Origin of the sequence: Belliella filtrata (assembly GCF_022549775.1) — a bacterium.
In the GTDB taxonomy this organism is placed as follows: Bacteria; Bacteroidota; Bacteroidia; order Cytophagales; family Cyclobacteriaceae; genus Belliella; species Belliella filtrata.
Genome location: NZ_JAKZGP010000008.1, coordinates 57672 through 108557 on the forward strand (window position 1 = coordinate 57672; position 50886 = coordinate 108557).

Annotated in this window: 43 protein-coding genes (1 of these 43 cut by a window edge); 33 read left to right on the top strand and 10 right to left on the bottom strand. The window is 38.0% G+C overall.

What is annotated here, in order from left to right; translation table 11 throughout:
* The 5 genes from trhO to MM239_RS05205 all read left to right on the top strand — a co-directional run.
* Positions 1-172: the final stretch of an oxygen-dependent tRNA uridine(34) hydroxylase TrhO gene (gene trhO / locus MM239_RS05185; RefSeq protein WP_241347140.1), read on the top strand. 797 nt of this gene lie to the left of the window's left edge; 172 of the gene's 969 nt are visible here — the last part of the coding sequence; its start codon lies beyond the left edge, outside the window; it ends in the stop codon at positions 170-172.
* 7 nt (positions 173-179) lie between these two features.
* Complete coding sequence (locus MM239_RS05190; RefSeq protein ID WP_241347141.1) at positions 180-1049, top strand: nucleoside phosphorylase; 870 nt, start codon at positions 180-182, stop codon at positions 1047-1049.
* A gap of 356 nt (positions 1050-1405) precedes the next feature.
* Positions 1406-3838, top strand: coding sequence for a TonB-dependent receptor domain-containing protein (locus tag MM239_RS05195; protein WP_241347142.1), 2433 nt, complete (start codon positions 1406-1408; stop codon positions 3836-3838).
* Positions 3839-3891: 53 nt separating this feature from the next.
* Positions 3892-4371: a ribonuclease HI gene (gene rnhA / locus MM239_RS05200; RefSeq protein ID WP_241347143.1), complete on the top strand. Its 480-nt coding sequence runs from the start codon at positions 3892-3894 to the stop codon at positions 4369-4371.
* Between the two features lie 3 nt (positions 4372-4374).
* Positions 4375-5088, top strand: coding sequence for a tRNA1(Val) (adenine(37)-N6)-methyltransferase (locus tag MM239_RS05205; protein ID WP_241347144.1), 714 nt, complete (start codon positions 4375-4377; stop codon positions 5086-5088).
* Here the strand turns inward: MM239_RS05205 and MM239_RS05210 are convergent.
* Positions 5074-6411, bottom strand: a complete 1338-nt coding sequence (locus tag MM239_RS05210; protein ID WP_241347145.1) for a saccharopine dehydrogenase family protein — start codon at positions 6409-6411, stop codon at positions 5074-5076. The genes MM239_RS05205 and MM239_RS05210 overlap by 15 nt on opposite strands.
* Positions 6412-6548: 137 nt before the next feature.
* Between MM239_RS05210 and MM239_RS05215 the strand changes: the two genes are divergently transcribed.
* Positions 6549-7031: a cytidine deaminase gene (locus tag MM239_RS05215; protein ID WP_241347146.1), complete on the top strand. Its 483-nt coding sequence runs from the start codon at positions 6549-6551 to the stop codon at positions 7029-7031.
* A 204-nt stretch (positions 7032-7235) separates the two neighbouring features.
* A complete protein-coding gene (locus MM239_RS05220) occupies positions 7236-7673 on the top strand; it encodes a UPF0158 family protein (RefSeq protein WP_241347147.1) in 438 nt (145 codons plus the stop codon).
* Positions 7674-7797: 124 nt separating this feature from the next.
* Here MM239_RS05220 and lipA read toward each other — a convergent pair whose 3' ends face one another.
* Positions 7798-8676: a lipoyl synthase gene (gene lipA, locus MM239_RS05225; RefSeq protein WP_241347148.1), complete on the bottom strand. Its 879-nt coding sequence runs from the start codon at positions 8674-8676 to the stop codon at positions 7798-7800.
* 70 nt (positions 8677-8746) lie between these two features.
* Positions 8747-9478 carry a hypothetical protein gene (locus tag MM239_RS05230; RefSeq protein ID WP_241347149.1) on the bottom strand — a complete coding sequence of 244 codons (732 nt, stop codon included), beginning with the start codon at positions 9476-9478 and terminating at the stop codon, positions 8747-8749.
* 67 nt (positions 9479-9545) lie between these two features.
* On the opposite strand from MM239_RS05230, the gene MM239_RS05235 reads away from it, so the two are divergent.
* The 5 genes from MM239_RS05235 (at position 9546) to sdaAA (ending at position 14008) form a co-directional block, all read left to right on the top strand.
* Positions 9546-9950 (top strand): OsmC family protein, encoded by a 405-nt coding sequence (locus MM239_RS05235; protein ID WP_241347150.1) that lies wholly within the window; start codon positions 9546-9548, stop codon positions 9948-9950.
* A gap of 85 nt (positions 9951-10035) precedes the next feature.
* On the top strand, positions 10036-10584 hold the full coding sequence (locus MM239_RS05240) for an RNA polymerase sigma factor (RefSeq protein WP_241347151.1): 549 nt from the start codon (positions 10036-10038) through the stop codon (positions 10582-10584).
* Positions 10565-11995 carry an outer membrane beta-barrel protein gene (locus MM239_RS05245; protein ID WP_241347152.1) on the top strand — a complete coding sequence of 477 codons (1431 nt, stop codon included), beginning with the start codon at positions 10565-10567 and terminating at the stop codon, positions 11993-11995. The genes MM239_RS05240 and MM239_RS05245 overlap by 20 nt, the downstream gene beginning before the upstream one ends.
* An 8-nt stretch (positions 11996-12003) precedes the next feature.
* Complete coding sequence (locus MM239_RS05250) at positions 12004-12954, top strand: FKBP-type peptidyl-prolyl cis-trans isomerase (protein ID WP_241347153.1); 951 nt, start codon at positions 12004-12006, stop codon at positions 12952-12954.
* Positions 12955-13099: 145 nt separating this feature from the next.
* The gene (sdaAA, locus tag MM239_RS05255) at positions 13100-14008 is read left to right on the top strand and encodes an L-serine ammonia-lyase, iron-sulfur-dependent, subunit alpha (RefSeq protein WP_241347154.1); all 909 of its coding nucleotides are present in this window, start codon (positions 13100-13102) and stop codon (positions 14006-14008) included.
* Here sdaAA and MM239_RS05260 read toward each other — a convergent pair.
* The 4 genes from MM239_RS05260 to MM239_RS05275 form a co-directional block, all read right to left on the bottom strand.
* The gene (locus MM239_RS05260; protein ID WP_241347155.1) at positions 13997-14455 is read right to left on the bottom strand and encodes a hypothetical protein; all 459 of its coding nucleotides are present in this window, start codon (positions 14453-14455) and stop codon (positions 13997-13999) included. The genes sdaAA and MM239_RS05260 overlap by 12 nt on opposite strands.
* Complete coding sequence (locus MM239_RS05265) at positions 14452-15372, bottom strand: calcium/sodium antiporter (RefSeq protein WP_241347156.1); 921 nt, start codon at positions 15370-15372, stop codon at positions 14452-14454. Before MM239_RS05265 ends, MM239_RS05260 begins: the two co-directional genes overlap by 4 nt.
* Positions 15373-15375: 3 nt before the next feature.
* Complete coding sequence (gene upp / locus MM239_RS05270) at positions 15376-16026, bottom strand: uracil phosphoribosyltransferase (RefSeq protein WP_241347157.1); 651 nt, start codon at positions 16024-16026, stop codon at positions 15376-15378.
* A 67-nt stretch (positions 16027-16093) separates the two neighbouring features.
* Entirely contained in the window at positions 16094-17371 is a 1278-nt protein-coding gene (locus MM239_RS05275) for an OmpA family protein (RefSeq protein WP_241347158.1), read from the bottom strand.
* A 167-nt stretch (positions 17372-17538) separates the two neighbouring features.
* On the opposite strand from MM239_RS05275, the gene MM239_RS05280 reads away from it, so the two are divergent.
* The 9 genes from MM239_RS05280 (at position 17539) to MM239_RS05320 (ending at position 25967) form a co-directional block, all read left to right on the top strand.
* On the top strand, positions 17539-18447 hold the full coding sequence (locus MM239_RS05280) for an aminopeptidase (RefSeq protein WP_241347159.1): 909 nt from the start codon (positions 17539-17541) through the stop codon (positions 18445-18447).
* A gap of 90 nt (positions 18448-18537) precedes the next feature.
* Complete coding sequence (gene hpt / locus MM239_RS05285; RefSeq protein ID WP_241347160.1) at positions 18538-19065, top strand: hypoxanthine phosphoribosyltransferase; 528 nt, start codon at positions 18538-18540, stop codon at positions 19063-19065.
* Positions 19066-19227: 162 nt separating this feature from the next.
* Entirely contained in the window at positions 19228-19800 is a 573-nt protein-coding gene (locus MM239_RS05290; protein WP_241347161.1) for an adenylate kinase, read from the top strand.
* A gap of 120 nt (positions 19801-19920) precedes the next feature.
* A complete protein-coding gene (obgE, locus tag MM239_RS05295) occupies positions 19921-20913 on the top strand; it encodes a GTPase ObgE (protein WP_241347162.1) in 993 nt (330 codons plus the stop codon).
* 106 nt (positions 20914-21019) lie between these two features.
* Complete coding sequence (locus tag MM239_RS05300; RefSeq protein WP_241347163.1) at positions 21020-21571, top strand: nucleotide exchange factor GrpE; 552 nt, start codon at positions 21020-21022, stop codon at positions 21569-21571.
* A 5-nt stretch (positions 21572-21576) separates the two neighbouring features.
* A complete protein-coding gene (dnaJ, locus tag MM239_RS05305; protein ID WP_241347164.1) occupies positions 21577-22686 on the top strand; it encodes a molecular chaperone DnaJ in 1110 nt (369 codons plus the stop codon).
* A gap of 219 nt (positions 22687-22905) precedes the next feature.
* Positions 22906-23736, top strand: a complete 831-nt coding sequence (locus MM239_RS05310; protein WP_241347165.1) for a hypothetical protein — start codon at positions 22906-22908, stop codon at positions 23734-23736.
* A 31-nt stretch (positions 23737-23767) separates the two neighbouring features.
* Positions 23768-24667 carry an ABC transporter ATP-binding protein gene (locus MM239_RS05315; RefSeq protein WP_241347166.1) on the top strand — a complete coding sequence of 300 codons (900 nt, stop codon included), beginning with the start codon at positions 23768-23770 and terminating at the stop codon, positions 24665-24667.
* Entirely contained in the window at positions 24660-25967 is a 1308-nt protein-coding gene (locus MM239_RS05320) for an ABC transporter permease (RefSeq protein ID WP_241347167.1), read from the top strand. The genes MM239_RS05315 and MM239_RS05320 overlap by 8 nt, the downstream gene beginning before the upstream one ends.
* An 87-nt stretch (positions 25968-26054) precedes the next feature.
* Here MM239_RS05320 and MM239_RS05325 read toward each other — a convergent pair whose 3' ends face one another.
* Positions 26055-26525, bottom strand: a complete 471-nt coding sequence (locus tag MM239_RS05325; RefSeq protein WP_241347168.1) for a Dps family protein — start codon at positions 26523-26525, stop codon at positions 26055-26057.
* A 147-nt stretch (positions 26526-26672) separates the two neighbouring features.
* Between MM239_RS05325 and MM239_RS05330 the strand changes: the two genes are divergently transcribed.
* Positions 26673-27905 carry a sensor histidine kinase gene (locus MM239_RS05330; protein ID WP_241347169.1) on the top strand — a complete coding sequence of 411 codons (1233 nt, stop codon included), beginning with the start codon at positions 26673-26675 and terminating at the stop codon, positions 27903-27905.
* 283 nt (positions 27906-28188) lie between these two features.
* Here the strand turns inward: MM239_RS05330 and MM239_RS05335 are convergent, their stop codons facing one another.
* Together MM239_RS05335 and MM239_RS05340 are read right to left on the bottom strand one after the other, a co-directional pair.
* Positions 28189-30831, bottom strand: a complete 2643-nt coding sequence (locus MM239_RS05335) for a DUF5686 and carboxypeptidase regulatory-like domain-containing protein (protein ID WP_241347170.1) — start codon at positions 30829-30831, stop codon at positions 28189-28191.
* 666 nt (positions 30832-31497) lie between these two features.
* The gene (locus MM239_RS05340; protein WP_241347171.1) at positions 31498-34434 is read right to left on the bottom strand and encodes a triple tyrosine motif-containing protein; all 2937 of its coding nucleotides are present in this window, start codon (positions 34432-34434) and stop codon (positions 31498-31500) included.
* A gap of 412 nt (positions 34435-34846) precedes the next feature.
* Between MM239_RS05340 and MM239_RS05345 the strand changes: the two genes are divergently transcribed.
* The 11 genes from MM239_RS05345 to MM239_RS05395 all read left to right on the top strand — a co-directional run bounded on the left by MM239_RS05345 (position 34847) and on the right by MM239_RS05395 (position 50698).
* Complete coding sequence (locus MM239_RS05345) at positions 34847-37816, top strand: SusC/RagA family TonB-linked outer membrane protein (protein WP_241347172.1); 2970 nt, start codon at positions 34847-34849, stop codon at positions 37814-37816.
* A 96-nt stretch (positions 37817-37912) separates the two neighbouring features.
* Complete coding sequence (locus MM239_RS05350) at positions 37913-39394, top strand: RagB/SusD family nutrient uptake outer membrane protein (RefSeq protein WP_241347173.1); 1482 nt, start codon at positions 37913-37915, stop codon at positions 39392-39394.
* Positions 39395-39408: 14 nt separating this feature from the next.
* Positions 39409-41172 (top strand): cadherin repeat domain-containing protein, encoded by a 1764-nt coding sequence (locus MM239_RS05355; RefSeq protein WP_241347174.1) that lies wholly within the window; start codon positions 39409-39411, stop codon positions 41170-41172.
* 148 nt (positions 41173-41320) lie between these two features.
* Positions 41321-42748: a glycoside hydrolase family 30 protein gene (locus tag MM239_RS05360; protein ID WP_241347175.1), complete on the top strand. Its 1428-nt coding sequence runs from the start codon at positions 41321-41323 to the stop codon at positions 42746-42748.
* A 13-nt stretch (positions 42749-42761) separates the two neighbouring features.
* Entirely contained in the window at positions 42762-44228 is a 1467-nt protein-coding gene (locus MM239_RS05365; RefSeq protein ID WP_241347176.1) for a glycoside hydrolase family 30 protein, read from the top strand.
* A 316-nt stretch (positions 44229-44544) separates the two neighbouring features.
* Positions 44545-44976: a hypothetical protein gene (locus MM239_RS05370; RefSeq protein WP_241347177.1), complete on the top strand. Its 432-nt coding sequence runs from the start codon at positions 44545-44547 to the stop codon at positions 44974-44976.
* A gap of 59 nt (positions 44977-45035) precedes the next feature.
* Entirely contained in the window at positions 45036-45245 is a 210-nt protein-coding gene (locus MM239_RS05375) for a hypothetical protein (protein ID WP_241347178.1), read from the top strand.
* Positions 45223-45465 carry a hypothetical protein gene (locus tag MM239_RS05380; RefSeq protein WP_241347179.1) on the top strand — a complete coding sequence of 81 codons (243 nt, stop codon included), beginning with the start codon at positions 45223-45225 and terminating at the stop codon, positions 45463-45465. Before MM239_RS05375 ends, MM239_RS05380 begins: the two co-directional genes overlap by 23 nt.
* Positions 45466-45467: 2 nt before the next feature.
* Positions 45468-45758 (top strand): helix-turn-helix transcriptional regulator, encoded by a 291-nt coding sequence (locus tag MM239_RS05385; RefSeq protein WP_241347180.1) that lies wholly within the window; start codon positions 45468-45470, stop codon positions 45756-45758.
* Between the two features lie 413 nt (positions 45759-46171).
* Positions 46172-49180, top strand: coding sequence for a SusC/RagA family TonB-linked outer membrane protein (locus MM239_RS05390; RefSeq protein ID WP_241347181.1), 3009 nt, complete (start codon positions 46172-46174; stop codon positions 49178-49180).
* 18 nt (positions 49181-49198) lie between these two features.
* A complete protein-coding gene (locus MM239_RS05395; protein ID WP_241347182.1) occupies positions 49199-50698 on the top strand; it encodes a RagB/SusD family nutrient uptake outer membrane protein in 1500 nt (499 codons plus the stop codon).
* Positions 50699-50886 lie beyond the last annotated feature (188 nt).

Here is a 50886-nt window from a genome sequence, read left to right on the forward strand (position 1 = left end):
AGCGATATGTGAAAATTGTGGATGGGAAATGGATGGTGCTTGCTCTACTTCATGTAAAGAGCACCCAGAGAAGCGACCTTATGATGGTACTGGTTACTATCAAAAGCAAAGTAATGGATACAATCCATATAAAGGGCTACAAAGAAAACCAAATAAGGAAAAAGTAAACTAATTAGTATATGGGAAATCGCATACCTGAATCTGAGTTGATTATCAATCCAGATGGCAGCATTTATCATTTAAACTTATTGCCTGAGCAATTGGCTTCGACAGTGATAGCTGTAGGTGACCCTGAGCGAGTGTCAAAGGTTTCCCAGTACTTTGATGAGGTTACCCACCAAGTCTCCAAAAGGGAATTTGTAACACATACAGGTTCATATAAGGGTATGCCTATTACCGCTATGAGCACAGGTATGGGTACTGATAACATCGAGATTTTCATGACAGAACTCGATGCCTTGGTGAATGTTGATCTTAAAACAAGGCTTCCCAAATCCAGTCACACAAGTTTAGAGATCATCAGAATAGGTACTTCTGGAAGTATGAGAGCTGATATTCCTGCGGGTTCTATGCTTGCCTCGGCTTACGCAGTAGGTTTGGATACACTGATGGCGTATTACAATGCTGATTACAGTGATTTAGAATTGGAAGTGTCTGAGTCGGTGAAGAATGTCTTAGGAGTTACTTTTGCGCCGTATTGCGTAGCTGGATCAAAGCGTTTACTTGATCTTTTGGGGGAGGGTTTGATCAAAGGTAATACAGCGACTTGTCCAGGTTTTTTTGGTCCTCAAGGAAGGGAGGTTCGGCTCAAACCTGCCATACCAGATATTATAGAAAGACTTGCCTCAATATCTGTCGCAGATTTCAAACTCACTAATTTTGAAATGGAGACAGCAGGATATTATGCAATGGGTAGACTTCTTGGCCACGAAATGTTAAGCCTAAATGCTATAGTTGCAAATAGGGTGACTCATGAGTTTGCAGATGATCCAAATGGGATTGTTGATGAATTGATAAAATCTACATTAGAAAAATTAGCGAATCGATGATTCGCTTTTTTTATGTTTAATTTTTCAAAGTACTGTTTTTGAACAAATTACTTTTCCATTCACATGAGTAGTATTCAGCACACATTAGCTAAAGACCTTTGGTGTAAGTCGGTAAAATGTAGGAACAATCCTTCACGCTAAGTGTTATTTCTAAGTGAGTTTTTGACTTATTTCATTTAAAAATTGAATAAATCTTCTAGGTATGGTATTTGTTTGATTATATGTAATCAAAATAAAATATCGAAATCAAAAAAATTATTGCTTTTACAGGTGGATTTTTAATAGATTTTATTGAAAATCAAGTTTAAAGTTCCAATAATCACGCTTTCTGAAAATAATATAAAAAATACTAAAAAATGACTCGTTTTATACAATTGCTTATTTTGTCAGCAACCTTCTTTTCATTTGTGACAGCCACAGCACAAGATTTCGAGGTAAAAGGTAAGGTGATTGAAGCAGAATCCTCTAATCCACTAGAGTTTGCAAACATTGCCTTGCTGAATCCTGGAGACTCGGCATTGGTTACAGGGGGTATGAGTGAGTTGGATGGGACTTTTTCCTTCCAAGCTGTATCTGGAGAATATATTTTGAGAGTAGGTTTTATAGGCTATGAGAGTAGATTCAGGAATATTACTTTAGGTGAGAAAGAAGTCTTGAATGTGGGCAATGTGAGGCTTAGAAAAGATGCTCAAAACTTGGATGAAGTAGTCGTAGAGGGAGTCACTTCTATGTTTGAGAGTGACATTGACAAGCGTAGATACAATGTAGAGAATAGTATCTTGGCAGAAGGCGCAATGGCTTCGGACCTTTTGAGCACCTTACCTTCTATACAAATGGATGATGAGGGGGGCATTTCTATGCGAGGTAGTGGTAATATCTTGATTTATATCAACGGTAGACCTTCTAACCTTTCTGGGGATGATGCGGAAAGTGTATTAGCGCAATTTCCTGCAAATAGTATAAAGTCTGTAGAGCTTATTACGAACCCTTCTTCTCGTTATGATGCCGCTGGAGTAGGAGGGATTATTAACATCATTTTGAAAAAAAATGAAAGGACTGGACTCAATGGACAAGTGAATGCGGGTATTGGAACCAGAGGTAAATACAATGCGGGGTTAAATATAAACTATGGGACAGAAAAAGCTAACTATTATGCTTCATACAACTGGCAAGATAACAGACGTTTCAGAGAAAGTGAATCCTTTCGTCAAAGTAACCTGTCCACTGCCTCTCCTATCCTTGATCAAGATGCTTATCAAGTCAATAGAGATATCAATCATCTCATCAGAGGTGGGGTAGATTGGAGTATTACTGAAAATAAACTCTTTGGAGTCTATGTTCAAGGAAGTTTTAGGGATAGGACAGGAGATGAACTTTTGAATCAAAGAAATTTAACTTTAGCCAGGGACCTTGATAGTTTGTTTGTACGAGATATTCGTGAGGAAAGGTCTAGTGAGAATTTTGAAGCTGGAATTACTTATTCCGTAGATATTGATACATTGGGGCAGAGGTTTTTTACCACCGCAACTTATTCAAGAGATGAAAGACTTCAAAATGATATATTTGATCAACTTTTCTTTAATGAATTCAATCAAGAAGTGCCTAGCAATAGAATCCTTCAGCTAAATGATAGGCCGCAAACAAGTGACCTTTATATGCTACAAATGGATTATGAAAAACCATTTGTCAATGGAGGAAAGCTAGAAGGTGGATTGAAGGGTACATTTAGAGAATGGAATAGGTCACAGTTTTTCTCTGAAGGAAATGAAGGGAATGGGTTTGAGCCTGAGTTGAACGATTTTTTCAGTGATTCATTCAATTTCAAGGAAGATGTATATGCCTCTTACTTGAGTTATAGAAACAAAATTGGTAAGATTGGTTACCAAGGTGGATTAAGAGCTGAATATACAGAGACGATTTCTAGACTTGCAAGTGCAGCTGATCCTTACATCAATAATTATTTTAATCTTTTCCCTAGTGCGTATTTAAGTTATGAATTGGGACAGGAGGAAGAGTTTACAGCCAATTTTAGTAGAAGGATAAATAGACCTGGAATGTGGTCATTAGCCCCGATTTTTGGAGTGAGTGATTTGTATAACTTGAGCATTGGTAACCCCGAGCTTCAGCCAGAATTCACAAACTCTTATGAACTTGGCTACATGAAAGGCTGGGAAAGATACCTTCTTAATGCCACTGTTTACCATAGATTCTCTACAGACATTCACACCAGAATCATCAGGCTAAATGAAGATAATGTGGCAATTCAGACAAGAGAAAATGCCAATAGTAGAGTCAATACAGGCTTGGAGCTTGTGAATCAGTTTCAATTGACCTCATGGTTTGACGCTACAGTATCTGGTAATTTCTTTTATTCGGAAATCAGAGGAGACAATATCGAGGCAGGGTTCAACAATTCCAATTATTCTTGGACAGTCAATACCTTATTCAACATGGTAATACCTAAAGTGGCTTCTGTCCAAATCCAAGGAGACTACAGAGGCCCTATCGTCCTTCCACAAGGTGAAATCGAGCCAATGTGGGGAGTGAACGTAGGTGTCAGAAGGGATTTACTCGACAAAAAAGCGACTATTAGCCTGAATGTTAGTGATATTTTCAATACGAGAATTTTTAGAATAAGTACAAATGATGAGCGATTTATTCAAGACAGATGGTTCAATCGAGAGACGAGAATAGGGACCTTATCATTTACCTACAGGTTCGGAGGGTTCAAAGATAAGTCGAGGGATCGTGAGAGAAGCAGAGATGATTTCGATGATGATGATTTTTAATTTCTTTTATAGAATAAGGCTTATTTCTTGAGATCTCTCCCTTTCTTTGTAATATGATTACGATATACACAGACGGAGCGGCCAAAGGTAACCCTGGTCCTGGTGGTTATGGGACAGTTTTATTGTATAAAGATTTGAAAAAAGAGCTCTCTGATGGCTATAGACTGACCACAAACAACAGGATGGAATTGCTTGCAGTGATTCGAGGGCTTGAAGCATTGAAGGTGGGAGGGATTCCAGTTACCATATATTCTGATAGCAAATATGTAGTAGATGCTGTAGAAAAGGGTTGGATTTGGTCTTGGCAAAAGAAGGGCTTCAAGGATAAGAAAAATGTAGACTTGTGGAAGCAGTATATTCCATTACATATGAAGTACAAGCCAAAGTTTGTCTGGGTCAAAGGACATGCGGGCAATCCGATGAATGAGCGATGTGATCAATTGGCTGTGGCAGCTTCGGAGCAAAGAAACCTGAAGATTGATCAAGCATACGAAAATGAAAAGAATAATAGCGCCGGGCTTTTTTTGAAATAAAGGATGAAAGAGTCAGGCTTTAGGTTCAAGCAGTTCGTCGTAATGCAAGATCAATGCGGTATGAAGATTAGTACTGATGCTGTTCTACTTGGAGCCATAGCAGGAAATGAAGCTCACAGGAAAGTCTTGGACATAGGCTCGGGTACTGGTGTGATTTCTCTTATGCTGGCACAAAGGTTGCCTCAAGTGTTGGTTGATGCTGTGGAAATTGATGAAAAAGCATATGGACAAGCTTTAGAGAACTTTCAAGAATCGCCCTTTTCAGAAAGAATGAAACTTCATCACGTAGCGATACAGGATTTTTGTGGTGAGAATGTCTCATCATACGATCTTATAGTCAGTAATCCACCTTACTATCCAGATCATCTAAAATCCTCGAATTATCAAAAAAATCAAGCCATGCATACGGACAGCTTATCGTTTGAGGATTTGGTGAGATCTGTAGATATGATGTTGCATGAAGATGGAGAGTTTTGGTTGATTTTACCACCCGCTCAGATGGATAAGTTTGTACAGCTAGCAATCGAAGATAGACTGTACCCACACCAGTGTATTCTAGTACGAGACAAAGCAGAGAAACCTGTAATAAGGCAGATTGTGAGCTTTTGTCGAAATAATCAACCCATAGATGAATCGCAGATCATCATCAAGAACTCATCTGATGAATATTCTACAAAATATAGCGAACTCTTAAAGGAGTTTTTAATCATTTTTTAAAGTGCTAGATTCAGTGAATTTTATGTTCTCTTTTTCAAGAAGATCAAGAATGGGTTCGTAAATCTCCGGAGTAATCGGAAGCTGTAATCCCTTTGCTTCAATTTTACCTTCTAAGAACAAATCAATAGCCATTGCAAGGGGTAGTCCCACAGTTTTGGCCATGGCAGTTTTGGTTTGGTTTTCACCTTTGCAGACCAAACTAGATATTACCGATTTGATTCCCTGGTTAGTCTTTATTTCAAAGAGGTGTTGCATCACTATCATGTCCTTGTCGCTCGCTTTAAGTTCCCATTTTTCCTCAAGAATTACTTGTAGTATAGCCGCTGGGCTTCCTTTTTTTTGTGGTAATTCTTCTTCTGAAAAAAGTCCCAGCCATTCGATTTTTTTGAGTATTTCATCATTCACCCAGGGTAATAATTCTACGAGTTTTATTTCCACATCATTTTCAGTGTGATATGGAAGAAAGGCATTGAGGAACATCCTCTTGCTATAATGATCGGGGAGGTTCATTTCAAAGCTATCATCTGTAATGCCTAATTGTACAAATACATCCCAACTCTGACAGAAACCAGCTCTTCGAAGTGTACCTCTTAGCATTGTAGGGACTTCTTTCAGTCCATAGATGCTTCTATAACTCAAGGAGTCACGATTTGGGTAACCTTCGAAGCTACCAACATTTTCGAAATGGATGTTTTCAATTCTTCGAAACAACATGTGATAGGGCACATATTTGTATTGACCATTTCTGATAAATCGTGAGACTCCCTGTCCTGCAAGCACTACATTGCGAGGATTCCAAGTGAATTTATATTTCCATGGATTATCTTCACTTTCTGGTGCCAATACGCCACCTGTATAAGATTTGAATGATAGGATTTCATTGCCATCATTGATTTCTTTATGGATGATTTTCATAGCTGACATGTGGTCAAGACCAGGGTCTAGCCCACATTCATTCAAAAAAAGTAAGTTTTTCTCTTTGATTTCATCTGCCATTTTTCTCAAATCAGCTGACTCATAAGAAGCTGTGAAAAAGTGTTTGCTGAATGAAAGACAGTCTTTTGCAATGATCGGGTGTAAGAATGCAGGTAGCATTGAGACAACAATGTCAGCTTTTTGGATGAGACTCCTTCTAGACTCGTTATTATCTAAGTCTATTTTCTTTACTAAGACACCTTGATCATCCTTATATTTCTGGTAGATATGTTCAATGTTTTGATCTGCAAGGATGATTTTTCTATTTTTCTCCATTGCAGTATTCGCTAAATACTCAATTAAAAAGGTTGATGATTTTCCAGTGCCAATGATCAAGATAGTGTGCATAGTTCAAAAGTTTAATAAAGTGATACCCTAAGTTGTGAAAAATGATCGATGGTTAAAAATGAAGTTTAAAAAATCAATAAAAATTAACAATTCATGCTTTTTTTTCGTTTATTCAATCCCTTTTTAAATGGAATGATATGAAGAAAAGAATTGAGATAAATGTTGCCTTGGAAGTTTTTGCAAAAGAAGAATGGTCAGAGATAGATGCTAGTCTTTTGGCAGAAGCCGAAAGGATCTTGGAAATAGCTCATGCACCCTATTCAAATTTTTTAGTAGGTGCAGCATTGTTGCTTGAAGATGGGCAGATTTTTTCTGCAAACAACCAGGAGAATGTTTCTTTTCCAGTTGGAGTATGTGCTGAAAGAGCTGTTCTCAGCTACGCAATGGGCAATAATCCGAATACGGCACCTGTCAAACTTGCTATTGTTGCCAAGCGTAGAGCGGGAATGGAATTGGCTACTGTGACACCTTGTGGGCTTTGCAGGCAGACAATCAATGAGTATGAATTTAAGTTTGGGAAGCCAATAGAAATCTTGATGTTGGGCCCTGGAGACGAAATGTATAGGGCATCTGGCATTGATCAATTATTACCTTTCAGGTTTAGTGATTTGAATAGTTGAAATTAATTTTGATTTAAACAGAACAAGTTCCAAACTGAGTAGTTTTAGAGAAAAGCGTATCTAGAACGCCTAGGTCAAATTTTTCAAGTTTGTAAAGTTTGATGAAATTGGTTGATTTAAAAAAATTTATGATTGTGATTGTGAAAAAGTTTGATTTTAAATATCAGTTACTTAATTTTCTCAAAATTTTATTGCCAACCTAAGATGTTAACCCTCACAGGAAAAGAAATTGAAAAGATTGCAGGTTTACTGCAAAAGGGCATGATTTGCTTTTATCAGCTAAATAACAAAAAAATTCATCATTTGCCCGATGATGAGGATTATTTCAACTATGATCTTACTCCTGAAGAGGAGGATATCCTAGATGAAATAGATGATGATCCAGACAATTTTGCAGAGTTCACTAAGCTAGAAGCTAATCAGGAGCATCAAGTTATGGAGCAATTTGCGGATAGGATAGTCAAAGAGAAAGGTTTTCAGGATGAATTATTCAATGCCTTGAGCAAGCCAAAAGCAGCGACAGGATTCAAGTTTCTCATAGAAGACTCAAAGTACAAAGAGAAATGGGCAGAGTATAAGCTGGAAAAATATAAGGATTGGGTTTTAGAACAGATTGATTCCTTTAACTATGCTGATGAATAGCATGCTGAAATTTTGGAAACACGAGTGGTATTATTAAAAAATGAACCCTGCATTTGGATGAATGCAGGGTTTTATATTTATAGGGTATTTCCTTGAAAAGGAAATAATTGAGTGCATATGATGATCAGACATTGACATGTCTCTCGGCATGATAGGAAGATCTTACCAAAGGACCTGACTCTACATACTTCAAGCCTCTTTTCAGTCCCTCTTCTCTATAAAGAGCAAAAGTATCAGGATGGATAAATTCAGCAACCTCAATATGCATTTTGGTAGGTTGAAGATACTGCCCAAGTGTCAGGATATCACATCCATGAGCTGCCAGATCATCCATGGCTTTGAATACTTCATCTTGTTTTTCACCCAAACCAAGCATAATACCTGTTTTTGTCCTCTTTCCAAACTCTTTTGTGAGCTTGATTTGCTCTAGAGATCTAACATATTTAGCTTGTGGCCTCACTCTTCTGTAAAGGCTTTCTACAGTTTCCATATTGTGAGAGACTACTTCTTGACCTCCTTCTATCATTCTGTACAAAGCATCCCAATTAGATTTTACGTCAGGAATCAGGGTTTCTATGGTAGTTTCTGGGGAGAGTTTTTTGGTTTCTACTACTGTTTGATACCAGATTTCAGCTCCTTTGTCTTTTAGCTCATCTCTATTTACCGATGTGATTACAGCGTGCTTTACACCCATGAGCTGTATGGCTTCAGCAACACGTCTAGGCTCATCTGTATCATACTCTGGTGGTCTTCCTGTGGCTACTGCACAGAAGGAACAAGATCGGGTACATACATTCCCTAGGATCATGAAAGTAGCAGTTCCTGCACCCCAACATTCACCCATGTTTGGACAATTACCACTTTCACAGATCGTATGAAGTTTATGTTGATCTACAAGTTTTCTGACTTTTGCATATTCTTTTCCTACAGGCAACTTTACCCTGAGCCAGTCTGGTTTTTTTCTTCTTGTCGCCTCTTCGGAAATTACAGGTAATTCGATCATCTCTTAGTCTTAATTAGATAGATAGCACAAAATTAAACTTTAATGCCATATAAACCCAATTGTGGATTTATTACTTCCTGAATCCATAGTATAAGGTGAAATAGGCTGATTGAAATATTTGCCTATTCTCAGTAGTTGGCATAAGTACTATTTCCTTGCTAAAACCCTCAATTTGATAACCTAGTTCCAATCCAACGGCACTAGATTTGAAAGTACCGAATTCAAAGAAGAGAGCAGCTTTTGCATTTCCTCCAAAAGCTACTTCTGAATTGCTGATTCCCTCAAAAATCCTACCTGGTCCCAAGACATTGAATCTACTTTGATGTACTTCTGGATCATATTGTTCTCTTACTGTTTCTACTCTACTCAATGCATACTCTATGTAATAAGGAGCTATAATCCCTATGGACGGACCCACAGCCGCCAAAGCCGAAATTTGTACACCTTGCTGCGGAGCCTTATTGAAAAATACAATTTCTCTTCCATAATATGGACGTATGCTGTAGAGATAGTTTGATTTTCCGAATATGAAAGAATTACCAAGCACAGTGTTGTACCTTACTTCCTTTGGGTTTTTTACATTTACTAAATCCAATCCAAAAAATTGAAATTTGTCTTCTTCGATTTTATATCCAGCCTTAATCGAAAAGCCTCCAATCAAACCTCCATTTGTATTCTTATTGATACCAAAAAACAGCTCGCGATCGTAATCGTAGTTTCCAGTGTCTTCCCTCTGGGCAAAAGTGACTATGCTAAGCATTGTCAAAAACCCTGATAATAAATATTTTGTCGCTTTTATCATAGTTAATCAGGAATATAACGCTAATTTTAGCCCTAAGTTACTAAACCGATTTTAAAAGTAAGTGTTTATGCCAACTATAAAAAGTTCATACCTCGGAAATCTACGAACAGAAATAGAGCATGTCCAATCTGGTACAAAAATCTTAAGTGATGCACCAGTTGATAACAATGGAAAGGGAGAAGCATTTTCTCCCACTGATCTAGTAGCTGCGGCTCTAGGGAGTTGTATGGTTACGATCATGGGAATTGTCGCAGAGCGAGATGGAGTTTCGTTAGTGGGGTTACATTGGGAGGTTACCAAAATAATGAATGCCAATCCAAGGAGAATTGCTGAAATCATAGTGAAGTTCAACTGGGGAAATCCAGTAGAAGATGCTAAGATGATTCAAAAGCTTAAAACCGCAGCCCTTACGTGTCCAGTGGCCTTAAGTCTTGATCCTTCAATTGTCCAAACAGTTGAGTTTGATTTTTGATTGTTAAATATTTTTTAGTCTCTTGTAGCATTTTCAGTAGAGCTTGCGTCTAGTATAATAGACAGCGTAAAAATAATCCGTTTCATTGGAACAACATCTTATTCAAAAAGCAAAAGAAGGTGATACAAAAGCCATAGAAATGCTTTACAAGCATTTCTATGGCTATGCTATGAGCATTGCTTTGAGATATTCCAATTCAAGAGATGAATCTTGCGAGATTGTGAATGATAGTTTTATGAAAATGTTTGACAAGATCAATCAATATCAAGAAAGCAATTCATTCAAAGGTTGGTTTAGGCGAATCATCGTCAATACTTCCATTGATTATTATAGAAAAACTGTGAAGCACTATGCTGCCATGGATATAGAAAAAGTAGAAATGGAAAGTTTAAATCCAGAGGTCATAGATCATTTGTCTAAAGAAGATATTTTAAAGCTTTTGCGAGAGCTTCCCGAAATGCTGAGGATCGTTTTCAATATGTATGAAATCGAAGGATATGCCCACAATGAAATCGGAGAAAAATTGGGCATTCCGGCAAGTACTTCGAGGACACATCTGGCTCGAGCGAAGCAATGCTTAAGAGATAAAATCAATGCTGTAAACCAAATTAATAATGAAGGAGCAGTTCGATAAAAAATTAGTTGATAAAATTAAAGACTCCTTTGAAAATCATCAGGAGAAATTTGACCCGCAAGAGTGGGACAAATTTTCGAATGCATATTTCGGAGGAGGTCAAAAGAAATCACCTATGATGTGGTGGCCATGGGTCTCTGGAATTGCTGCGGCTATTGTTTTAGGCTTTTTCTTATTTATCCAGCTTTCTGATCAAGAAATACAGGAAAATTCTTTCATGGCTATGGAAGAGTATCCTATTTCAAAACAGTCTGAAAATCATAGAGATTATCAGCTTCCTAAAGAAGAGCAGGTATTGGATCAAAGCAGGAAAGATGAGTTTAAAGAGGATAAAGGAATTGAAAACCTTTCTGAAGATAAGCTCAATCATGTAGGAAGTAAGCTAAGTCAAATAATAGGAAAGAAAGAAAACAGTAATTCCATTCCAGAAAGCATTCAAATGGACTCAAATACAGTGAGCAATACCAAAGTGAGTGAAGAAAGTTTTCGAAAGGATACCAGTATTGAAGAAGCTAAAATAGATTCTGGTGAGAAGCTAGTTGCAACTGTTTTGCCTAGCAAAGAAGATATCGTTGAAAAAGATACTTTTAGCACAAAGCAATCAGAGTTACTCAAGGATACATTTATTGCGAATATCGCTGAAGAGCAAAAAGAAGCACAGTCTTCAATCAATGCTTGGTTATCAGAAGGAGTAGATGAAAAGTTGCTTGCCAAAAGTGCTGATATTGAAAAAAACAACCCTATGAGACTTGGTGTAATGCTAGCACCTCAATCTATTTCAAATGCAAATCAAAGCTTGAACCTAGGGGCAGGAGTGCTTTCTGAATTTTCATTTTCGAAAAGGCTTAAAATCGATGTTGGCCTAGCTTATGCAAGGCAAAATATTTCCCCTGTAGTGAATGATAATGTTATCGCTGCGAGTGGATCGATGGCGCAGCATGCTGATAACAGTAGAATGTTGAGTTTTAGCAGTAATTTTGTCAATGCCTCATATGAATTGAGTTTTGGTCAGCTGGAGCTCCCTATTAATCTAAAATATAAAGTGTTAGAAAGTAATAATACTGGAATTTACTTGATTACTGGCGTTTCTAACATGGTATATTTGAACCAAAGAAATGTCGGGACATTTACTTCGGCTAATTTCATGACAGCAGGACTAATGGCAGACTCACAAGTAGTAGCACAAACCTTTGTAGAAACTACCACACCTTCGGATGTTGCATTAGAGTCTGAAAGCAACATTGGTCAAATGGTCAATTTCTCGCTTGGATATGAGTATAATTTAAAGAATGGTACTTTTATATCACTAGAACCGTTTTATAAGATGTCAGTGGGAGGTCAAACCTTCGTAAATCAACAGTTTGCCATAGGCGGATTGAACCTTAGAATGAATTTTCAATTTAAAAAATAATGTATAGTATGAAATTTAATCAATTGCCTGTATTGTTAATATTGACGGCGATGTTTGTAGCTTGTATACCAGACACAGAGTCTGATTATGAGAGGATAGTAGAGAGAGACAACAGGTTACTCCAAGACTATTTAGAGAGAAATGGGATAAATGCAATAGAGAGTCCACTTGGCTTTTATTATCAAAAAACACAATCAAGTGATACGGGTAATCAAATTGTCAACAATGATATAGTAGGGGTATATTATGAAATAAGAACTACTAATGGCCAGATGATAGAAACTTATATGGATGAATCGAAGTTACCAAGATTGTATAAGCATACAGATGGAGGATTGATCCCTAGAGTGATAAATTTTGCTTCGGGTATAGCCAAAGAGGGGGAAACTTTAAGACTTTTTTCACCTTCATACCTTGCGTATTCTGAATATAGCTTTGAGCAATTGATTTCAGAGGGAGCTAATTTGGCTATTACTGTCAAGTACGCACGGGTTTATTCTGAAAGTGCAGTTAAGACACTTGAAAGGCAAATCATCGAAGATTATATTGAGGATAATGGTATTGAGGGCTTTGAAATGCTTAGTAGTGGTATCTTCATCAAAGTGACGGGAGCTGGTGAAGGAGAGCTGGTGTCTAAAGCAAACGATAATGTAGTTTTTGACTTTGAATTAAAGCAATTAGGTGAGAGTACAGTTATATCCAAGTCAAATGAAAACTCACCTTTGACCACTAGAATTGGCGCCCAAGGGAATCTCAAATTTTTGGATGTTGCTTTAAGGGATGTCAAAGTAGGTCAGGAAGTTGAAGTATTTGTTCCTTCACATGAAGGCTTTGGAGGAAGTACACAGATTTTCCCATTTGCTATCAGAAGAGATTTGTTTTCGAGAAATGCCATTTCAATAGCTGCTAGACCTTTCGAACCTATACATTTCAAAGCTAAGATCAAAGAAATTAAATAGAACTGGCCTTTGGCAAGTTTTTGAGCTATAAAAGTCAGTTGGTGCAAATGCGCTGGCTGACTTTTGTATTTTTAGATATCAAGTGATTCAATTGTAATTGTGCTGTTCTTTAATCAACTTTGTTAAGTTATAAACCCAAGGAATTATGAGCTTTCTTTTTGATAGTTTTAGAGGATGGAAAAAGTATTGTGAAGATCACGAGCAAAGTCTTCATCAGTCAGTTATTGCGTATGAAGTTACCCAGAAGGGTAAAGAAGAAGCTGCAATATGGCGTGGCTTGCAGCAAGCGTATGATGTAATGAAAGATGCTGTATCCACTGGTTTGACCGAGGAGATGACTTCAAGGTCTGGTATGATTAATAATGGTGCAAAAAAAGTTTTCAAGCATCCTGTAGCTGTACTTTCTCCTGAATTTCAAAAATTGATTTCTAGGGCATTGGCTGCAAAAGAAGTGAACTCATGTATGGGTAGGGTAGTCGCTGCTCCCACAGCAGGGGCTTCAGGGATTTTACCAGGAACTTTATATACACTTCAGGAAATCCACGGATTAGAAGATCAGAATATTCTGGAGGGCTTACTTGTAGGGGCGGGCATCGCTTTGATCATAGAAGAGAAAGCCTCTTTAGCTGGGGCTGTTGGTGGATGTCAGGCAGAAACAGGCTCTGCAGCAGCTATGGCATCTGGTGCTATTGTTTATTGTTTAGGAGGTGATGTTGATCAAGTTTTCAATGCTGTAGCTATTACCATTCAGTGTATGCTTGGTTTGGTTTGTGATCCTGTTGCAGGGCTAGTTGAAGTGCCTTGCGTCGTTAGAAATGCGAGTGCAGCTGCCATAGCAAATAGCTCCGCTCAGATTGCCTTAGCCAATGTGAGTGCGGTGATACCTGTAGATGAATGCGTAGAAGCTATGGGGGAAATAGGTTCAAGTATGGAAAGTAAATACAAAGAAACTGCCATGGGCGGACTTGCCGCTACGCTTACAGGTCAAGAAATATCAAAAAAAGTACTAATCCAAGATATAGAGATTCTACCTGATGAGGATTTACCTGATTAAATCTCCTATGTATGGAATATTCAAGATCTGCTGAATAGAAGCTCCTAACAAGATAGCCCAAAACATTCCGCTCAAAAACATATATAAAAATACTTTCTTTTTTTCAACACGGAAAGCAATCATCACAATAGTCCCTCCAATTGGAGTAAGTAACATAGGAGTGATTGCGGCAATTCCAATAGGTCCAAATTTCTGCCAGACTTTCACTATTCTCCGAGAGTTTTTAGTGAATCGTTTCTTTTTTTTCTTTACGTTGAATGACCAGTTTTTTTTGATCCATTCTCCTAAATAGGTGAATAGAAATACAGTAGTCATAAGTCCAGCTACTGTGACTATTACGATTTCCCAAAGGCCATATCCCGCAGCTGTTCCAAGAATAGGGCCTGCGACAAACTTGAATAAACAAGTTAAGTATATGAAGAAAAACTTAATCAAATAGGTTGTCATAGAATAGTTATCATGTAAATCATGTAAGCTAAAAGAAGTATTCCCCCTTCTATCCTACTTACTTTTAATTTTGTTTTCAAAATAGGGAAAAGTAAAAGTGTCAAACCAATCATCCATAGATAATCTTGCTTTAAGAATACATCTGACACTGGTATGGGTTGTACGATAGCCGTAATACCGATGATGCCGAATACATTCATCATATTACTTCCAAGAATGTTTCCTATAGCAATATCTGTTTTTTTATTGATGGCAGCGATTACTGATGTAGTGAGTTCTGGTAAACTTGTTCCAATAGCGATTACAGTTACCCCTATCACGCGCTCACTGACACCGAAAACTCTAGAGATTTCTACAGCAGAGTCCACGAACATATCTGAACCAAAGTATAGACCAACTACACCTAGTACTAGAAGTCCAATGGACATAATACCATTCTTTGGTTTCTGATCAGTGATTTCCTCTATCTGGTCAACCCCTTTCAGTTTTTGATAGATATAAATATTGATTACCACCAAAAGGACTGTAAGAATGATGCCTTCGATTCTAGAAATCTCTAAGTTTAAAGAAATTAGATAAAACAATAAGGTTGCTATAAGAGCAAATAAATAGTCTAATTTTAAAACTGATTTTGGTAAGATGATTGGATACAGAATGGTACTGATCCCCAAAACCAAACTTATATTTGCGATGTTGGACCCAACTACATTTCCAATGGCTATGTCGCTAGTGCCTTTTATAGCTGCATTTATACTAACTAGTAGTTCTGGCGCAGATGTCCCAAAAGCCACTACAGTCAAACCGATTAGGCCAGGACTAAGTCCAAACTTTAGAGCCACAGAAGAGGCGCCATCTACTAAGAATTTCCCGCCTACGAGAAGGATAATCAATCCGGATACAAGAATTATGTATACCATAAATTAGATTTTAGGTCCAAAAGCCAAATCACCTGCATCTCCGAGCCCAGGAACGATATAAGATTTTTCATTCAACTTGCTGTCTAAAGCACATGTCCAAAGATTTAAATCTGTACCTAATTGCTCATTAATATACGCAACACCTTCTGGAGCGGCTATTACCGAGGCTACATGAATTTTTTCAGGCTTACCATTATTTAGCAATGATTTCACAGTTTTGACAAATGATTTCCCAGTGGCAAGCATAGGATCTATAATGATTACATGCTTACCTGAGATGTCTGGCGCTGCTTGATAAGAAAGCTCTATAGATATTTCTTGGTTATCATTTATCTCTTCCGTTCGAAAAGCACCAATAAACCCTGAGTCTGAATGATCAAAAATATTTAGAAATCCTTGATAAAATGGGTTAGCTGCTCTCAATACGCATATTAAAACAGGCTGAGATTTTACCATATTGATTCCTGTTGTTTCTAGAGGTGTCGTGATCTCTTTGGTCCCGAATTGGAGACTTTTTGATAGTTCATAGGCCAATATTTCTCCGAGTCTTTCCAAGTTCTTACGGAATCTTAGTCTGTCAGTTTGAATTTTTGTGTCTCGAATTTCTGCCAAATATGTGTTGGCAATTGAGTTTTGTTGATTGAGTATAAACATATTGTTAACGATAAGGCATAAAAAAACCCGACCATAAAGATCGGGTTTAAAATTGAATTTTTATATCTTATTTTACTTCGAAGCTTGTTCTTCTAGCTAACTGACGTGCATCAGCAGATTTTTTATCTACGCTAGTGTCTTCACCGTATCCTTTGTAAGAAATTCTAGAAGCATCGATACCAGCTGCAACAAGTTGATCGTAAACAGCTTTCGCTCTTCTTTCAGATAACTTCAAGTTGTAATCTTCTGGACCTAACTCATCAGCATAACCTTTAACTTCAAGGTTTACACTAGGGTTTTTCTTCAAGAAGTTAGCAACATAGCTTACAGATGAAGCAGAGTAACCAAGTGGCTTAGCGCTATCGAATGCAAAGTATACGTTAACGTAACCTTCGTTGATTGCTTTTTTGAAGTAATCTACTTCTTTAACTTCTTCAACTGGACATCCGTCGTTAGATGCTGGTCCTGGAGCGAATGGACATTTGTCCAAGTGATCAGGAATACCATCACCGTCAGAATCCAAAGTTCTACCATGTGAATCTACTCTAGCACCAGCTGGAGTGTTAGGCTCTTTGTCTAGGTAATCAGGAACACCGTCACCATCAGAGTCTTTCAACATGTCTTTGATTTCACCGATTTGGTTAGCCAATTCTTCTTTAGTAGCATACTTATCAGCTGCTACGTACCAGTCAGCGTGAGTAGATTTGCTACCTAAGTAAAAGCTAAGACCTAAAGTACCTGTCCACCACTGGGCAGAAGGACCATAGAATCCATTTACGGTTGGTGTGATGTCAGAAGCACCATCAAAAGCCGTAGTTTGTCTACCATTCATCAATCTAGTGATGTCAGCATTTAATGCTACTCTTTCAGACAATTTTACTTGAGCAGTGAAACCACCAATGAAGTTATAAACCATATCGTTTACTCCAGCATTTACATTTTCTTGTGGATTAACCGCACCTACACCAGCACCGAAGTGACCAAGTAGATTAAGTCTTCTTGTGAAAGATTCGAAGTTCATAATTCTTCCAAGATTTGCTACTCCTTGAAGATTTGCTCTCCAATAATTAGTAGAAAATGATGGGCTAGTAGAACTAGAAGCTTCATTGAAAGAACCGAAACCGAAATCAAGTTTCGTACCGAATTTCTCATTGAACATATATCTAACGCCTAGGTCAGCATGTCCAATGTTCAAAGTAGGAGAGTAGAAACCAGGTGTCAAAGGAGTCATGGCTTTATTGAAACCGCCGTTAACTTCGATTGACCACTTGTTGTAATCATCCTGTGCGTTTACACCTAGCGTAAGCGCACTTGCCATTAATGTAGATAGTAGTAATTTTTTCATGATAAAAAATTTTTTTCCAAAATTTTGAGTGTTTAATTGATTTGATTGCAAATTTATAAACTTTTACACAAATGTATATTTAATTTTTAATTCTTTATACATTATTTTAATTCTTTTGAATTTTTCGCCTTAAATTCGTTAACGTTTCTTCACAAATGATGCCAATTATGAAATTTCTCGAAGATTTGTTTACAATAAATAGCGTTTCTGGTGATGAATTAACTGTGTCCCAGTTTATACTTAACACCATCTTTCAACGGTGCAATCACTGGAAGGTTACGCCAAATGTGTTTTTTGGTGAAAATTTTCAAGATTGTATCCTTTTAAAGTTCGGTAAGCCTCGAACAGCAGTTTTTGCGCACATGGATACTATTGGGTTTATGACCAGGTATGACAATCAATTGATCACTGTTGGAGGTCCTGAATTAGTAGGAGGGACTTATTTAGTGGGTCAGGATAGTTTAGGGCCAATTAGGTGTAGGCTTATAGTTGATGAAGATATGATATGTCATGATTTTCCTAGAACAATTGATCGCGGGACATATTTGTCGTTTGAGCAAAATCTACGTATTGATGATGAGTTTATTCAAGGGGCTTACCTTGATAATAGGTTAGGTGTATATAATGCTTTGGAAATTTGTGAAGATCTAGAGGATGGTTGGATTGTGTTTACTACTTATGAGGAGCACGGTGGAGGCAGTATGCCTTTTCTTTTGGATTTTATTATGAATGAAAGTCCTGTTAATCAAGCTTTAGTCTCTGATATCACATGGGTTACAGATGGAGTGGTGCATGGAGGTGGAGTGGCTATTTCAATAAGGGATAAATTTATTCCAAGAAGAGCTTATATAAATAAGGTGTTGAGTTTAGCAAAGCAAAGTGGGATAGATTATCAACTTGAAGTTGAAGACGCTGGTGGAAGTGATGGAAGGGAAATACAGTTTTCAAGATATCCAATTGATTGGTGTTTTATAGGTGCTCCTGAAGACAATGTCCACTCTCCTAATGAAAAGGTGGCCTTATTTGACTTGGGGTGTATGGTGGCAATGTATCGATACTTGATGGCTCATCTATAATGTATTACTCATATTATGCGGACATTAGCACCATTTTTATTTATATTTGCAAGCCCTTCTTGTTGAGGGGCATTTTTATTTAATAAAAATATGATCAAAATTAAAGACAAAGAATTTGTTCCTTTTATCACTGAGGCTGAACTGGCAAGTAGAATTAGTGCATTAGGAAAACAAATTTCAGAGGAGTTCAAAGATGATCAGCCTATTTTAATAGGTGTATTGAATGGTGCATTTATGTTCCTTTCCGATTTGGCCAAAGTAATAGATATTCCCGTGGAAGTGTCTTTTGTGAAAATGTCTTCCTATGCAGGAACAAGCTCTACTGGACAAGTGAAAGAATTGATGGGTTTAGGGATAGATATAAAAGATAGAAAAGTAATTGTAGTAGAAGATATCATTGATACCGGTTTGAGCATGGCTCACTTGCTTGACTCATTGGAGGGATTGGAGCCAGCTCAAATTGCTGTGGTAACCTTGCTCTATAAGCCTGAGGCGCTGAAGCATGATGTAAAGATGGATTATGTAGGTTTTGAAATACCTAATAAGTTTGTGGTAGGGTACGGGTTAGATTATGATGGGATTGGAAGAAACTTGTCAGCTATATATCAATTGAAATAGAATAGTTGTGACATTATTACCAATCATCTGTTAGTTGGAATAAATGCATAAAATAAAGTAGTTATTTGAAAAGTAGAAATACTTGTAATAAAATCATCGCCTTATAGCCTAAGGAGATGGCAAACCATATTTAATAATAGAAATACCAAAAAAGGATTCGTTATGCTTAATATCGTGTTATTTGGCCCTCCGGGAGCTGGAAAGGGAACCCAAAGTGAGAAGCTAATTGAAAAATACAATTTGACACACCTTTCTACAGGTGATTTGTTCAGAAAGCACCTTGGAGAAGGTACATCACTTGGTAACCTGGCCAAGCAATATATGAATGAAGGCAAATTGGTTCCAGATGAGGTGGTGATCGGAATGGTTGAAGAGAAAATCAAGGACACCCAAGATAGTAAGGGCTTTATATTTGATGGATTCCCTAGAACTGTAGCTCAAGCTGAGGCTTTAGATAAAATGTTGAGCGTATTAGATATGGAGATATCTGGTATGATAGCCCTGGATGTACCAGAGGAAACACTCAAGGAAAGAATTCGTGAAAGAGGCAAAACTTCTGGTAGAGTAGATGATCAAGATGAAGTGAAAATAGCCACCAGGATCAAAGTGTATTTGGATGAAACTTTACCAGTAGCATCTTATTATGAAAATCAAGGTAAGTTAACAAAAATACACGGAGTAGGTACTATAGATGCAATTTTTGAAGATATTTCAAAAGTAGTAGACAAATACTGAAAAGGGCAAGATTGATACCCAAGTTAAGAAATCAATCTTGAGAGGAAAATTATTGCTACCTTTGTAGCTTATATAGGCTAGGCTTAGATGCTTAGCCTTTTTTATTAAAAAAATAATAAAGTGGCAGATTCTAATTTTATAGATTATGTGAAGTTTTGTTCCAGATCTGGAGCAGGAGGTTCTGGTTCGGTTCATTTTCGAAGAGAAAAACATGTGCCAAAAGGTGGTCCAGATGGTGGAGATGGTGGACGAGGAGGGCATATTATCCTAAGGGGAAACGCTCAACATTGGACATTGCTTCATTTGAAATATAAGAAGCATGTGATTGCTGATGCGGGAGGAAATGGAGAGGGAGGCAGGAGAAAAGGCAAAGATGGGGATGATATATTCTTGGATGTGCCATTGGGTACCGTAGCCAAGGATGCTGAGTCCATGGAGGTTAGATTTGAGATCACCGAAGATGGGCAGGAGGTTGTTTTGACCCGAGGTGGACGAGGTGGACTTGGTAATGATCATTTCAAAACTGCCACCAATCAAGCACCTCACTATGCTCAGCCAGGTGAAGAAGGGATAGATGAGTGGATAGTCTTAGAACTAAAGCTTCTGGCAGATGTAGGCTTAGTAGGGTTTCCAAATGCTGGGAAATCGACCTTGTTGGCAAGTATATCAGCTGCAAAACCTGAGATTGGAGATTATCCTTTTACTACTTTAGTACCAAATCTTGGTGTGATTCCTTATAGAGACGATAAGTCATTTGTCATGGCAGATATACCTGGGATCATAGAAGGGGCCGCAGAAGGGAGAGGTTTAGGTATCAGGTTCCTGAGACATATAGAAAGGAATTCCATATTACTCTTTATGATACCAGCTGATGCAGATAGTATACAGGAACAATACCAAATACTTTTGGGTGAGCTAGAAAAGTACAATCCAGAACTACTTGACAAAAAGAGACTTTTGGCAATTACCAAAGCAGATATGCTTGATGAACAACTAATGGAAGAGATGAAAGAGGATGTTCCAGTGGGGTTACCTTCAGTATTCATTTCGGCTGTCAGTCAATTCAATTTGGACAAGCTTAAAGATATGCTCTGGACGGCAATCAATGATTAATTTGTGCCAGATTGTCAGCTTTGAGCGTGTGGCAAGCAAATTGATTCTGAGTGCTTGCAAATGAATCTTTGTCATGGAATCATCAGAACAAAAATTTAATCAAAACATGAATAAGGAAAATATTGCTTCTGAAACAGAAGATATTAAAAATAGTGTAGAAGGAGAACAAGATGCTACTAATTCACAAGAGGTAGGTAGTGAGGTTTCTGAAGTTGAAAAGCTCTCTGCGGAAGTTCAGGAATTAAAAGATAAATATCTTCGACTGTATTCTGAATTTGAAAACTTCAGAAGAAGGACTGCAAAAGAGAAGCTTGATTTGATCAAGACTGCCTCAGAGGACATGATGTCCGCAATTATCCCAGTGGTAGATGATTTTGAGCGAGCTTTCAAAGCAAATGAATCAGAAGAAGATTCAAGTAAGGTTCGTGAGGGCAATCAGCTTGTGTTTAATAAGTTTCAGAAGGTACTTGAATCAAAGGGCTTGAAGCCAATGGAAGGTTTGATTGGGGAGCCATTTGACGCAGATAGGCAAGAAGCTATCACACAGATTCCAGCTCCCAATGAGGAGATGAAAGGCAAAGTAATAGATGTAGTTGAAAAGGGATACACACTTGGTGACAAAGTAGTAAGGTACGCTAAGGTGGTCATTGGAGCATAAGAATTATGGCAAAAAGAGACTATTATGAAATCCTTGGCGTAGCCAAAACAGCTAGCCAAGATGAGATCAAAAAGGCTTACAGAAAGTTGGCCATACAATATCATCCTGACAAAAATCCAGACAATCCGGAGGCAGAGGATAAGTTCAAGGAGGCAGCTGAGGCATATGAAGTATTGAGTAATCAAGAGAAGCGTCAGCGCTATGATCAATTTGGTCATCAAGGACTAGGCGGTGGCGGTGGATACAGCGGTGGCGGTATGAACATGGATGATATATTCTCTCAGTTTGGAGATATCTTCGGTGGCGGAGGTGGTTTTGAGTCATTCTTTGGCGGAGGAGGCAGAGGTAGAAGAACAAAAAAAGGAACCAACCTTAGGGTAAAGCTTAAGCTTAACTTGAAGGAAGTTGCCAATGGTGTTGAGAAAAAGATTAAAGTAAAACGTCAAGTTTTGGCCGAGGGTGTGACTTTCACTACTTGTACAACATGTCAAGGTACTGGTCAAGTCAAAAAAGTAGTCAATACGATGCTAGGACAAATGGTGTCAGCTAGTACTTGTCCAGCTTGTGGTGGAAATGGTCAGATAGTAGATAAAAAGCCAGCTGAAGCAGATGCTAGAGGATTGGTAATCAAAGAAGAGGTGATTCCGATCAATATTCCAGGTGGCGTGGCAGATGGGATGCAGCTAAGTATGTCAGGTAAAGGTAATGAAACAGCTGGTGGAGTAGCTGGAGATTTGCTGATCGTGATTGAAGAGATTGCTGATGATATACTTCAAAGAGATGGTAACAATGTAGTTTTTGACCTGTATGTCAGCTTCATCGATGCTGTCCTTGGTGCTCAAGTAGAAGTGCCAACCATAGATGGAAAGGTGAAGATAAAGATAGACCCAGGAACACAAAGTGGAAAAATGCTCCGTCTGAAAGGTAAAGGAATCAAAGACCTAAATGGCTATGGTAAAGGTGATCAATTGATACATGTGAATGTCTGGACTCCAAAACAATTAAGCAAAGAAGAGAAGCAAATTTTGGAAGGACTGAGAGATGCCGAAAATTTCAAACCTGATCCAGGGAATTCTGAAAAAAGCTTTTTCGATAAAATGAAAGAGTTTTTCTAACAACAAGCAACAATAAGTTTCATTTAAATAAACCTGATTCAGGGTACTTTTTCTCTTGGTTCAAACATACAATTGATAATAATATTTTAAAAAGCTGGAAAATCTTCCAGCTTTTTTGTTTGTTTGAAAAACCTTTTAATGCATCTGCCGTAATTTATCCGTATGTTGAGAGGATTGTGTTTATTAATTTGCTTTCTTATTCAAGGAGAAACTTCTCTTTTGGCGCAGATAAGCAAGGATTTCAGTATTGATGCACGTAGTGGCTATAGCATTGTGCATTTGGATTATAATGTATATAAAGGGATCACGTATGTCAAAAGGATACCAAGTGATAAACCAGTCCTGATAAAGTCTAAACTTTCGAAAGTGAACGTATTGCCTTCGTTTTCACATGAGATTAAAGATGATGTGCTGACAGCACATTTGCATCATCGCAATGTAGAGTCAGAGACATTTGGCAAGAGTTTATCATATAAGCTTTTTTCTAGTGATAGTGAGGATTTTGATCATCAATGGGATGTAGGATTGAGTTCAAGTCACTTGTATGATTTGGATTTGTATTTTGGAATAGGTAAGGCCAACCTTGATTTTTCTCATATTCCTATTTCTAATTGTAAAATAAAGTCGGCTAGTGCTGATATTAAGCTTGATTATTCTAAAAAAGTACCCAATTCGGTGACGATGGATACCATGATGGTTTCTTTAAACATGGGAAACCTGGATGCATATAACATCAATTATGCAAATGCTGAATTGATGTTGTTTGAGATTAATTATGGGACTTTGAACCTTTCTTTCTCAGAGGGAGTAATTCATGATCTGAAAGTATCAGCTGTAGTTGGCGCTGGAAAAGTAAACTTAACGCTGCCTGATCAAAACCAACCTTATAGACTAAAAATAAAATCTACCCCAATGTGTAGATTAACCTTGCCTAGCTACTTAAAAGATATAGGTGATAAGACCTATGTGAGCAAATCTTACGACAAAGACGCACCAGATTTGGTAGATTTGGTCATAGATATTTCAGTTGGTTCTTTGGTAGTAAAGTAATTGATTCTTAAAATATTATACTCTTGTAAAATTGAGCATACTCTCTATACTTCAGCTTCATAAGTACTATGGTGAACAAGCCGCATTGGAAGATATAAGCCTAGATATACCAGAGGGTAAGATTTTTGGCCTCTTAGGCCCAAATGGAGCTGGCAAAACTACACTTATTAGGATAGTCAATCAAATCATAGCGCAAGATAGCGGCGAGATTCGTTTCGATAATGAGCCTCTTGAGAGATATCATATATCAAAGATCGGTTATTTGCCTGAAGAAAGAGGTTTATACAAAAAAATGACTGTTTATGACCAGTTGATTTATTTTGCAAGAATCAAAGGTATCTCTTCTCGAGAGGCACGTAGCAAAGTGAACTATTGGCTAGACAAGCTGTCTGTAGGAGCATGGAGGGATAAGAAGATTGAAGAGTTATCCAAGGGAATGGCGCAAAAAGTGCAGTTCATCGCAACGGTGATACACGGGCCAAAATTATTGATTCTTGATGAGCCATTTTCAGGTTTTGATCCAGTAAATGCCGCTTTGATAAGAGATGAGATTTTAGAAATCAAAGAAAGTGGTGTCACGATTATGCTTTCTACGCATAGGATGGACTCTGTCGAGCAGCTCTGTGATCATGTAGCACTTATCAACAAGTCAAAGTTATTGTTGCATGGGGCTATTGATGCGGTCAAGGCAACGCATGATGAACGAGTTTTTGAGGTTGTATTGGAAGCTTGGTCTCTTGACTTTCCGGAATCATGGAGAGTAGTCAAGAGCTCAAATTTGGTGACTATATGGGTGGCACAAGACCGAATGTCTGCAAATGAAGTTTTAAGTGGAGTGATGAAATATGGTGAAGTCAAATCCTTTGGGATTTTAAGACCATCTATAGAAGAGATATTTATCAAGCAAGTGAAGGCAAGCGATCATGGATAAGGTTTTTTTGGTAATACAGAGAGAGTATTTGGCCAAAGTGAAAAAGAAATCTTTTCTCTTGGCCACGCTGTTGACTCCACTGATCTTCCCTACTATCATGGGGGTATTTTTGTGGATCGCTATCGGCGATGCATCTGATCTTCAAGTTAAGATGATTGAAGTAGTAGATGAGAATGATTTTTTTTATGTCGAAAGCTCTGATACATATGCTTTTTCAATTTCAAAAGTAACCAAAGAGGAAGGTAAGGAAATGGTACAGCAAGGAGAAAGGCATGGCTTTCTTTATATTCCTAAAATGGATTTGGGTAGCCCGTCAGGAATTCAATATTATGGTGGAAGTAATCCTAGCATGTCTCTTATTACCAGTTTGGAAGGTAGTATCAAAAGGAGAATTGAAGAATATAAACTGATGCAGCAAGGTATTGATCCTTCAATATTAGCTGGAGTCAGGACACCTGTAAGTATACAGACACTTATTGTTCAGGACTCTGGGCAAGAGACTACTACAGATGCTACATTGAATTATGGATTAGGATTTTTGACTGGGATTTTGATATACATTTTCATTTTTGTGTATGGTAACCAAGTCATGCAAGGTGTAATTGAAGAGAAATCAAGTAGGATCATTGAGATTTTGGTTTCTTCATTGAAACCATTTCAATTGATGCTAGGGAAAATCATTGGAATCGGGGCTGTTGGGCTTACACAATTTTTGATATGGATAATTTTGATTTCGGGTTTGTCAGTTGTGGTTATGGGGTACTTTGGGATGCAGATGCCACAGCAAACAGCCATGGAGCTTATGAACCCAGACCTAACTCAGATACCTGACTTTGGAGAGTTTTCACCGATTTTGGAGGCATTACAAGGAGTAGACTTTGTACAGCTTGTTGTAGTATTTATGTTTTACTTTTTAGGTGGTTTTATGCTTTATGGGGCGTTTTTTGCTGCGATAGGGGCAGCTGTAGATACCCCTGGGGATGCTCAACAGTTTATGTTTCCAGTGACTATCCCTCTTCTCATAGCGTACATGGGCTTGTTTATATTTGTACTGGATGATCCTGATAGTAATGTGTCATTTTGGCTATCTATTATTCCTTTCACTTCCCCTATCGCAATGATGGGTAGGGTGAGTTTTGGAGTGCCTATTCAAGAACTACTGTTGTCTATGTCTTTATTGGTAGCAGGTTTCTTGTCTACCACTTGGCTTGCTGGGAAGATTTATCGTATCGGTATACTTATTCACGGCTCAAAAGTAGGTTATAAGACATTGTGGAGATGGTTAAGGAGTAGCTCCTGATTTAGCCAAGAATAAAACCAAAAGGCCAACTCCATGAGTTGGCCTTTTGGTTTGCTTGTGGTAGCTAAATTAAAATAATAATTGGTTTTATTTCAAATATGCGGACAGCATCCACACAACTTTTTCTTTACCTGTGATGTATTCGCTCATGAGAGAAACAGTACCTTCATCATTTTGTTCAGCAGCAATGTCTAAAACTTCTCTTTCGAGTTTCAAAAGCGTGTTTAAGTTATCTCTGACGATTTCTACCATTTTTTTAGCTTCGTCTACTTCTTTTGCTTCTTTGATCTCTGCATTCTGAATGTATTCATCAAATGAAGACAATGGTCTAATCCCTAAAGTGAGGATTCTTTCAGCAACTTCGTCTATTCCTAGATTTGCAGCATTGTACAGCTCTTCAAACTTTGCATGAAGCTCAAAGAAATTCGGTCCTGATACGTTCCAGTGGAAATTTCTCAAGTTTTGGTAGTAGATCTCATAGTTTGCTAGAAGCTCATTCAACTTTTTAGCAAGTACTTTACTGTCTTTTATTTCTAATCCGATATCGTTTGTGCTCATTTTATTATATTTTTGGTTCTAATCAATAATTATACATCAAAATTAAAGCCATTTAGTGCTTATAGTAAATTTTGTCCGATAGATAATATCTATGTCAAAATTGAGTTGTCTATAAGTACTACGCTTATATTCTAGAATTGTTACAATATGAAGTATACCCTTCAGGAGATTGCTACGCTTGATTTTTATCAAAACAAAAATCGAATCAAATGGCTAATATTTATTTGTTCTGTAGTGATAAGTTTTGGTTCGATCTATTACACCAATGATCTTGTAGAAGAGCTCAAAGATCGAGAAAAGAGGCAGATAGAACTTTTGGCTAGGGCGCTAGAGTATGCAGCGATCTATACAGATAATTTGACTTTTATCAATCAAGAGATCATTCAGCAAAATAGCTCCATTCCTTTGATCATAATGGATGAGTTTGGAAATCCTGGCGAATACAAGAACATTAATTTTGGAAAGAAGTCGACCGATGAAGAACGAGTAGAGATACTCAGGGGAGAATTGATCAAAATGAGAGATCAATACGAACCAATTCAGATGGAGAATGGCTCTTTTATATTTTATCGCAATTCAGAATTGCTGACATCTTTGCGATACTATCCGTATGTTCAACTAGCAGTAATTATTGTGTTTGGAGTACTTGCTTATGCGGTATTCAATCAGTCTAAAATTGCCGAACAAAATCAGGTATGGGCAGGTCTGACCAAAGAGACTGCGCATCAACTCGGTACACCTATAGCTTCTCTGATGGCTTGGATAGATTACCTTAAGAATTCTCCCGTCTGGGACGAAAACAAAGAGGTGATCCAAGAAATGGATAAAGATGTAGATAAGCTAAGGATGGTGACGGAGCGCTTTAGTTCTATAGGAAGTAAGCCCGTGATCCAATCTGAAAATGTCTTTAGCGTAGTAGATGAAGCTATAGCCTACCTTAGACCAAGGATCTCAAGCAAAGTGGAAATCACTGTAAACGGTTACGCCCGTGATATAGAGGCTATGATCAATAGGCCATTGCTAGAATGGGTTATTGAAAACATATGCAAAAATGCAGTAGATGCGATGAGAGGACAAGGTCAGATTTCTATAGAGATTATCAAAGAAAGTGAACAGTTTGTCATCATAGACATTGCAGATACAGGTAAAGGAATGGAAAAGGGGATGTATAAGAAAGTTTTTAACCCTGGGTTTTCAACTAGAAAGAGAGGTTGGGGTTTAGGGCTTACTTTAGCCAAGCGAATCATAGAGGGATATCACCAAGGGAAGGTTTTTGTGAAAACCTCGGAAGTGGGTAAAGGGACGACCTTTAGAATTGTACTCAATGGAGTACAAGAACAAATGTCTGAATTTAAGAAGGAAGATTTCTTTAAGTTTTAAAAATTAAAAAAGGCTTCAAAGAAGCCCAGATTAAAGATGTGATCACCATGAGTGATCCCATCTTTCCAATTATTAAACCTTACAGCTACTAAGGTACTACCTTACTTTGAATTATCAAAATATTCAAATTGCTGTGCAAAGGGATTCTGCCTTCCCTGATAAAAAGGTAGAATCATGATGTGTTGAGTGATCTGATTAAATTTATACCGATTATTTTCCCAATTTGATGTAAAGTTTTGGTGTATGTTTTGTCAACGAATGTGCGTCGAAAACGAACCCATGGTTAGTTGATCCTGATAAAGCTAGCGATACCTAATCTTACACCACCCCTATTAAAGTTATTGTTTTCAAACCCCGCACCCATTTCTACACGAAATATTCTAAACAGATTGTCTAATGAATATCCCACTTCCCAGTAGTGGGGTGAATTTGCTGTTTTGAGGTAATTGAAGAAAATATTTTCTCTCAAACCTGTAAACCTCAGCATGGGAAGTTGAGTAAGCAGAAATTTTCTAAACTGGTAATGAATGATTCCGCTCACATACTCGCTAGATGTGCTATATTGATAGTAATCTAGGAACCTATAGTTAGATGCCACACCCATGTTGGCGAATATGGTTCTGTTCCCTCCAAAGTGGACAAAGTCTTGGAAATATACTCGATTGTTATTGATGAACGCTCCGGCCCTGATATTATAATCTAACTTTCCACTAACTCCAAAATTGAAGAAATGCTCGATCCCAGCTTCGACCAAATCAAAATCAGCATGATTAAAGCTTTGACTGTGATTAATCCCTTTGGTGTAGCTCAAGTTAATCAAAGGTGCACTGTCGAATAGAGGTGTTTTTCTACCATTTCTGACATAGTATTTGACCCCTGGTCTCCAACTTAAGTTACCTTTCCAGATGAGAGATTGATTGTTGTCAAAATTATTTGAATGTGCCTCAATGTTTTCTGGGATATTATCAGTATAAGTTCTGCTGCCTCTGTTGTAAAGACTAAAGTCGCTCGTATTGCTCAAACTTCTTCTATTGGCATAGGTGATACTTGACCTGTAAGTGAATACATCAGATACCCGATGTGCAAAATACAGTGAGGCAAAGTCTTGCTCATACAACTTCATATAATTTTGCCTCAACAGGAATGAGTAAAGTGAGTTTACGAGTTCATTGATTGGGTTGTCTGCATTGTATTGAAAGATATATGATCCCCCCTTCAACCCAAGCGTATAGCCTGGTCTGCCTTTATTGACGGATCTTTTTATGTCAATCATATTATAGAACTGTTTGCTCGAAAATCCATATCTAAACTCAGGCTCAACACTCCATGATCTTGTGAAGTTTGTGACAGAATCAGCCATTTTTTCAGATTTCTGAACCCTATAATACCCACTCAATACGGCTCTGTACCCTTCTACAGTATTGAAGGAGACGCTTGAGGGGTTGTTTTTAATTCCTGCGGATCGACCCTTTCCAAAATTATAGTCTCCACCAGTGAGGATATCTAGAGGGTTGAACTTTCTTTTTGATTTTTTTGCGATGCTATCATTTTCGCTGGCTTTTGCAGCTTCAACCACCGCTAAGCTATCATCCCTTTGGTAACCTTTTAGCTCTGCCTCTGTGAGCTTAAGAGGTCTTATGCTATCCCAATAGCTTAGGTCCCTTTTTTTGGCTAATGAGTCAATTTTATAAGTTCTATTTGATACTACTTCTGCATCTTCTCTTTCTTTGAGTGCTTCTTTTTCATATTCATTGATAAGTTTTCGAAAATCTTTTCGGCTTAATTGGTCTTTTTGTGCCATCTGCTCCATTGCTGACACATTTTTATCTAAATTTTTCGCTGACTCTGGGATTTCTTGAACTTTTTCGTCAAGTATTTTGGTCTCGAAGACAAGATCTTTATTGATTTTGACTTGATGGTCTCTTGCTGAAGCCAGATACTTATACTCTCCCGCAAAGCCAAAAAATTTCCCACCAAAAGTATATGTATGCGTGGTAGGCATCCAAACATGAGTGGCTACTTCGGTGTACAGCTGTCTAGCCCCGATATCAAAGCCCAACATTGATGTCTTCAGATCAAGGCTATGAATGGCCCAATGATCTTCAATGATGAAAATGTGACCTTCAAAGACACGTTCGCCCCTTGATCTAGGTGTTACTCTTATTTTATTTATGATATAGCCATTTTCAACAAAAGATCCTTCAAATCGAAATTTGTAATAGGCAAATGCAGAAGGTGCAAGTGGAGAAATTGCTTCATTGATTTTCTCTTCATAGAAACTGGTCACTATATAAGGAGCAGGAGAAGTTTGATTATTGTCACCATTGGTTCTGATACTGATCACCTTCTCTTCGACGGTATTTGGTTGCTTAAAGGTAATCTCTGATACGGATTCTGTGGTATAAGCTTCATTCAATTTTAGACCTTCTTTTTCAAGTTCTTTTTTCATGAAAAATGGCGCATTGGTAAGCTGACCTGTTCCCTTCAGGTATACAGTCATGCTGTATTCATCTACTTGCAGCCTGTGGTATTTGGCCTTAGAAATTGCTTTTCGCATTACTGTAAGGGCAGGATCTTCAGCTTTGCTATTGATAGTGACCTCTTGTAGGGCATAGGTCTGCTGCTCTAATTTAAAGTCAAGTTTAACCCATTCATTTTTAACTTCCACAGTTTGGACTTTGGAAGTGTATCCTAAGTACTGTACAACCACATCGTAAAACCCCGCCTGAAGCTTATATTCATAATCTCCTTGCTGATTGGTTGGTACACCGTCTCCAAGATTTCTGATGAATACCGAAGCATAACCAAGTGGCTCACCCGTATCATCTGTGACTGTTCCTCGAATACCTTGTGCTATGGTAAGGTGGCTTAAAATTAACGATAAGAGGGAAAAGAGAAGTGAGGATTTTTTGTAAAAATTTATCATAACGCTGGCATTAATTAGATATTTGAAACTATTCAAAACTGCTTGAAACGGTCTTTTGGAAATAGAAGTTTGTTAGGCTTAACTCCGTTATTTGAATCATTCAATTCGTTAGCTAAAATGGGCTTAAAACGCATAGTAATCAAAGGTTTAGAAGAGACAGCCTAAGATAAGAATGGCTAGTGACTTCCATAAGTAACTTCATAATAGAATCAGAACGGGAAATTTGGGGAAGAGTTAGTAATAAAAAAAATTGTGGGTGTTAAAAAACTTCAAATTTGTTGGCTAAATTGGATTTAAATAGGGTTGGCTAAAAAAGCCTTAGATATGTCAGCGTCAAAGCTAGAGCATGATAATGTATGCTTATACTTCGAATGAGCCTAATGAAAAAGATGTTATGCATTAGATTAGGCTAAAAATTACGAATTTTGAAATTTTCAATGCATGTAAATCAAGCTAGACCGTTTATTCAGTTTGCAAATGCTTAAAATGACAACGCTGTGTAAAATGGGTGTTCCTCAAAATTCAAAGAAATTTTTCTCAAAACAGCGTTATTCAATGCGTTTTTGATAAGAGTCTACTTATAAATTTAAATTTTTTAGTTAGTTAAGTCTCAATCCTAGTTGTGGAAATTTCGTATTGATTGATTTGTGTCTTAACATCTAAAGTTTATAACTCTTGCGATTCATCTGGCTCAAACCCATCTTCATGTTGTGATAAAGAGTCTAAAAACTCTGCCATATTGACATCGTGACCCAAGCTGAGTCTCTTTCGCAACCTGTATCGAGCTGTTTCTACACCTCGAACAGAAATGTTCAATATTGTAGCAATTTCTTTATTTGTTAAATTCATTTTGACAAATGCACAAAGGCGTAGATCTTTACCATTTAGGAAAGGAAAAGAAGCTTTTAACTCATCAAAAAACTGTTGGTGTACACGTTCAAAATTTGCGTCAAATACCTTAAGGTGTTCTTCATTGCTAAGGTTTGTTTGAATTCGATGTTGGAGTTTCCCTAGTCTCGACTTTATTTTTTCATTAGTCGTCGAAGTTTTGATTGTGTCAAGCCCATCTTTTAGTTCTTGAAGCAAGTCTTTTTTGTTGACAAGTAGCATGGTGTAGTTTGCCAACTCTTTACTTTTGAATACGACATCCTCCTCTAGCATTTCTTTGTCTTTTTCAATTTGCTTTTTTTCATGCTCAAGCTTCATTTGCTGAATTTTAAGCTCGAGTACCTTAGCCTTTTCTTCCTCTTCTTTGCGAGTTTTCTCCTTTTCTCTTAAGATTTTTCTCAGTACCAATTGATATATGATAATCAATGTAATAGAAATAAAGGCTAGTAAAAAACCAAAGAACCAAGTGGTTTGAAACCATTTTGGCATGATGTAAAATTGAATTTTTCTGGTTTGTGATTCTAATCCGAATTGATTTCTCGCTTTTACATGTAAGGTGTATTGCCCACTTTTAAGAAAATTAAACTCAATGGCGGGTTTTGATTCCCAATTAGTCCAAGTGGTATTCATTCCTTCCAGGAGATAGCTATACTGTGTGTTTTTGCTTCCAGCAAAGCTTGGGGCAGCTAAATGTATTTTTATATTGCTTGCATCATTTGGGATGTTGATTCTTTCATCTCCAGTCGGTAATGTGGCAAGCTCTTCTCCTTCGGGTATTTGGTAGCTTATTTTTCTAAAATGAATCTCTACATAGGGCTTATCATTAGATTCTTGATCGATTTGATAGGCATAAAGTCCTGTGCGTGTACCCATGAGTACTCGGTGCTGGTTGATGGGCAAAATAAGCTCCATTGACCTGTTAAAGTCACCTTTTAAATTCAAAAACGTATTTTTATTTAGACCAGGAAATGGATCTCCATTTTTATCAAGCCTAATAAACCCAGCTTCGTCATCCTGTACAAACCAAATCTTATCCTCATATTTCTGAATCGATCGGACATTGAGAGAAGTGTCTAGAAAGTTGTTTAGCTTGTCAAATGGCTTGAACGAATTCTGTAATTCATCATAAATGTAAATCCCATGATTTGATGTGAAGATCTCTTTGTCGTTAAACTCAAAAACATTCACACTAAAATGAGAAGGTAATCCATTTTGGTCTTTAAAATGCTCGATGCCTATCACTTTGTCAAAGTTTTCACTTAGTCTAAGTTTATATACACCTTTGTAGCCATGGCATACCCAAAATACTGAAGGGTCACTCTTGCTTTGAAGAATATCTCGGGAAGACTCTGCAAACCCATCTATTTTCTGTTTGATTATAAAGTCGTCTTTGATTTGATCATGGACAACTAAATATATGCCTTCATAAGTGCAAGCCAAATACCTGTCTTTGCTCCCTCTTATAGGAATTGTCTTCCATACGCCATAGACTCCATTAACCTGTGAAAAATAGCCATTTTTCCCTAAAGAAAAAAGACCTTTATCGTGACTAATTAAAACCTTTTGTCCAATTATATTAATTGACCAAGCTTGTCCTTCAAGTCCTTTTATGGATTGAAAACCTTGACTTTGATATGAATTTTGATTTTCATTTTGTTCTGAAAAATATACTCCCTGATTTGTTGCTATGATCATTTTCTTGTCCATTATCACTGCATCATACACGGAAGCTTGATCAAATATGGTCGAAACTGGTGAAGATAGCTCAATGAAATCAAGTCCATTGTTTAGAAGAGACCACAGGTTCCCTTTTTTGCTTTGATATATATTTAAAACAGTTTGACTTTGGTTATACCTGAATGCTTGACTTACTACAAGCTCTTCACCATTGAAACTAGCTTCTAAAAGATTGGTGTTTAAGGTGCCAAAGTAATACTTGCCGTTAGAAGATTTAATCGCACTGGTAATCAAGTTGCTGGCATTGTCAGGGATGATGCGTTTGATGAATCGCACTTTCTTAGAATCGATATCCAATCCAAAGATTGATCCTTGTTTGGTTATTATTAAAAATGGGTAAATAGGATCAAATCCTTCTAGTATGGAAACGATTTCCTCATTGTTTATATCTTGAATATTTAAAATTTCTTGGTATTGAAGTTTCCTAACATCAAAAGATTTGAGGAAAGTATGATCTTTTATAAAGAGATTTTGAGATACTGCGCCAGAGAAATTGAAAGTATGGTCTGCAGGAAGCAGAGTCACCTTCTTATTGTCATAAAGCATTAATTGCCTAAAAGACCTGAAAATCAATTTTTCATCTACCTCATGTATGTTCCATACATTTTCAAAATTCTGATTTTCAGGAGGTAACAATTGCACCAATGATTCGAAAAAATATACTCCTTGGCTATTTACTTTAACTTTGCCAAATTCATTGAACCCACCCACAAAAACTTCTTTCCCAGAAGTGTAGATTAAGCTTCTTACTGATGCTCCATTTGGTAAGTATACTTTTTGCCAAGTTTCGCCATCAAAGATTATGATACCATCATTGTTCCCGAAGTATAAAACCCCATCTTGATCTTCACACATAGCCCAAAACTGAGGGTCTGCATTAAAATCATTCTTATTATAGTGAAGAATTTCGGGGAACCCCGTTACGCTAAGTGCTGTATTGCTCTTAGTTTCTTTCACCTGAGCAAATGTACTGCTCAAACAAAAAAAAGTGATAATAGTGATTACAATATACTTTGAGTAGGACTGTGTCATTTAATAGGTAATGCTAATGAAGCCGAAGCTTTATTTTGGGTTTATAAATGTAACTTTTATTCTTGAAATCATGAATTGACTTATTGATTGTATTAGAAGAATACGTTGTTCTTGAGTCAAATAAAAACACAAAATTGGATTAATTTAGATGTGTTTTTGGTGTGTTAATTCTCAGGATATCAATATTTTGAGTTTTGGTGAAGTACTAATGAAGTAATGTGTTTTTCCATGTAGTGTTTTTAGTGTACAGCATTCAATCGATTGAATTACAAATCAGGCTACTTTTGGTTAGTTGATCATTATAAAGGTCAATATTTATTTTGCATTTCAATTAACATATTTAACCCATGGTAAACAGATGAAACAAAAAATTCTACAAATCAATCTGTCAGTAGTATCATACCTTATGTTTTTTTGTTTTGGGCTGACCTGCATGCAGGAAGTTTATGCTCAAGTCACAGTAAGGGGTACTGTTACTGATGAATCAAAAATGCCAATTCCAGGAGTGAGTATCTTGGTTAAAGGAACAGGTTCAGGAGTCGTTACTGACCTTGATGGTAAGTATAATATAGAAGTCGCTTCCGAACAAGCCGTTTTAGTATTTTCATTTATTGGATATGCGACACAAGAGTTAACTGTAGCAGGTAGGTCTGTTTTGGATGTTCAGTTAAATACCGACGACAAATTACTTGAGGAGTTTGTCGTAGTAGGGTATGGCGAACAAGCTCGAAAGGATATAACTGGCTCGGTTGCCATTGTTGGAACAGAGGCATTTGACGCCAGGCCAAATACTCAGTTTGGAAATCTAATACAAGGAAAGCTCGCTGGCGTACAAGTGATCACACCATCTGGAAAGCCGTCAGCAGGCTTCAGTATAAGAATCAGAGGTACAAATTCTATTTCTGGAAGTAGTGAGCCACTTTATGTTGTAGATGGAGTGCCTACTAATGATACACGTACGATCAATCCCGCAGATATTGAAAATATTTCAGTGCTGAAAGATGCATCTGCAGCAGCAATATATGGTGCCCAAGGTGCCAATGGTGTGGTATTGATCACTACCAAGAAAGGTCAACTTGGAGCGCCAAGGTTTGAATTCAACACCTACCAGGGCTTTTCTCAAGCATGGAGGACTTTGCCTGTTCTGAATAGCGAGCAGTACAGAGACCTAATGACAGAGTTTGGGCAAAATACCGACTGGAGTAGATATACAGAGAATACCGATTGGCAAAATGAAATTTTTCAAATGGGTGCATCTCAAAATTACCAAATGGCTGTGTCAGGGAAAAATGAGCAAACTACCTATTATTTGTCTGGAGGATATACAAAGCAAACCGGAGCTGTGAGAAGTGCAGAAATGGATAGGTTCAATTTCAAAGCCTCACTCGAACAATACATGAACGACTGGCTCAAAATAGGAACCAATATCAATTACATGTACTACCATGATGTAGATGTGGCAGATAATCAGGCTGTAAATCAAGGTGGGGTTATCTTGGGTATGCTTTCTACTCCACCAAATATTGGTGTCTATAATCCAGATGGGACATTTACTACAAATCCTTTTCAAGATTGGGAAAATCCAGTTTCCAGTACAGATGGTTCACTGAGAGGATACAAAAACTCTAGGGTTTTAGGAAATCTTTATGCTGAGATTGAATTTATGCCAGAATTGAAATTCAGAAGTGATGTGGGGATTGATCATAGCAATGGGGTATATGATTATTTTCTTGATCCGTTCAGAACCAGTTATGGTCGCGCTATGGAAGGTATCGCTCGTAACAATACCGATAGAATGTCCTATTATATTGTTGACAATACCTTGACTTACACCAAGCGAACAGACAAGCACAATTTTTCGGCATTAGCAGGTGCAGTTCTGCAAAAATTTCTTTGGGAGAGTAGCAACATTGAAACTAGGGGTTTTGCTAATGATGTAGTGACTACAACAAATGCTGGCTCCATTATAGCATCAGCGGGCAACTCTAAATCAGAAAAAGCAAATGCATCATTTCTGGGTAGAGTAACTTATGATTTTGATGAAAAGTACTTGTTAACTGCAAACTTTAGGGCTGATGGAAGTTCATCATTTGGTCCTGGCAATAGATGGGGTTATTTCCCTTCTTTTTCAGTAGGCTGGAGGTTATCTGAGGAGCAGTTCATGAAAGCGCTAGACAATACCTTAGATGATTTAAAGATTAGGTTCGGGTATGGGATAGTAGGTAATGATCAAATATCCAGTTCTCCATATGCTTATTTGGGAAGAGTTTCATATGGAGCAAATTACCCTATCGGAGGGGCGATATTACCAGGTAGCTATTTAGGGTCGATAGAAAATAGAAACCTAAAATGGGAATCAACAGAGCAAATCAGCTTAGGGATAGATGGCTCTTTCTTTGATGGCAGATTATTATTTGTGGCAGATGCTTACATTAAAAACACATCAGATTTGCTTTTGAATGTACAGTTACCACGCTCTACTGGTTTCAACGATGGGATCCAAAATATTGGTAAATTACAGAACAAGGGACTTGAATTTCAAGTCACAAGTGTGAACACCAGAGGAGAGTTCCAGTGGAATACTGATTTCAATATTTCTATGAATCGAAACACAGTATTGGATGTGATAGGTCAGGATATCATTGGAGGAGGGATTGCAGGTAGAGGAGATGTGAGTTTTTCTCAAGAAGGCTTGCCGCTGGGTATGTTTTATGGCTATGTGTTTGGCGGAGTTGATCCTGCTACAGGAAACTCGTTCTATATAGACACCAATGGTGAAAGTACTTTTACACCATCTCCAGAAGATAGGACTTTTATAGGTAATCCACATCCGGACTTCATATATGGTCTCACTAATTCATTCTCTTACAAGAATTTTGATTTATCTATTTTTATCAGAGGAGTGTATGGTAATGATGTTTTCAATGCGACCAGAATTGAGACAGAAGGAATGACAGATGCCAAAAATCAAAGTGCTGTAGTAGCCGACAGGTGGAGGGCTCCGGGCGATGTGACAGATATACCAAGAGCTTCGTGGGGTAACACCAACAACTCTCGAATTTCAACAAGGTTTGTTGAAGATGGCTCATTCCTTAGAGTTCAGGCGATCACTTTGGGATATAATGCTCCACAATCCTTATTGTCTAGGATGAAAATCTCTGGGTTGAGAGCCTATGTGACAGGCGAGAATTTGTTTACGCTAACTGGATACAAGGGGTTTGACCCAGAGGTGAATGCTTTTGGAGCAAGCAATACTGTAATGGGAGTAGATTTTGGTACCTACCCTCAGACCAGAAATATCATCATGGGTATCAATTTATCATTCTAAAAATTTGTCTAAAAGTGATGGGTTTGGGGTGATTGTCAATATTTGACATTGCTGAATTCTTCAATTAGGACAATAGATAATGAAATTATGAAACATATGAAATTCTATAAACTATATATATGTATCGTGACAGTAATGCTTTCTAGCAGTAGTTGCGATAGTTTTCTTGACTTGGATCCAATATCCGATGCGACATCGACCAATGCCTACAATACTGCTAGCGATGCTGAGGCAGCACTGGTGGGGGTTTACGATTCTTTTCAAGCAGAGTATTACATCTGGGATAATGTGATTTTCTCTGACGTGATGTCAGATAATTACTATGCTGGAGGAGACAACCCGGAAGTTTTTGCTGTTGATAATTTAGATATTGAGCCTGTGAATGGCAGGCTTTTTAGTAACTGGAGTCAGCTTTACAATGCAATATTTAAAGCGAATGTGGTTTTGGACAAAGTGCCAATGATAGAAGATCCTCGAATTGATTTGGCAAATAGAAGAGAACAGATTTTAGGTGAGGCTGCCTTTATGAGAGCATATCATTATTTTCAGCTTGTGAATCTTTGGGGAGGAGTTCCATTAGTTTTGTCACCTACATCATCTACAAGTCCAGAAGTCACAAATGTGCCTAGAAGCAGTGTAGATGAAGTTTATAACCAGATAATTTCAGATTTAACTTTTGCCATAGATGAGCGCTTGCCTTATACCTACGGCTCTGATGCTTCGGTAAACAAAGCAAGAGCGACAAGAGGTGCAGCTTTAGCCTTGTTGGCAAAAGTATATGCCCAAAAGCCAGATAGAGATTATGCTAGGGTATTACAATATGCAGATGCAGTAATTGACAGTCCTGCTGGATATTCCTTGCTGGGGGATTTTAATCACCTTTTCGATGGCAATCACTATAACAATGCAGAGTCTATTATGGAGATTCAGTTTGTAGGAGGCCCAGAAGCGAACTTCGGTCCACAACTTCTACTTCCTCCCTCTGTGAGTGGGGATACTTGGAGGAAATTTGTGACGCCTTCTAGGGATTTGGTTAGTGCATTTGATCAAGAGGGGGATGTAATTAGAAAGAACGCTAGTATCTTATTTGAATCAGCTCCATGGGTTGATGAATTTTGGTCACTTCAGGTAAATGGAAATGTTCCTTTTGCCTTTAAGTGGAAAGAAGCCAATGGCTGGGCAAGTACAAATAGGCAATATTTGATTCGATTGGCAGATATTATCCTATTGAAAGCAGAGGCACTAAATGAACTTGGTAGGACTCAGGAAGCCTTGTTAGCTCTCAATATGATAAGGAGCAGGGTGAATCTTCCTGCTGTGACGACTACAGATGGTGCTGAATTGAAACTGCTTATTGAGAAAGAGAGGAGACTAGAATTGGCTCAAGAAGCACAGAGATGGATGGATTTGAAGCGCTACGGTAGAGCTGAAGAGGTTATGAATAGCTTGATCGAAATCGATCTTAGAACCAATCAGCCTAAAGTTTTCAATATGGATGCGCATAAACTGATTTTACCGATTCCTCAGCAAGAAATGAATCGAAATGCACAATTGAATCAAAATCCAGGATACAACTAACAAGAAGCCCAACCATGAAAAAAATATTTAAATCGAATTTGTTATTGTTATTACTCACCATAGTCTGGAATGCATGTGAGATGGATAGCAATTTGGATCCTATTGGCAATTGGACAATTAGTGAGCCCGTGCTCAGAGATTTACCTACAGGTATTGTGTTAGATGATTTTACAGCAAGTGAACAAATTCAGTTCTCTTGGGATCCCGCTGTGGCAAGTAATAGGTTTATTGTCTCTTACAAATTGTACTTGATGCCAAGGGACAGTGAAGATTATGAAGATGCTCTTTTAGAGTTGGTGCCTGCAAGTAGTGGTCGCGCATTGACAGTAAGTACAAGTCCAGATGCTATAAATTATGCGCTTTGGGCAGCTTGTTACCCAGCAAATGAGGCTGCTGAACTGGACTTGGTGTTGGTAGCCAAAGCAATCGAAAAGACTTCAATAGCTCGACAATCACTCTCAGTGAGGCCATTTTCAGCTAATTATCAGCCAAGTACCATGTTTGTTTCTGGTGAAGGTTCAGAAAAGGGGGGGTCTCCAACTGATGCAATCGCTATGCGGTCGGTAACGAAGTCTGATGGGACTGCTACTGGTGTATTTGAAGCTTACTTGACTTTACATGCTGGTCAGGAAGTGTTTTTCAGAGATAGAGCTATCATTGGGTCGAGGAAGTTTGGTGGTGATGATGGTGTTTTAGAAGCTTGTGGTGCTGGTCTCGAGGTAGAAGAGACTGCGCAGTATAGGGTGCAGGTTGATTTGACTAAGAACACATATACTTTGACCAAAATTGAAAGATGGAGCCTAGTTGGTGATGCAGTTGAAGGGGGTTGGGGAGGAGATGTTCCTTTAGCTTACCAAGGGAATGGTTTGTGGTCAGCAGATTTGGAGTTGTTTAGACCTTATGATAATGCAGGGTTTTTATTTCGTGCCAATGGAGATTGGGGGCTTCTACTTAAGCGAATTGTTGGGACTCAAATCGCGAATAATTTAGGTGGAAATCTAGCAATGGAAACCGATGCAGGAAATCTAGGTTTTGAAATTGAAGATGTACCAGGGGTAGAGCCAGGAAATTACAAAGTAAACCTTAATTTGGCTGCAGGAGCATTTCATTACAGATTGGAAAGAAATCAAACTTCACCTCCTGTCACTGATAATAATGCCGTAATAGGGAAAACCTCTAATCCAAACGGAGATGCAGTATCAGGAAGCTTTGATATTGGGGATACAGAAATACCGAGTCAGTTGTTTTTGATTCCTGAAGGAGGTACTGCTATTCCTTTGAAAGGAAACGGTAATGCTTTTACTAGTGAAGGTCACCTTGCATTGGAAGCAGGTAAGGTATATTACCTCAATGATCAGGCTGATGGTACTGGACAAAACTACATCACTGAAGGCCAAGGACGGATCACTGTGGAAAGAGATCAAGCCTATTTAATCAATGTGAATTTTGAAACGAAGAAATTCAATTGGAAATATTACAACATCAAAGTTTTCCATTGGGATGATGCTAATAATGGTTGGGATGATCGAGATGAGATTGTTATGAATTATGTTCATCCATATAAGTACCAAGTAACAGCAAGTCTAGAAGCGAGGTTTGACATCAAGCTGAATTCTCCTTGGGATGTAGAGTTTGGTACTGATAGTAGCCAGTTAACTGGTACAATGGTAAATAAAGGGCCGAATTTCAAGGGAATTACAGCCTCCGGAACTTACCGAGTGGAAATAGTCGTTGAGCCAGATTTTGCTTCATGTACTTACCAGTTTGTCAGACAATAATATAAATCAATAAAGTGCAGCTAGAAGGTAGAGATAGTTATATGGTAAATCAGCCAAAGTTCCATGAGCCAAAAGCTATCGCAATACCATAAGGATTTTGTCTTATACGATTCTAGTTGCACTTTTTCTCCATAATAATAAAACATTCATGTACCAGCGAATAAACATAGCATTTTCGATAGTATTGATCTTTCTTATTAATTTACTTAATTCTTGTAATCAAAAATCACAAGAATTAAACTTTACTGAGATAGAAGCGTGGCACACAGTTGCTGACAAGTCCATTCTCTTAGAAAAAAAGGACTTATCAAATATCAAGAGGGGAGACAATGATCAGTTACTCCAAATATTAATCAATGATGAAGAGCAATTTCAGGAAATTGATGGTTTTGGGTTTACGCTTACGGGAGGCAGTGCAATGCTCCTCCAGACTCAGTTAGATGATGAGCTGAGAGATCAAACTTTGAAGATGATGTTCTCTAGAGAAAATGATGGTATAGGAGTCGATTTTTTAAGAATAAGCTTGGGGGCATCAGATTTGGATGAGTTGGTATTTTCTTATGCTGATCAAAATAATGATAAATCTTTAAAGCAGTTTGATTTAGCTTATGACACCTTGTATTTGATACCGACATTGAAGCGTATTTTGGAGATCAATCCGAACATTAAAATAATGGCTTCACCTTGGAGTGCTCCTGCATGGATGAAAACTAACCAGAGCCCTATTGGTGGCAAACTTAGCCCTGATCATTATAGTACTTATGCAGGTTATTTTGTCAAGTATATTAAAAACATGGAAAATGAGGGGATTCCTGTATATGCGCTTACAATCCAAAATGAACCAGAGCATCCTGGCAATAACCCCAGCATGCTCATGGAGGCTATGGAGCAAGCGGAGTTTGTAAAGAATCATTTGGGGCCTGCATTTCATGAAAACGGGATAAAAACCAGAATCATTATATATGATCATAATTGTGATCATCCTGAATACCCAATCACCGTACTTAATGACACTGAAGCTGCCAAATATATTGATGGTTCGGCATTTCACATGTATTTGGGTGAAATAGATGCCATGTCTGAGGTGAAAAATGCTCATCCCGAAAAAAATATTTACTTCACGGAACAATGGACATCTTCTAAAGGAGATTTTGGTGATGATTTGATGTGGCATGTTGACCAATTGATCATAGGAGGTACCAGAAATTGGGCAAAAACTGTTTTGGAGTGGAACCTAGCATCTGATCCAAATCAAAGACCATACACATCGGACGGAGGATGTACAAGTTGCTTGGGAGCGCTGACTGTAGGACAAGGTACTATAGAGAAAAATGTTGCTTACTATATCATCGGCCAAGCTTCAAAGCTCCTTCCAGCAGGTGCTGTAAGGGTGGCGTCATCTTCCAAGAAATCACTGCCTAATGTGGCTTTCAAGACTAAGGAAGGGGAGACTGTACTCATTGTGCTGAATCAAGATAAAGACCAAAAGGTGTTTGGTGTAAATCAAGGTGGGCAACAGTTTACTGTGGACATAGAGCCAAGAAGTGTAACGTCCTTTAAGTGGAAAAATAAATAAAACCCTAAAGCAAATGATGACATTAAGAAAATTAACGGCTAAACTGAGTTTAGGGTTGACGCTTGCCCTTTATTTTTCATGTACTGGAGATGAACAGCCTACCTTCGAACCACCCAAACAATCTACCGAAATAGGAAAAGCACATTTATGGCTTACAACGGGAGATAGGAGCAAATTATTGACTCGGGAGTCAGATCTTTCTGTTACTGAATCAAAGGAAACTCAACTTCCTACCATTTCGATTAGCCCACAGGATAAAATGCAGGAAATAGAAGGGTTTGGTGCGGCATTGACAGGTTCCTCAGCCTACTTGATGAATCAGAGAATGAGCAGTTCGCAAAGACAACAACTTATCAGGGAGCTATTTGATCCAGAGCAAGGCATTGGGATTTCATATTTGAGAATGACAGTAGGAGCATCTGATTTCTCACTTTCTGACTATACATACAATGATCTTGCCGCTGGAGAATCGGACTATTCATTGAATCGATTTTCGATAGCCAAAGACAAGGAAGATGTAGTGCCGGTGTTCAAGCAAATACTCCAAGCATACCCGAATATCAGTATCATGGGATCTCCTTGGAGTCCACCTGCATGGATGAAAACCAATGGTAGCCTGATTGGTGGAAGGCTGAAAGTAGAGGCTTATGAAGTCTATGCAGAATATTTTGTAAAGTATATTAAGGCTTTTGAAGAAGAACAGATTCCAATAAAAGCCATCACTGTCCAAAATGAGCCGCTTCATTTCACTGCAGGCTATCCTTGTATGGAAATGACAGCTTCTGAACAGCAGGTTTTTATAAGAGATCATCTTGGGCCAAAATTTGCATCCGAAAACCTGAATACCAAAATTATCCTATATGATCATAATTGGGATAATACGACCTACCCTATTTCGATCATGAATGATCCACAGACCAAGTCTTTCGTGTCTGGATCTGCATTTCATGGCTATGGCGGACAGGTTGGTGCCATGAGTTTGGTACATCAAGCACATCCAGACATGGGGCTTTATTTTACGGAAATCTCAGGAGGGGAGTGGTCTACCAATTTCAGTGATAACCTTCAATGGAACATTAGCAATATTTTTATTGGAGCCACAGCAAATTGGTCAAAAAATGTACTTATGTGGAACTTGGCTCTTGATCAAAACTTTGGACCAAAAAATAACGGATGTCAGGACTGTCGTGGTGTTGTTACTATTAATAGTGGTACAGGTGCAGTTACCAAAAATGTAGAGTATTATTCTATTGGACATTTTGCAAAATTTGTTAGCCCTGGTTCTTTCCGGATCAAAAGTGAAACTCAAGGTAACATGAATGGGATAAATCAGGTAGCTTTCGAAACACCCTCTGGTGATAAAGTACTTGTAATAGCTAATGACTTGAGTACATCAAAGGAAATTGTAGTCAAAGAATCATCTAAAGAAATTCAATACAATATCCCTTCAAAGTCTGTAATTACGCTTATTTGGAAATAAGATATTTTTTTTTCTTAGACAAAACTAAAGAAGTATAGCATGTTGATTAAGACTTTTGAATTTATTCTCTAGTTGGCGTTTTTCAGCACGCCCTATTGTATGGTGCTATCACTAACTCGTTTTAAAGTGAAGAAGAATATCATTTATGTGTGTAAGCTTGGCGCTCTCATAGCGCCAAGCTTACACACTTGAATCGATAGATGGGGGTAAAAGCGCTGGGAACTATTTTTCAGGATTTAACTGGCTGAAAGTTTTCTTAGAGACTTCTAATGCAAATGAATTGACAGAGGAAAATAAGTTCTTTGGAAAAATTGAAATGGTTAACTTTTTAAGAATCATTGAGCATTATGAAGAGTCAGCCCAATTGATGAATCAAATAGAGCAGGATTTAGGTGAATTCGATAATGTTTTCCTAAAATCTAAACTTTATCAGAATGCGGCTAGGCTTTACAATCAATTGGGGCTTCTGGGTTTAGCTGTTTTTAGTAACCTTAAAGCAATAGCGTTTGCAATACAAGAAGTAGCCCCCCAGCTAAAGGCGTCTCTATTAGGTGAGTTATACAGCGGACAAGTCATTTATCATTCTAAGCAAAATGATTATGCCAAAGCTATCTTGTTCTGCTACAAGGGGATGGCATACAGAGAGCCGAATAAGGAACTTCAAGTATTACTTGAATACTATCAGAATGTGCAAAGAAATCAGGATTCGATTGCTTACTATTTCAATGAATTAGAAGTTCAACTTTAGGTTAAAAATCAGCCTACTAGCTCAAAGTTTTGGTTGATAATGTCTGCTGAAAATACTATTTGAAAGAGGGGGAAAAGTTTCAGGCCTTATCGTACCTGAAATCTGCATACGATAATTCAGAGAGGATAAAACGAGCATATTTAAAAGTAGAAATTTTAAATCTCCTTGCATTGTTCTATAAGGAGGTGCAGGAGCAGGAAAATGAATTGCTAGCTCTTTCAGGTTTGATCAAGATGAAAAAATTACATGAATATTTTGGAAGAAAGTGAGACTTTACCTGAAATTTTTGAGCTAGACGAACAGCCTAATGGCAAATACACAGAGTGGTCTTGGCTGATTTTTGGTGGTATTATATTTTTGGTTGTTTGCATCTTTTTTTATTTAATATTTTCTAGACTCAAAAAGCATGAGATGATCACAAGTCCTGAGGTCAAAACAGAAGAAGATAAAGTGCACTTGGAGAGAAAGGTGTTATACGCTCAAACTTAGTATTGGAAGCTGCCAAAGAAAATGATCCGGCTTTTTTGGCTAAATTTATGGAAGCTCATTCTGAACTCTGGGATGTACTTGAGGAATTGGATGCTACATTCACACAAGAGGAAGTCAAGCTTTGTGCATTTTTATATTTGAATTTCACCACCAAGGACATTGCCAGCGTTACTTTTGTGCAAAGCAAAACGATGCAAATGAAGAAGTATCGACTTCGAAAAAAACTCGATATTGATACAAATACAGCCTTGACCGCATGGCTCAAAAATCTTGTTCAAAAAAGAAAGCAGTAGGCTCAATTTTTATACTTTCTTGCATCGAATCAAAAAGCATACCTTATCACCTGTGTTATAAAAGGCTTCTATTTGGGATGAAGATTTGATTAGGCTTATTAGTGGTGTTTTTATAGTAAATCCTTGTAAGGCTTTCAAGTTGCTTAAAAATCACATCTTTTTTCCACTTTTTTAATAAAACCTAAAAATTTTAACTATTCAAAAATATCAATCGTTTTCGGTTGTGAATATGGTAATGATCTAAAAGGATCGTTACCGAATCATAAAAAATAGGTGTATTCTGTTAACAGCTTGATTTGCGAATCTCATGTTTTGCAAATGTTAAGAATTGCAAAATTAAAAATATTGAAACAACTTAGATTTGAAATTAACTATTAAACCGAAAAACCGTTTTTTTCAAAACAACAAACCCTATGAGAAATAATTTACAGCAAATGAAAGTGTTTCTGTTGGCATTATTACTGATTTCTTCAGTAATAATCGACGTGAGCGCTCAGAGCCGAGATGTCTCAGGAACAGTCATGGACAAAACCATGGGTGAGCCACTTCCCGGTGTTACTGTTTTAGTCAAAGGTACCACCAGAGGTGTTACCACTGACTTAGACGGAAAATATACGATCTCTTTGCAAGGTGGAGATCAAGTTTTGGTATTTTCTTTTGTTGGTTTTACCGCACAGGAAATTACCGTAGGAAACCAAAGTACAATAAACGTGGAGCTGGATGAGGATATTCAATCCTTGCAAGAAGCTGTCGTGATTGGGTATGGTACACAAGATAAAAAGGAAATCACAAGTGCAGTTGCAAGTATTGGAACCGAGGGCTTCAACAAGGGTAACTTTACCAACCCTCAGTCTTTATTGACGGGAAAAGTAGCTGGTTTGAACATATCTACGCCGGGTGGATCACCAAATGCTCAACCAACAGTTAGGTTAAGAGGTATTTCTTCCTTTGGAGCTAATTCATCACCACTCGTAGTACTGGATGGTGTGATTGGAGCTTCTATAGATGCTGTGGATCCTAATGATATCGAGACCATTGATGTGCTCAAGGATGCTTCTGCTGCGGCGATATATGGTACTAGAGGTGCTGCTGGTGTAATTTTGATCACTACAAAACAAGGAAGTAGTAAAAAAGGATTTGCCAATGTTACTATCAATACTTTTGGCACCGCTGAACAAGCCACTGGACTAATCCCTGTTTTGTCTCCGGAGGAATTTAGAGCTAGAAGATCAGCCACAGCAGACTTTGGTCACAATACCAATTGGAGAGATGAGATTCTAAGAACAGCTCTGAATGGTACAACCAATGCTTCTGTATCTGGCGGGTATGAAAACACCAATTATTTTGCTTCAGTAAACTACAGAAATAACCAAGGTGTAGTAAAGAACTCTGGTAGAGAGACATTGAATACCAGATTGAATTTGAACCATGGTGCATTGAACAACAGGTTAAGAATGAACCTCAGTTTGGCGTTTACTAATACAGAGGCGAATGATGTTCCTGGTGATGCGTTGCTTTATGCTACGATCTTGAACCCAACGATGCCAATTTTTAGTGATGATCCTGCTACAGGTTATGGTGGATATTTTAGACCAGCTGGTTTTGATAACAACAATCCCGTTTCCTTGATCAATGAAAGAACTAATCAGACAAAGGTTAGAAATGCGATTTATTCTTACAGAGCTGAGTATGACATTACTGATGAATTAATAGTTTCAGCTCAGTTTTCACAAGATGTGTTAAACACACTCAACGGGCAATACTCTTCTAGAAGAGATGGTGCGCCTGGAGGTGGAGGAGCAAACAATGGAATTGCGCAACAAAATACTTATGACAGAACAAACACAATCATCTCTGGTAACCTTCGATATGAAACAGAGATCTTTGATGGCATGAATATGTCTTTGCTAGGTGGTGCTGAAACACAACTTTTTGAAGATCGTGCATTTGGTGCTCAAGCTAGACAGTTCTTGTATGACCAATCTTGGAACAATCTTGGAGCAGCAGGTATCAGGTTTGGAGAAAATACTAACCTCTATAGCAATGCTAGCAAATCAACTTTGAACTCTGTATTTGGAAGAGCTAATTTCAATTTTAGAAATACCTACTTCTTCTCAGCAACGCTTAGAGCTGAAACTTATTCAGGTTTTGGTCCACAGAATCAGACTGGTTATTTTCCAGCATTTTCTGGTGGAGCTGATTTGACGCAGATATTTAATATGGGCCCATTTAGCCAATTTAAGTTGAGAGGGTCTTTTGGTATCGTAGGTCAATTACCACCTTCACCAACTTTAGCTGTAGGTGTGTATGAAAATGGTAATAGAATTTTGCTTGATCCAGATGATTTAAATTCTGCATGGGTAGCACCAAGACAATTGAGTAACCCAAATCAGTTCTTACAATGGGAGACTACACGAGAATTGACAGTTGGTTTAGATTATGCCTTGTTCAATGGAAAGATTACTGGTAGTATGGATTATTATCAGCGAAACATTAGGGATTTGTTATTTGAAGTTGGCGTCAATGTAGGGCAGCCTAATCCATTCAATCCAAGAGCTGATCAGCCAGGTCAATTCTTCCCTTATACAGCAGGTTCTATTTGGGCTAACATTGCTGGATTAAATAGTGCTGGTTTTGAGTTTTTAATGACTGCAAATGAAATTAATCTGGGTGGAGGTGTTACTTGGACTCCTACAGCGATCTTTACAATTTATAAGAGAGCCAGAATTCAAGATATAGGAGCAGGTGGTTTAACCTTACCTGAGATCAGAAGAGGTGTGCCTGGTTCCCCCGGAGTGAACAATGCACAAGTGATCAGAAATATTGAAGGTCAACTAGTAGGTGATATCTACGGGCCAAGAGTGGAGGGGATTTTGGATGATGGTACACTAGTATTGTCTACAGAATCACCTGATGAATTTGAGCGTTTGGGAAATGCATTACCTACAGGTGATTTTGGTCTAACTAACCAGTTCAACTATAAGAACTTTGATTTGAACTTCCTATTGAGAGGTTCATGGGGACATCAGATGTTAAACTCATTCAGGCTATTCTATGAGGGTGATGGAAATTCAACTTGGAACTCTGTTGTGACTAGGAATACTCCTTCAAGTCCTCGAATCACTAGTACACCTAGTCAAATCTCTGATTTGTATATCGAAAGAGGAGATTTCATTAGATTGGACAACTTACAGTTTGGTTATAATATTCCAACAAAATCTTCTGCAATTTCCAATTTCAGATTATACGCTGGTGTACAGAACCTATTTACGATTTCAAACTTCACAGGTGTAGATCCTGAGGTGAGATGGGGAGATCCTACTGACAATGGTTTTGATCAATTAGCACCGGGTATCGAAAGAAGAAGTACGTATTTTATCCCTAGAATTTGGACTACGGGATTGACAATTACCTTTAAATAACATAAACTGAATTATACTATGTTACGATCTATAAAAACAATTTGTGTAGGAGGACTAGTCGCGATGACCATGGTGTCGTGTGAACTAGAGCAAGAAGTATTGACAGGTGTGACTCAGGATAGGTTGATCAATGAAGCACCACCTGAATTGGCAGAGGTTCTCAAGCAGTCAGCATATAGCCGATTGATGGGTGATGGAAGCTGGGGAGGCCATGGCGGTCTATATAGCTACCAAGAAATTACATCAGATGAAATGGCAATTCCCGTGAAAGGAGGAGACTGGAATGATGGAGGTACTTGGGTTAGGGCACATAGGCATACTTGGAATATAGATGATGGAGAGCTCAATGGTGTTTGGGATATCCCTTTCAGGGTAATTGCTGAAGCGAATGCGCTTATACAGCAGTATGGGGATATTGAAGAGTTGACAGGTGAGATGAAAGTGCTAAGGGCATTTTGTTACTTGGTTTTGTTGGATAATTTTGGAGGTGGAGTGCCATTGATTGTTGAAACAACCACCGATGCTAACCCGCCAAGCTCTTCAAGAGAAGAACTTTTCAATTTCATAGAATCAAGTGTTCTTGACAACCTAGATATCCTTACTAGAGACAACAGAAGAACTAATTTCAACTATTGGTCTGCTCACATGATTTTAGCTAAACTGTACATGAATGCAGAAGTTTATATAGGTCAGCCTAGATGGACAGATGCAAATCAGATGCTTGATCTGATCATTAATGAGGGGCCTTATAGTTTAGCTACCAACTACTTTGCGAACTTTGCACAAGCGAATGCAAGTTCTGTGGAGAATATCTTTACTTTACCATATGATGCTAACAATGCAGGTGGATTCAATATTCACATGATGTCTTTACATTATGAATCTCAATTTACCTTTGATTTAGTTGATCAGCCATGGAATGGTTATGCTGCTCTCGAAGAGTTTTATAACAGCTACAGCGATGATGATTTGAGAAAAGATAATTTCTTAGCGGGACCTCAATTTGCATTAGACGGGGTGACACCTTTGAGAGATGATGCTGGTTTTGATGGTGATCCGGATGGCCCAGAGGTAAACTTCACTCCTCAAATCAATCAATTGCAACCAAATGCCTTCAGACAAGCTGGTGTACGAAATAACAAATTCGAATACGCAATAGGTGCTCAGAATGATCTTAACAATGATTTCCCCGTATTTAGATTTGCTGATGTATTGCTAATGAAAGCTGAAGTGCTTTTGAGACAAGGCAATGCGGCGGGAGGATTAGAATATGTGAACATGGTAAGAGAAAGAGCTGGTGTAGAGCCATTCACTTCACTTACTATGGATAACCTCTTAGCTGAAAGAGGAAGAGAGATGTTTGCAGAAGGATGGAGAAGGTCTGACTTGATTAGATTTGGTAGATTCGGTGCTCCATGGTGGGAGAAACCTTCTTCTACAGCAACAAGACATATTTTCCCTGTTCCTTTGAATAAAATTCAGGCCAATACGAACCTGAGTCAAAACCCTGGATATTAATACGAAATATTGATCCTGTTTAATTGTAAAAAGAAGTGTGCTCAGGCGCACTTCTTTTTGATTGTGTGCCGTGCATGGTAACTAACTAGGTGGTGAAAGTCCACTGTGGGGGTTTGTAATCGCCAACCACTAGCCAAGAGCAAGGGTGTCCAATGCGAAGTGGAATCTGAAGGAAGCTGGCGGCAAAA

What these genes read in the sequence shown, in the direction of transcription:
- MM239_RS05190 (WP_241347141.1), top strand. Translation starts at nt 180, where the DNA reads ATGGGAAATCGCATACCTGAATCTGAGTTGATTATCAATCCAGATGGC.
- MM239_RS05195 (WP_241347142.1), top strand. Translation starts at nt 1,406, where the DNA reads ATGACTCGTTTTATACAATTGCTTATTTTGTCAGCAACCTTCTTTTCA.
- rnhA (WP_241347143.1), top strand. Translation starts at nt 3,892, where the DNA reads ATGATTACGATATACACAGACGGAGCGGCCAAAGGTAACCCTGGTCCT.
- MM239_RS05205 (WP_241347144.1), top strand. Translation starts at nt 4,375, where the DNA reads ATGAAAGAGTCAGGCTTTAGGTTCAAGCAGTTCGTCGTAATGCAAGAT.
- MM239_RS05210 (WP_241347145.1), bottom strand. Translation starts at nt 6,411, where the DNA reads ATGCACACTATCTTGATCATTGGCACTGGAAAATCATCAACCTTTTTA.
- MM239_RS05215 (WP_241347146.1), top strand. Translation starts at nt 6,549, where the DNA reads ATGAAGAAAAGAATTGAGATAAATGTTGCCTTGGAAGTTTTTGCAAAA.
- MM239_RS05220 (WP_241347147.1), top strand. Translation starts at nt 7,236, where the DNA reads ATGTTAACCCTCACAGGAAAAGAAATTGAAAAGATTGCAGGTTTACTG.
- lipA (WP_241347148.1), bottom strand. Translation starts at nt 8,676, where the DNA reads ATGATCGAATTACCTGTAATTTCCGAAGAGGCGACAAGAAGAAAAAAA.
- MM239_RS05230 (WP_241347149.1), bottom strand. Translation starts at nt 9,478, where the DNA reads ATGATAAAAGCGACAAAATATTTATTATCAGGGTTTTTGACAATGCTT.
- MM239_RS05235 (WP_241347150.1), top strand. Translation starts at nt 9,546, where the DNA reads ATGCCAACTATAAAAAGTTCATACCTCGGAAATCTACGAACAGAAATA.
- MM239_RS05245 (WP_241347152.1), top strand. Translation starts at nt 10,565, where the DNA reads ATGAAGGAGCAGTTCGATAAAAAATTAGTTGATAAAATTAAAGACTCC.
- MM239_RS05250 (WP_241347153.1), top strand. Translation starts at nt 12,004, where the DNA reads ATGAAATTTAATCAATTGCCTGTATTGTTAATATTGACGGCGATGTTT.
- sdaAA (WP_241347154.1), top strand. Translation starts at nt 13,100, where the DNA reads ATGAGCTTTCTTTTTGATAGTTTTAGAGGATGGAAAAAGTATTGTGAA.
- MM239_RS05260 (WP_241347155.1), bottom strand. Translation starts at nt 14,455, where the DNA reads ATGACAACCTATTTGATTAAGTTTTTCTTCATATACTTAACTTGTTTA.
- MM239_RS05265 (WP_241347156.1), bottom strand. Translation starts at nt 15,372, where the DNA reads ATGGTATACATAATTCTTGTATCCGGATTGATTATCCTTCTCGTAGGC.
- upp (WP_241347157.1), bottom strand. Translation starts at nt 16,026, where the DNA reads ATGTTTATACTCAATCAACAAAACTCAATTGCCAACACATATTTGGCA.
- MM239_RS05275 (WP_241347158.1), bottom strand. Translation starts at nt 17,371, where the DNA reads ATGAAAAAATTACTACTATCTACATTAATGGCAAGTGCGCTTACGCTA.
- MM239_RS05280 (WP_241347159.1), top strand. Translation starts at nt 17,539, where the DNA reads ATGAAATTTCTCGAAGATTTGTTTACAATAAATAGCGTTTCTGGTGAT.
- hpt (WP_241347160.1), top strand. Translation starts at nt 18,538, where the DNA reads ATGATCAAAATTAAAGACAAAGAATTTGTTCCTTTTATCACTGAGGCT.
- MM239_RS05290 (WP_241347161.1), top strand. Translation starts at nt 19,228, where the DNA reads ATGCTTAATATCGTGTTATTTGGCCCTCCGGGAGCTGGAAAGGGAACC.
- MM239_RS05300 (WP_241347163.1), top strand. Translation starts at nt 21,020, where the DNA reads ATGAATAAGGAAAATATTGCTTCTGAAACAGAAGATATTAAAAATAGT.
- dnaJ (WP_241347164.1), top strand. Translation starts at nt 21,577, where the DNA reads ATGGCAAAAAGAGACTATTATGAAATCCTTGGCGTAGCCAAAACAGCT.
- MM239_RS05320 (WP_241347167.1), top strand. Translation starts at nt 24,660, where the DNA reads ATGGATAAGGTTTTTTTGGTAATACAGAGAGAGTATTTGGCCAAAGTG.
- MM239_RS05325 (WP_241347168.1), bottom strand. Translation starts at nt 26,525, where the DNA reads ATGAGCACAAACGATATCGGATTAGAAATAAAAGACAGTAAAGTACTT.
- MM239_RS05330 (WP_241347169.1), top strand. Translation starts at nt 26,673, where the DNA reads ATGAAGTATACCCTTCAGGAGATTGCTACGCTTGATTTTTATCAAAAC.
- MM239_RS05335 (WP_241347170.1), bottom strand. Translation starts at nt 30,831, where the DNA reads ATGATAAATTTTTACAAAAAATCCTCACTTCTCTTTTCCCTCTTATCG.
- MM239_RS05345 (WP_241347172.1), top strand. Translation starts at nt 34,847, where the DNA reads ATGAAACAAAAAATTCTACAAATCAATCTGTCAGTAGTATCATACCTT.
- MM239_RS05350 (WP_241347173.1), top strand. Translation starts at nt 37,913, where the DNA reads ATGAAATTCTATAAACTATATATATGTATCGTGACAGTAATGCTTTCT.
- MM239_RS05355 (WP_241347174.1), top strand. Translation starts at nt 39,409, where the DNA reads ATGAAAAAAATATTTAAATCGAATTTGTTATTGTTATTACTCACCATA.
- MM239_RS05360 (WP_241347175.1), top strand. Translation starts at nt 41,321, where the DNA reads ATGTACCAGCGAATAAACATAGCATTTTCGATAGTATTGATCTTTCTT.
- MM239_RS05365 (WP_241347176.1), top strand. Translation starts at nt 42,762, where the DNA reads ATGATGACATTAAGAAAATTAACGGCTAAACTGAGTTTAGGGTTGACG.
- MM239_RS05370 (WP_241347177.1), top strand. Translation starts at nt 44,545, where the DNA reads ATGGTTAACTTTTTAAGAATCATTGAGCATTATGAAGAGTCAGCCCAA.
- MM239_RS05380 (WP_241347179.1), top strand. Translation starts at nt 45,223, where the DNA reads ATGAATATTTTGGAAGAAAGTGAGACTTTACCTGAAATTTTTGAGCTA.
- MM239_RS05390 (WP_241347181.1), top strand. Translation starts at nt 46,172, where the DNA reads ATGAGAAATAATTTACAGCAAATGAAAGTGTTTCTGTTGGCATTATTA.
- MM239_RS05395 (WP_241347182.1), top strand. Translation starts at nt 49,199, where the DNA reads ATGTTACGATCTATAAAAACAATTTGTGTAGGAGGACTAGTCGCGATG.